This is a genomic window from Lysinibacillus sp. K60 (assembly GCF_019731275.1).
Taxonomy (GTDB): Bacteria; Bacillota; Bacilli; order Bacillales_A; family Planococcaceae; genus Lysinibacillus; species Lysinibacillus capsici.
In genome coordinates this window covers 1-55,135 of the sequence record NZ_JAASJR010000019.1, presented here as the reverse complement: position 1 = coordinate 55,135, position 55,135 = coordinate 1, and the positions used below count along the sequence as shown (strand labels likewise).

Sequence of the window (55,135 nt, the reverse complement as noted above, 5' to 3'; positions counted from 1 at the left end):
CTCTCCATAAAAGAAATTTGATTAGCTCAAATTGTTTTGCTGGCATCATGTTTGATGTCCAAAATTGCGTTTCGTTCCCTAACCGAAGCTAGTTACTTAAAACTTTATTGATTACGTTTTGCTTGTTCAGTTTTCAAGGTTCATTTAGCAACCATCTCTCGACAGCAACTTTTAAATTATAACATTTCTTCTCTTTCGTTGTCAACACTTTTTTGAAATATTTTTCAAATCATCGGAGACAACTTTTAAATTATATTATAATCAATTGTTTATGTCAACATCTTTTTTCAAATTGTTTTTGAAGTTCGATGTCGTTGATTGCATTGTCTTAACGACAAGTAATAATTTATCACGTTGGAAAGCACTTCGCAAGTGTTTTTTAAACAAAATCTAATTTTATTTAATAAACTTGCTTTAATAAGCTATTTTGCGCATTTACGAGAATCGTGAATCATAGTATCTTTCCTTATTTATTATTTGTTTTACTATACATCTCTTTCTATTAAATCTCAATATCTTAAATTACAATACTACTTACTTTTCAAGTTAAATATAGCTCATAAAAAACTACAAATTTAAATATGTTGTTTAAGTCTTAGAAGGTTTTATAAAAATGCAATAAATGAAAATAAGCAGGCGCTAAAGTAGAAGTACTTTAGCGCCTGCTTATTTCTAATATGTCCCTATTTTATTTCATTACCTTGAGGGTCAACTATATTTAAACACCACAAGAAGTTATCCCATGCAGAATACCAGCCACTAAAGATTTCAGAAGAATCGTCCCAACGAACATCAAATTTCTTATGGCCATCTATTTCTACTAAATATAAAGTAAGAGTCTCGTCTTTTTTAGCAACGACTAATTTCATACCATGCTCGAGTTCTTCCTCTGTAAACGGAACATCAGAAACAGAACGTAATTGTGCCTGTTCATATACTTGTTTGTTAATAATTTTGTAATTCATTATAAGCCCCCAATAAAATACTTCTTTTTTATACTTATTGTATTTGAAAAACATAGAACTATAAAAGTATAACCTAAATATAAACCACGTTTAAACAACTTAATTTTTTTCATTGAACAAAAAGAAGAGAACTCACTATCATGTGAATTCTCCTCTTAATCCATTGACTGCTCTTTAATAGCTCTATAAAGAGCCTACGCAGCAATTTATTTTGTAATATGACGCATTGTTGGGAACAATAATACATCACGAATTGATGGTGAATTTGTTAGTAGCATAATTAAACGGTCAATACCAATACCTAAACCACCTGTTGGAGGCATACCGTATTCTAATGCTTCAATGAAATCATTGTCCATTTCATGTGCCTCATCATTACCTGCTTCTTTTTCTGCCAATTGTGCTTCAAAGCGTTGGCGTTGGTCGATAGGGTCATTTAACTCAGTGAAAGCATTGGCGTGCTCACGACGAACGATAAATAACTCAAAGCGATCTGTAAAACGCTCGTCCTCTGGATTTTTCTTCGCAAGAGGTGAGATTTCTACCGGGTGACCATATACAAATGTAGGCTGTACAAGCGTCTCTTCTACTTTCTGTTCGAAGAATTCATTGATAATATGACCTACTTCGTGAACATCCTTTACTTCAACTCCATGCTCTTTAGCAAGTGCTTGTGCTTGTTCTTTTGTCATCGGCTGCCAGAAGTCTACACCTGTTGCCTCTTTTACAGCGTCAACCATATGAACTCGTTTCCAGCCTACAGCAAGGTTGATTTCATCTTCACCATATTGAACGGATGTTGTACCAAGAACTTCTTGGGCTACATGTGCAATAAGGTTTTCAGTTAGAGACATGATATCTTGATAATCAGCAAATGCTTCATACAGTTCAATCATTGTAAATTCAGGGTTGTGGCGTGTAGAAATTCCTTCATTACGGAACACACGTCCGATCTCGTAAACTTTCTCTAAACCACCAACTATTAAACGTTTTAAATGCAATTCGATGGCAATTCGCATATATAATTCCATATCAAGGGCATTGTGATGCGTAATAAATGGACGAGCAGCTGCGCCACCAGCAATTGTGTGAAGCATTGGTGTTTCTACTTCTAAGTATCCAGCATTATCTAAGTAATTTCGTATTGCACGAATAATTTTCGAACGCGTGATAAATGTCTTTTTGCTATCTTCGTTTGTCATTAAATCTAGATAACGTTGGCGATAACGTTGCTCAACATCCTGCAAGCCGTGGAATTTCTCTGGCATAGGACGTAGCGCTTTTGTAAGGAATGTGAATTCCTCAGCCTTTACAGAAAGTTCTCCCACTTGTGTACGGAACACGTTACCACGCACACCAACGATATCTCCTAAATCAGCTTGTTTAAATAATTCATACGCTTCTTCGCCTACATGATCTTGACGAACATAAATTTGTATTTGACCATTTAAATCTTGAATATGTGCAAAGCCAGCTTTTCCTTTACCACGTTTCGTCATAATACGGCCCGCAATAATTACCTCTTGAAGGTTTTCCTCAAGCTGTTCTTTTGTTTGATCTGCAAATTGCTCACGTACTTCTGTTGATAAATGTGTACGCTCAAAACGGCTTCCAAATGGATCTTGTCCATTTTCTAGTATCGTTGTCATCTTTTGGCGTCTCACCAATAGTTGATCATTTAATTCTTCTATATTTGACACTTGTTTCACTCCTTAAGTAAATTGTCCGCGTTTACGTCCATAATATTTCTATTGTACACAATTTCAGTGCTGTAATCATCTGTTTCAATTTATTTTCAATCCAATACAAAATAATTAATAATTCTAAAAATTAAAGGTGTTGCTGACAAGGCGCCTCTATCAAATTATAGAGACGCCCATAATAAAAACTATATAATTAATTCTTTGACTTCTGGAACAATCAATTTAGTTTCGCTTTCTTCATACTCCTGTACAAGACTATTTAATAGTACTCGAAGTTCTGCCGCCGTTTCTGTTTGGTTAATAGCATTGCGGGCCTTACCATTGCCACGGATTCCTTTTAAATACCATGATGCATGCTTACGCATTTCCCGTACTGCAATTCCTTCTCCCTTTAATTGAAGAAGTCGTTCAAAGTGTAGTAAACATACGTCCATTTTTTCTCGTACACTTGGCTCTTCTTTTAATTCACCAGTTGCTAGGTATTGAACCGTACGATAGATCATCCATGGATTACCTAAAGCAGCACGTCCAATCATTACTGCATCTACACCTGTAGTTTCCAGCATACGTTTAGCATCTTGGGGTGTTTCCACGTCACCATTACCTAGCACAGGAATGCTGACATTTTCCTTCACTTGACGAATGTAATCCCAGTTCGCTTTACCTTCATACATTTGTACACGTGTACGACCATGAACTGCTACTGCAGCTGCACCTGCACGCTCAACAGCTTGAGCGTTTTCAATTGCAAAGATATGTTCTTCATCCCAACCAATACGCATTTTTACGCTAACAGGCTTTTTAACAGCATCCACAACAGCCGCTACCATCTCATATACTTTATTAGGATCAAGTAGTAAACGTGCTCCCGCTTCACATTTTATAATTTTATTAACAGGACACCCCATGTTGATATCAATAATATCAGCAGTCGTATTTTCATCCACATATTTCGCTGCTTCCACTAAGGTTTCTTTATCTCCACCAAAGATTTGCAGTGAAAGAGGATTTTCACGTTCATCGATATAAAGCATACCTAATGTTTTTTCATTTTTTTGGACAATGCCCTTATCACTAATCATTTCAGCGTATACGAGACCTGCCCCAAACTCCTTAACCGTTAATCGGAAAGCAGAGTTACAAATCCCAGCCATTGGCGCTAATACTACTCGGTTGTCCATGACAATATCGCCAATTTGAAATGGCTTGTCTGTTGACTGACCCAACGTTTTTCTTCCTCCTCTATAGGCTTTACCTATTTTCTCTATCTATCGTTAATGCTATACGCTGATAATCCATTCCTATACAAATACTTAATTTACCGCTGACGGCTCATTAAAGTGGTTCCAGAAGATTACGCCTTCCTTTTCACAATCCATTTGCTGTAACAGATCATGCGCTTGTTGTAGCTGTTCATCGAATGGTGATGGTGTAATCTCTACAAGTGGTACTAGGACGAACGCTCGCTCGTACATTCTTGGATGAGGAACAATTAAATTCTCCGTTTCAATATTCTCTTGATTGTAAAGTAAAATGTCAAGATCAATAACTCTTGGGCCCCAGCGGAATTCTCTTACACGCCCTAATTCCTGTTCGATTTCTTGGCAAATATTCAACATCTCAACAGACGATATAGCTGTTTTTAGATGAACAGCTATATTTAAAAAATCTGCCTGATCCGTATAACCTACAGCAGCTGTCTCAAAGACAGATGAAACACGAATCAACTCTAGTTCCTTCTTTTCCTTTAAAAGGTCTACTGCGTGCTGAAGATTCTCATATCTCTCCCCCATATTTGTTCCGATAGATAAATAGACATCCTTCATTAGAAAACACCCCTCGTAACCTCAACAGAGACTTCTTTATAATAGCCATGAATAGGGGGGTCTGGTTTAATGAGCTCTACACGAACTCCTTTTACTTTATCAGGATAGCTTGCTAAAATCACATTTGCTATTTTCACAACAAGAGCCTCAATAAGCTTAAACGGTTCGCCCTCTACAATATCCCGACATAACGCATATACCTCTGCATAATTAACGGTATAAGAAAGATCATCCGTTTCACCAGCTTTTGTCATGTCTACTGCAAGCGAAACATTTGCTCGAAAGCGTTGGCCTAGAGTAGTTTCAGCTGCTAATACACCATGATAACCATAGAACTGCATGTCCTTTAAATGAATATAATCCATCACGCTTCCTCCTTAAACAAACGTTTACCCACTAATACATCCGTCATATACGTTGCCCGCGCCATTTCCTTTACATCATGAACTCTTATCATATGACAACCCTTTTCAATTCCATAAACCACTGTTGCGCTTGTCCCTTCAAGTCGCTCCTCAACAGGTAAGTTCAGGACATTACCAATCATTGATTTACGTGATGTTGCTAATAATACGGGATAGCCCATAGCCACTAAATCCGATAAGTGTTGCATCATAGCTATATTTTGTGCAGTATTTTTAGCAAAGCCGATACCTGGATCTAAGATGATATGATGATCGGGAACTCCCGCTTGCTGTGCAATGGCAATACTTTTTTCTAAATCTGCCTTTGCAGTCGTCCAAAAATCAACACCATAATCCATATTTTCACGATTATGCATTAAAATGATCGGAACATGTAAGTCTGCAGCAACCTGAGCAATTTCTGGTTCTGCCTTTGCTCCCCAAATATCATTGATGATGTGTGCGCCCGCTTCAATTGCGGCACGCGCCACACTTGCTTTATACGTATCAACTGAAATAATGACCTTTACTTCCTGTGCTAACGCTTGAATAACAGGCACGATGCGTGCAATTTCATCTTCATCTGAAATTCGTTCGTACCCAGGACGTGTAGACTCTCCACCTACATCGATAATTTTTGCTCCTTCGGCCACCATTTTTTTTGCTTGAGTAACAGCAGCCTCCACATTGTTATACTTTCCTCCATCAGAGAAGGAGTCCGGTGTAACATTTAGAATCCCCATAACAAATGTTTCTTGTCTATAGTCTAATGTAATACCATTAATCGTTAATGGTTTCGTATATTTTTCTAGCATGTAAACGCTCCTTCTATCCTCGTTCCACTTCTTGAACAAATGCGCTATGCAAAATGGAATAAATAGGTCCTTTATTGCCTAAAAATGGCTGGTTCTCCAAGCTACTAATAGGCACAAGTTCTTGTACTGAATTGGTAATGAAGCATTCCGTACTTTGTAGTAAATCCTCTTTTGTATAAAAGCCTTCCTGTACGTCAAGGTTTAGCGCACTAGCCTTTTCTATAACCCATGCACGAATAATTCCTGGTAAAATACCTGTCTCCAAGGAAGGAGTATATAGTATATCATTTTTTATCCAAAATATATTTGATGTCACACCTTCAGCTACATAGCCTGATTCTGTTAAAAAGAAACCTTCTTGTTGGGCCAGTGATGGCATTTCAAAGCGACCAAGCACGTTATTGCCGTAATGGTGCGATTTAACACGAAAGGCTTGTTCAGGTGTATTGCGTGGTATGGTAAGCCATTGTGCAAACTTTTCAGTACCACGCGGTGTGTCTTGAAGTTCCTTGCGAAAAATGATGATATTAGGTTGTCTATATTCTGTTGGCTGTAATCCAATATTATGTTCACCCGCAGATACATTTAAACGGAAGTAACCATCCTGACCGCCAGCAAGTTGATTTAGTTGTTGCACAGCCTCAAGTAATACACTTTCAGAATAGTTTAAATAAATGTGATATTGTGATAAAGCATGCTGTAATCTTTCCATATGTGCTTCCCAGTAAAATACCTGACCACCATATGTTCGGAACGTTTCAAAAAATCCTAATCCATATAAAAATCCATGATCAAATGGCGAAATTCTCAGATCCTGGGCCGCCATATAGTTTCCGTTCATCCAGCACTGCATCTATTTCACTCCTTCTACATACATTTCTATAAATTGGCGAAGTAGTTGTTTCCCTTGCTCGGTCATAATGGATTCCGGATGATATTGTACACCCTCAATAGGATATTCCTTATGACGTAAACCCATAATTTCTCCTTCTTCTGTCCAAGCTGTTACTTCTAGACACGCTGGTAATGTCTCCTTATCGACAATAAGAGAATGATAGCGAGTTGCTTGGAATGGATTTGGCATGCTTTTATGCAAACCTACTTCAGCATGCAGCACGGGTGATGTCTTCCCATGCATTAAACGTTCCGCTTGTATGACATGACCACCAAACACTTGTGCAAGTGCCTGATGTCCAAGACAAACCCCTAAAATCGGAATATTTCCCGCGAAATATTTAATAATGTTCAGGCTTTCCCCTGCCTCATTTGGACTACATGGCCCTGGAGAAATAACAATCATATCTGGCGCAAGTTGTTCTATTTCTTCTACTGTAATAACATCATTACGTTTTACTACTATGTCATGACCAAATTCGCCCAAATATTGGACGATGTTATAAATAAATGAATCGTAGTTATCGATCATTAAAATCATTTTACTCGCTCCTCTGCCATTGCCTTTGCCTGCCACATTGCCTTCGCTTTATTTAAAGATTCCTGATACTCTCTTTCCGGAACAGAGTCAATGACAATGCCTGCTCCAGCTTGAATATGCGCAACCCCATCTTTTACAAACGCTGTACGGATTACAATATTAAACTCCATATCACCTGTAAAGCCTAGCCAACCGATCGAGCCTGTATATAAACCACGTCTTACAGGCTCCAATTCTTCAATAATTTCCATAGTGCGGATTTTTGGTGCTCCTGTAATTGTGCCACCTGGGAACATCGCACGAATAACGTCTGCATTCGTTTTCCCTTCTGCTATTTCTCCACGCACATTCGAAACGATATGCATAACATGTGAATAGCGCTCAATAACCATAAACTCATCCACTTTCACTGTTCCATAGGTGGATACACGTCCTAAATCATTGCGCTCTAAATCCACTAACATCACATGCTCAGCACGTTCTTTATCATTATCAATTAATTCTTGAGCCAATGCTAAATCTTCCTCTTCGGACTTTCCTCTTGGTCGAGTGCCAGCTATTGGTCTTGTCGACAACTCATTGCCTTGACGCTTGACTAGTAACTCTGGCGATCCAGAAACAACAGAGAAATCAGGTGCTTCAATATAAGCCATATATGGTGACGGATTAAACGCTCGTAGTGCCTCATAGACATCTAGTGCAGTTGCATTGAGTTTCTTAGACTGACGCACAGATAAATTCACCTGAAAGACATCACCTTGCGCGATATACGTTTGGATTTTTTTAACCGCTGCCTCGAAATCGTCGCCTGCAAATGAAACAAGCAACTCATTTTCATCATTCTTAACTTCTATAGCGGTTGTTTTCTCAAATTTGCGCGCGTCTAATCCAGCCTGTGCTGCAACCTGCCAGATGTTAGCCCATTCTTCCAAGTTAACCTCATTCTCTTCTAACTTCATAAGTGTCACGGTATTCGTTTTCACATCATGTACGGCCCAGCAATCAAAGATATAATAATAGATATCTGGCACTTGTAAATCATCTGTTGCTGTATTAGGAAGCTCCTCAATTTTACGAGCATAATCATACGACACAAATCCAATAGCCCCTCCCTGAAAAACAGGTAGCTCTCCATTATAAGAAACCTGATATTCCGCCACAAGCTCTTCCAGTAAGTCGAGGGGCTCACCTTGTAAAACTTCCTGTCTGCCATTTCTCCAATTGACCAAAAGCCCACCCTCTACTGATCGTGCGGTAGCTAATGGATTCCACGCAGCTATTGAAAAATGTCCACCACGTCCACTTTCTAAAAACACATGCGCTTGCTGAGTCTCTGTCTGCCTTTTATAGCTATAAAAAAATGAATCTGCATCCATCGTTAATGTTTTTGTAAGTATTGTTTTCAAGTTATTTTCCCCTTTAAACATATGCTGTGATTCCATCTTAACTTGATTATTACATAGAAGCGAATATTTTTGTAATTTTCATAGTGTCCAAGTTTTTGCACTAAAAAAGGGCCCCTTTATAAAGGAGCCCTTACATAAAAAATTGAATTAGTCTTCAAATTGATATAAAGGTGTTGATAGATAACGCTCACCATTAGAAGGCACAATAGCAAGGACATTCGAACCCTTACCTAAACGTTTTGCCGCTTCAATTGCAGCATAGATTGCAGCACCAGATGAAATACCACATAGGATTCCTTCTTCACGCGCTACTTTACGTGCTACTTCAAAAGCAACCTCATTTTCAACAGGGAATACTGAAGAATAGACTTCCGTATCTAAAACTGCTGGTACAAATCCAGCGCCAATTCCTTGAATTTTATGAGGCCCTGGTTGACCACCAGAAAGAACTGGTGAATCCTTTGGTTCAACTGCAATGATTTCAATGTTTGGATACTTTTCTTTTAAGACCGCACCAGCACCAGTAATTGTACCACCTGTGCCAACACCAGCTACAAAAGCATCAAGTGTTAGGCCATCAAATGCTTCTACTATTTCTGGGCCTGTTGTTAAACGGTGAATTACCGCGTTCGCAGGATTTGTAAATTGTTGTGGTAGAAAGTAGCCATGTTCTTCAGATAGTTCTTCTGCTTTAGCAATTGCACCTTTCATACCTGCTGGACCAGGCGTTAATACAAGCTCTGCACCGTAAGCACGCAATAAATTACGACGCTCTAAGCTCATTGTTTCTGGCATAACTAAAATGGCTTTATAACCTTTAGCAGCGGCAATCATTGCAAGACCAATACCTGTATTACCAGATGTCGGCTCAATAATTGTACCACCTGGTTTTAATGTCCCGTCTTTTTCGGCAGCTTCGATCATGGCTAAAGCTAGACGGTCTTTCACCGAGCTTCCCGGATTAAAATATTCTAATTTTACATACACAGTACCTTCATTTTCACTTGTTGCATGATTTAATTTTACAATTGGTGTTTTACCAACTAATTCAGCTACCGAGTTTGCTAATCTACTCATTTACTAATCCACTCCCAATCCCTACTATTTTTATAGGTTTTACTTATTTTGTATTTTATCAATTTTTCCATTCGATTGTCAATAAATAAAACTAATATTTTCAGAATATTTATCATTGCTTTGAAAAGGAAAAATCTTATCCTCTGCTAAAGAAAAAGAACCTGCATTTTGGGTAATTCACTACGAATGCCTGTAAGTTTGATCAGACTCATTTTACCCCGCAAAACCTGCAGACTCTTTTCATGAATTATTTTTCTTTTTTAGTCTCTCCATAATACCAAGTAGCATTAAATTCAGACCAAAATGCCTCTGGCGTAACGGATTGTGGTAATTGCTCTAAAGCTAATTCTCGCTCAATATGTTCTTTCACATCGTCATATGTAAAGGATTGTCCTTCTAATACCTCTTGTACTTGAACAATGCCATAATGACCATTATCTAACTTAAAGGCTTTACTTACCTCATTTGCCTTTAGGGATTTTACAGTATTAATAATTGCAGGGTCTATATTTTCCTGATTTTCTGTAAGGAAACCAATATCCCCTCCTAAACTCGCTGAAGCACTATCAACAGAAATTTCTCGTGCCAGCACTGTAAAGTCAGAGCCATTTTTCAATTCACCCAGTGCCTCATCAGCAGCTTTTTTTGAATCAACCTCAATAAAATTCGTACGATAGCTTGTTTTTGTATTATATAAGCCTTGATTTTCCTCATAATACTTTTCAACGTTTTCTTCCTCTATCACTACGTCTTTCGTGAGTACCTTATCCAATATCAGCTGTGACCGAATCTTTTGGCGTAGTTGCTCTGCCGAAAGATTTTGCATGGCTGTATCAAACTTATCTTGAGCTGATCGCATTAACGCTAATTCAAGATCAATTTCTTTATCAGTAACTTTAATTTTATATGTTTTGGCAGCCTTTTCCATTACCGTTTCATTGACTAAATTTTGGAGTGTTTCTTTACCATATCTTTCCTCCATAGCAATCATCCACTCTTGGCGCGTGATAACATCCCCGTCAATGGCAGCGACTTGTTCGTCGCTACCAATTTCCTGACCTTTGTTCGGGATCAACCAACTAATGAACCATAATACATTTCCTAATAATAAAACGGCTATGACAGCTAAAGCAGGCTTTGTCTTTAAACGACGTTGCAATAAAGGAGTTTGGTTTGGTGTTACATTGGTTGAAGGTCGGCGATTACGCGTTGAGCTCATCGATAAACCCTTCTAGCTCATCTTTAGAAAAGCTATATGTCTCTAAGCAGAAGTGACATTGTGCCTCTGCACCGCCGTCTTCATCAATCATTTCTCTAATTTCCGCTGTTCCTAGACCTAAAATTGCCGCACCAAACCGCTCTTTTGCACATTGACATTTAAATTCAACTGGCATGGAATCTAAAATTTGTAGATGTCCATTTCCTAATACAGCTTCTAAAATTTGCTCTGGCGTAAAACCTTTTTCAATCATTTTTGAAACAGGCTCTATTGTAGCAAGGTGTTGCTCAATTTCAGTTATCGTCTCTTCCTCACAGCCTGGCATTAATTGAAGTATAAATCCGCCAGCCGCAAGAATAGTGTTATCTGGATTAACTAATACGCCTAAGCCTACAGATGATGGTACTTGCTCAGATGTAGCAAAATAATAAGTAAAATCTTCAGCAATTTCGCCTGAAACAATTGGTGTTTGTCCTGAAAACATATCTCTTAAACCAAGGTCTTTAACAATTGTAAGAGCACCTTCTGTTCCAACACCTGCTCGAACATCTAGCTTACCTTGCTCGTTTAAATCAAAGTGTACATGAGGGTTTGTCACAAATCCACGCACTTCTCCATGTGCATTACTATCAATTACCATTGGGCCAATTGGACCGTTGCCCTCAATTTTAATAGTGATTTTCTCTTCACCTTTTAGCATGGCTCCCATCATCACAGCCGCTGTCATTGAACGACCTAAAGCTGCTGATACAACTGGCCATGTATCGTGACGGCGTTGCACTTCTCCTACTGTAGCTGTTGTACGTGCTGCAAACACACGAACTTGTCCATTAAATCCTAAACCTCTTACTAAATAATCACTCATAAATGGAATGTCCCTCATTTCCTATTGGTTACGTTTATAGAGCTTATATAAACCCTTTAACGTTAAAAATGGATCTACAACATCTATAATTTGTGTCTCCCCTGCGATTAGATTTGCTAATCCACCTGTAGCAATAACTAATGGCTCCTCTTTACTTTGTGCTTTTATACGATTAACAATGCCCTCAACTTGCCCGACAAAGCCATAAAAAATTCCCGCCTGCATGGCAGAAACGGTCGTTTTCCCCACGATATGTGTAGGTCGAACGATTTCAATACGTGGCAATCTTGCAGCCTGTGTATAAAGAGCCTCTGTAGAAATAGTGATGCCTGGCGCAATAGCTCCACCCATGTAATCACCCTTTTCGTTCAAGTAACAATAGGTTGTTGCTGTCCCAAAATCAACTATGATACAAGGGGCCTTATATAAATCTAGAGCTGCTATGGCATTCACTATTCGATCAGACCCAACCTCACGTGGATTTTCGTATTTAATATTTAAACCTGTTTTCACACCTGGTCCTACTACCAAAGGCTTTTTTCTAAAATACTTCTGGCACATCGACTCTAGTGAAAACATAATTGGTGGCACAACTGAGGATATAATAATGCCTGTTATTTGTTCAAATGAAATGCCTGCATGATTAAAAAATGAAAGAACTTGCATGGCATATTCATCTTCTGTTTTATGAAGATCCGTCACCATGCGCCAATGGAAGGCTAATTGATCGTTGTCATCATAGACACCTAATACAATATTTGAATTCCCTGCATCTAAAACTAAAATCAAGAATGGCACCTCCCATATCGTCATTGTAACTTTTGCAATCCTCATATTACAACATTCTCTCTAGCTGGAATGAGGATAAAACACTTTAGAAAATGATACCATACTTTTTATCTTGATTCAGCAGATGTTGTTTGTACTACAAGTGATGATAAACACCTATATTTTTTGTTAAAAACAATTGTATGTTATCATCCTTCTTTAAAAAGAGGCCCCCCAAATATGGTAGCCTCTCTTACAATCATTTGAAATTAAATTTTTCTGGATCTGGACCACAACGTAGTCCATCGTTCATTGCATCTAACTGTGTCATTTCCTGCTCAGTTAACGTAAAATCAAAAACAGCTAGGTTTTCAACCATACGTGCTGGTGTCATTGTTTTCGGAATCGTGACAACATCATGTTGCACATCATAGCGTAGTACAATCTGTGCAGGCGTTTTGCCATATTTAGATGCTAGCTCTTGAATCAATGCCTCTTCCAGTAGAGAACCATTCATCAACGGAGACCATGCCTCCACCTGTATGCCCTTATCCTTACAGAAGGCACGTACTTCCTCCTGTATTAAGTGCGGATGGAATTCAATTTGATTAATAACAGGGACGACAGTCGTTTCCTTCAAAAGGTTTTCTAAATGGTGTACGTGGAAATTACTAACACCAATCGAACGTACACGACCATCCTGGTAAATCTTTTCTAGTGCTTTATAAACCTCAATATAATTTTGGTCTATGCCAGGCCAATGTACTAAATATAAATCCAAATAGTCTAATCCTATTTTTTCTAGACTGCTGTCATATGCCGCAAGTGTTTCTTCATAGGAAAGTCCATCGTTCCAAACTTTCGATGTTATAAATAATTCTTCACGAGTTACTAAGCCTTCTTCAATGGCTGCTCGTATTCCTCGTCCAACACTTTCTTCGTTGCGATATACTTGTGCTGTATCAATACTACGATAACCTTTTGCTATAGCTGTTTTGACTGCTTCAGCTAGGTCATCTCCTTCGGGTACTCGAAAGACACCATAACCAACCAATGGCATTTTAAGACCATTATTCAATACAACATTTCCCACGCGTATACACTCCTATCTGCTTTGGCTAACATCTCTCTAAATGGCAGAGTTGTATGCAGCTTGTCTTTTTTACTACTCTATCCTAATGCTTATTAATAAGAAAAGGCAAAGAAAAAGACTGCTTACTGAACTAGTAAACAGTCTTCCCTATTTTTAATCACGTTTTTCATCGATACCCTTAGGTGCATCATTCGGTTCTTTACGTTCTTTTGCTAAATCCAAAGTTGTTGGATTTGACTCTTTACTTAGTAGCTCTTTTTCAACAACTGGTTCGCCAATAGTATCTAATGTAGGCTTTGCTTCAATCTTTGGAGTGTTCTCCTCAATTTTTTCTGTAGCCTCAGGTTCTGGTAACACACCATGATCACGTAAATGCTCAATTTCTTGTGCATTTAATGTTTCTTTTTCCATTAGTGTATTGGCAATTAAATCAAGCAGGTGACGTTTTTCCGTAAGAATACGCTTAGTACGCTCATATTGTGTATCAATAATTTTTTGCATTTCTTTATCAATTTCATAGGCTATTGAATCAGAATAGTTCTGGTCAGAATTAAAGTCGCGGCCAAGGAATACATTACCACCTTGACTTGAACCAAATTGCATAGCTCCAAGGTTCTCACTCATTCCGTATTCAGTAACCATAGCACGGGCAATGCTTGTAACCTTTTGGAAATCGTTATGTGCTCCCGTAGAAACTTCACCAAGAACAATCTCTTCAGCTACACGACCACCCAGAAGACCTGCAATACGATCTAAAAGCTCTTGCTTTGTCGTAAAGAAACGCTCTTCCTTCGGTAACATAATCGCATATCCACCCGCTTGCCCACGAGGAACAATTGTTACTTTGTGTACTGTATCAGCCTCATCTAGCTCAAGACCAACGACTACGTGGCCAGCTTCATGGAAGGATACAAGTTTCTTCTCTTTCGCAGAATATACGCGACTGGCTTTTGCAGGACCAGCAATTACTCGGTCTGATGCTTCATCAATATCTGCCATATTTATAGTGCGCTTACTTTTTCGAGCAGCTACAAGCGCCGCTTCGTTAAGTAGATTTTCTAAATCCGCACCTGAGAAACCTGGCGTACGTTGAGCAACAGCTGCTAAATCAACTGTATCTGCTAAAGGCTTATTACGTGCATGTACTTTAAGAATTGCCTCACGGCCTTTTACATCAGGATGCCCTACTGTAATTTGACGGTCAAAACGACCTGGACGTAATAATGCTTTATCTAAAATATCAGGGCGGTTTGTTGCGGCAATGATAATAATTCCTTCATTGGCACCGAAACCATCCATTTCAACTAATAACTGGTTTAATGTTTGTTCACGCTCATCATGGCCTCCACCAAGACCAGCACCACGTTGACGACCTACTGCATCAATCTCATCGATAAAGATGATACATGGAGCATTTTTCTTAGCATTTTCAAATAGATCTCGAACACGTGAAGCCCCAACACCGACAAACATTTCTACGAAGTCAGAACCCGAGATAGAGAAGAATGGAACACCTGCTTCACCAGCTACTGCTCGTGCAAGTAATGTTTTACCTGTGCCTGGAGGACCTACAAGTAAGATACCCTTTGGAATACGGGCACCAATTTCAGTGAACTTGCGATGGTCTTTTAAGAATTCTACCACCTCAACAAGCTCTGCTTTCTCTTCATCAGCACCTGCTACATCTGTAAAACGTACTTTTTTCTTCTGATCATCATACAGTTTAGCTTTACTTTTACCAAAGCTCATCACTTTATTACCGCCACCTTGAGATTGACTCATTAGGAAGAAGAATAAGAAAATGATGATAATGAAAGGAATAATTCCTGTAAAGAATTGAATCCATCCACTTGTTTCTGGTGCTGCTAAAAAACTAATATTACTATTTTTATCCTTAGCAGCCTCATCGATGCGGTCCATTAAAGATTGGTTTTCACGAGGGATGTTTGTAGTAAAGCTTTCCCCTTTTTCATACCCCTTCAGTGTTCCTTCAACGACGTAAACTGATTTATCAGGTTGAATTGTAGCACTTGTTATTTCTTTCTTATCTAGAGCTTCTTGAAACTCATGATAAGTTAATTCTTTCGTTGGGGAATTTCCACCATTGAAAGTACCAAAAATACCGATTATCACTAGGAAAATCAGTAGATAGAATATGGTATATCGAAATATTCGATTCATCTCCAGCCTCCTCATTACAAACAGAAAAATTATAAGTAAAATCTTAACATATCATGATTTCATCATACAACGAAAAGCCCTACTTAAAAAATGTTTCGTTCACCTATTGCCGTTATCACAACAGTTTTTAGGCCATCTTTATATGTCCCAGCGTAATTGTACCTGTTCCTCGGGCTCGATATAGCTAAACATTGTGTCAAGATTTTGAATTATGTTAAACATAACTAAAAATACGTGACCTGCGCTGGAGACCTTTACTTTTTATAGCTGGTCTTTTGTATCTTAGAAAGAATATACCTCAGGCTTTAAAATACCAATATAAGGTAAGTTACGATATTTTTCAGCGTAATCTAAGCCATATCCTACAACAAAGCCATCTGGCACTTCGAAACCAACATAGTCAGCAGACAAATTCACCTTCCGACCTGATGGTTTATCAAGTAATGTAACAATTTTAATGGACTTTGCTTTGCGATATTTAAATAAATCTACTAGATAGCTTAAAGTTAAACCACTATCAATAATGTCCTCGATAATTAATACGTCACGTCCCTCAACGCTTGTATTCAAATCCTTTAAAATCTTAACTTCACCAGATGACACGGTAGCATTACCGTAGCTAGACACATCCATAAAATCAAGTTCGATGAAAGAATCGAATCGTTTCATGAGGTCTGTCATAAATGGCATTGCCCCTTTCAGTACGCCAACAGCTAATGGAAATGCATCTTTGTATTCCTCTGTTAATTGCGCGCCTAAGTCTGCAATTCTTTCTTGCAATTGTTCTTCTGTAATCATAATTTTTTCGATGTCGTTTTGTAACATATCGATTCCTCCTCGTGATGTATCAAAAAATCTTCACCCTATTTCGGTGAAATATTTTACAAAGACCTTAGTCTACGATGAGCACTGTATCATCGTTTGGTTGCGGAGTGGTTGAAAAAAATATTCCCATACGCACACCAATTACCGCTACCACCTCATCAGATTGAGAAATCAGTAACGGCCAGCTATTTCGCTCATTTAAAGGAATCTTTTCATCTATAAAAAGGCGAGATAAGCGTTTTGGCTGATCCATTCCTTTTAACAGCATTCTATCTCCATCCCTGCGTGCCCGAACATAGAGCGGTAGGTGGAGTTTGCTAGCGTTAAAATAAAAAAGTTGTGCAGTATCCGTCAGCAATTCAGACGATAAATCATGCAAATTGACTACGCGTAAGCGCTCACCATTTGTCAGTGTTGTCCAGCCATTAGCAGTCGAAATAACCTGTTTCTCAGGAGAAGCTAGGCCTTCTAACGGCTCCTTTTTCTGAATCGTTAAATTTCCATAACGGCGAACTGCTAGAAAATCTTCAGGTAAGTGAATTTCAGCATACCCTGCTGTTGTATCACAAAGCTTTAAAATTGAAGTCAATAAGGCATAACTTTGTATCGTATTTGAATCTTTGTAAAGATAGTTTAATAGTATTAAAATGAGCCTCCTTTGTAAAGCAAGTGGTACCAATTGAAATGCCTCAATTTCCATGCGATATGTATTTTCATTATTTCTTATGATGATTTGGGAAAATACATCTTGGGCCAATGTCATTAAAAAGGTATCGTCTTCTTGCAATTGCTTTGTGAAATGGGTCACCTGTTCAGTCACTCGCGGATTCTCTGCCTGCAGTAAAGGCACTACATGATGTCTAAAACGATTACGTACATAGGTATCTTTAGAATTGCTAGCATCTTCTCGATAATCTAAACCTTTTCTAAGTAAATATTCCCCTATTTCAGACTTTGTAACCGTTAAAAACGGACGAATTAATGATTTTCCTCCAAAAATTCTTTGAGGACGTATGCCCTGCATGCTATTCATTGTTGCATTTTTTGTAAGGGCCATTAATACTGACTCCAGTTGGTCATCCGCATGATGTGCAGTTACAAGCTTATTAGCATTTGTTTTTTGCAGAATTTCTTTGAAAAATTGATACCTTTCCCTACGACAAATTAGCTGTGTATTCCCGTTCTCCTGTGCCAATATTGTAGGTATAGGAATTTCCTTGGCATGTAAGTAAACACTATTAGCGTCACAATATTTTTGAACAAAAGCCCTATCCTCAGAAGAGGCTTCTCCTCTCAACATATGATCAACATGTACGGCTTCTACCTGAATGTTCCACTGCTCCTGTGTTTGAATAAAGTAATGAAGTAAAGCCATAGAATCTACCCCACCCGAAACGGCGATGAGAAGATGGTCGCCTTGCTGTAATAATTGCTCTTCTTCTATAAATGCTTTGACCTTTAATTCAAATGACAAACGCTTCTCCTCCCCTTTTCGTTGTTAGTTTAAGATGATTTACTCATTGAATACTGAGCTGGTCTAAAGACAGCCCATGTCGGTACAACATGTGTCACCTCTAACATTAATACTGTACAATCATCTTCTATTTCAAAATAACCTTGGAATGATTGCATAATGGTTGTTAGTTTTTCTTGAATCGTTTTATTTGTACTTGATACCTGCTGTGCGAAAGCTAAAAATGTTTCCTCTTGTTCATCCCAATCAGCTACACTTGAGAACAGTCCATCTGAATGCATTAAAATAACATCACCTGCCTTCAGTTTTCTTTTTTCAGCTTCGACTGCTGAAATAGATAAGAATCCTACAGGTGCTGCATTACTTTCAACTTTCAGTACCTCTTTTCCACGCAAAATGTAGGTTGACATTCCACCCGCCTTCCACGACCACAAATCTCCGTGCTGTAAATCGACAAGTGCAAAATCAAGCGTTGCATACATATCATCTTGCTGCTTTAATGCCATGACATAATGGAGCGTATGCATCGCCGTTTCTGGATTCATATTGTAATTTAGACACTCTCGCATTAAATGAATCAATTTTCTACTTTCATGTTGTGCTTCTTTACTTTGCCCCATACCATCAGACAGCAATATCGCAAATAATCCTGGATGCAATTGGAAAAGGGCGTGAGAATCACCCGAATATAGTGTTGCATCTTTAGACATGCTATATATATCATACTCTACTTCAAAGCTAATAGCTGATCTAAAGCAAATTTGAACATGACGAAATGGTATTTCACAGGCTACTACTTTTTCAATTTCAAAAGGTTCATCAAAAATTTCATAAAGAATCGGCAAAATCATACGTTCAGCTAATGTCGTATCTTTCTCCCAGTTGACACGTGCTGGTGCTAAGGCACAAACAATCTTTCTTGCCCCAGGCTTGTTGCTTAGGACATCAAGTTGAAAACATTCAATATTGGCTTCCTTTAAGCGTTCAACAATGTCCTTCTCAACACTTACAAAAGAAATTGTATCTTCCTTCATCTCAGCAATTAACTGATTTAAATGATTGCTCATATCGCGCAGTTGAAGGGCAATCATTTTTTTACCATGGAAATACTGCCCGTTGATTCGTTCTCTATAAAGTTCTGTATCTAATTCCTCGAAGATTTTCGTGGACTTCACACATTTATAGCGTATTTGTTCTTCAACACGATGAATAGCTGATTCCTTGCCTACTCCTTTCATATGAAACCAATCTGTCATCAGCTTGTCCATACCATTATTTTGCGCACCCCAGCAATGATCATAACGGAAACAACTTAAACAAGTATTCATTGGTGCTACTTCCTTCGCCGCTTCAACGGGTGCTGTCATAAAGCGATCAAACACAAGTTCCTTCATGAATTGCACAAAATGCTGAAAGTGCTCTAATTTATATGTTACATGTTCTGTTAACCAATTCTGTCGGGCTAATAAAACCTCTTCTCGTTGTGGAAAGAGCTTGTCCCTTACCTTATCTGAATATTTCTTTGGAATGGTTAGAAATAAAATACTACCAATGGCAATTGAGGTGAAATAAACACTATCCAAGGGCAATGTGGCGTCATAAAATAAAAAAAATACACTAGGTAAAATACTACCAATAGCAACGCCAAATCTACCACCTTTCGCTCCCATACCCGCACATAATCCAGTTAAGGTAGCCACCGAAAGCATACCGGTAAACGAAAGCTTGGCCACACCTATAAGCGTCCCTAGCACTGCTCCAATGACAGTTGCTAAGGGCACACTTCCAACCAATGCGCCAAAACAGATAAAGAGCTGTAGTAAAAAAATAGGGAGTGAAAAATAGCTTATTACAACCGTTTGCATTCCAGTAAGCATGGCTGCAAAGACGACTAATCCTGAACCTAGCTTTTCATATGTCCAATGCGTCGTAAACCATTCATACGAATTAACAAATAATACTTGCATAAACAATGTCATAATAAGAGCTAAAGCTGCTTCACAGCCCACATAAAATTGTACAAGCACTGGTGGTAAATCCTGATACATCACCCCTTGCCACATTATTTGTACCAGTAATACAGCTAAAGACACCGCAATACTTTGGGGCAGTTGCCAGTAACGAAAACGCATAATACATTCATACAGGATAATTTGTAAAGCGAGAATTAGGACTTGTCCAAAGCCCAAGAAAAAGCAACCCGCTAAACTCCCAAATAATACGAATTTGGCATACTCCCTATATTTTGTTCGAATAATGGCCCAAAAAGGAACTGAGAACGGTACAGCCGCTTCAAATACAACAGATTGAGCCAAGAAAAAGGCGGTTAAAAAAAAGAGAGAGCCTATTAGGATCTGCTTCTTTTTCAAACCTATTTTTTGGTCATCTACATTCGTTGTATTATACCATTCAATACTTGTCATTTAACTATCCCCTTTCCGCACTTTTGGTTATTATAAAAAATTATGTGTGGAAAGATTGTCTGACGTTGACAGAAAAAAATATAAATATTTCGACTAATAGCTATTCATAAATACGAGAATTGGCAACAATTTCTATAGCAAGAGGCTTTTGATCAATATAAATATCGGAAAATTCAATTATTTAATCAATATAATAATCACTTACTATTCATCTTAAAGCCTATTTTGAAGGGATTTTACGTACTATTAATGGTTTGATTCAGCTCTTCTCTAGGATATATTTCTACGTAAGAACAAAAAATCCGCTAAAATATTCTTCTATAGTTAAATGTCCTGAAATATCTTTAAATAATTTTTCAAACCTACTTGACACTAGCACGATTGGCTTGTATTATTTAACTTGTTGCTTAAATGACATGCGGAAGTAGTTCAGTGGTAGAACACCACCTTGCCAAGGTGGGGGTCGCGAGTTCGAACCTCGTCTTCCGCTCCATTTCTAAATTTGGCGGCCTAGCTCAGCTGGCTAGAGCGTACGGTTCATACCCGTAAGGTCGGGGGTTCGATCCCCTCGGCCGCCACCATTTAGGCCCGTTGGTCAAGTGGTTAAGACACCGCCCTTTCACGGCGGTAACACGGGTTCGAATCCCGTACGGGTCATATCAAATAGGTATCTCAGAACTAGATTCTGAGATACCTATTTTTAATTTAACCATCTATCTACTTCTTTGCAAATTCTATCCGTCCGCTCAAGTAAAGCTATGTGACAGAATATAAAAGTATGGCATACTAGTAAAAACAGCGTTTTTAGGAGGTTTAATTCCCTTGAGTGCATTAACAAAAGCTGCTTTAATTTGTGGAAGTGGCTCAATGATTATTCTTATTTCAATTCTAATAAACTTACCGTTTTTTGTTCAAATAATCTTATTGCTTGGTGGACTAGCTGTGAGTGTATATGGTGTTGCTTTACTTGTCAAAATGGTTATCCATCCAGTAAAGAAAGAATCCATTAGTCTTACCGATGAAAAAACAATAACACCCACAAAAAAGAAAAAGAGACCTTCTTCTACTTTATAGGTATATTAAAAAAGGGAGTAGCTTTTTAAAAAGCTACTCCCAACTCTATTTCATACACTTTTTCTACGATTAAAACAGTCAGCAAACTACCCTCTTCTAGCTCCGCGACCTCCGCGTTTTGATTCTGTAGCACGTTTAAGTGTTGCTAGACGTTCATCACTATCTTTTAAGAAGCGTGCCATTTTTTGCTCAAAATTTTCTTTTGGCTGGTGGCGTTCGTTGCGATCATTAGAACGATTATCACGACGTGGACGTGCTGGACGCTCTGGTCTTTCAGCTTGAGGCTTTGCTTTACGGATTGAAAGACCAATCTTTCCGTCCGCTTCAACATTCATCACTTTTACTTCAACTTCATCTCCAACTTTTAGATGCTCATTGATATCTTTTACATAATTGTCAGCAACTTCACTAATGTGAACTAAGCCTGTTTTGCCATCTGGCAGCTCAACGAATGCTCCAAAATTTGTGATTCCTGTTACTTTACCTTGTACCTTGCTGCCTACTTCAATTGACATAAAAAAAATGCTCCTCCTTAAAAATTAAGCGACTCTTTTGAGCCATGTAATCAATTTAATCAAACTTTTTACTGCAATAAGCTTCTCTTTTCATTATATATAACAATAAAAGAGTGTCAACAATACATAGCTTTTCAGTCGTCTTTTTTATCTTCCTTATCTGGAATGATGAAAATAATCTCACCTTTTTCCGATAAGTAGTACTCTTTTCTTAATAGCTTTGCGATATATTCATCATCCTGCAATTGTTTGATTTTAAGATTTAATGTATCTTGTTCTTCTTTCAATTCAGTGAGATGCCGATTCGCTTCTTCCTTGGATTTCTCTTTTGCTGCTAATGTTTCATTCTGATGTGACAGCACATTTAAGAGAAGAGCAATAATAATGACTGGTACAATCGCAAAAAAGACAATACGACGCATCTTACGTTTTCGAGCCTGTTGTTTGCGATTTATAGCTCTATCCGTGTTACGGACATAGTCATTATCAAGCTTAGTGAAGTTTTGGGATTCATCATTTGATGAATGACGTCTAGTCATGTCCGCACCTCCGATAATTATTGTTGCTTTTTATTATACTTCAAATATCGTAATTTTTTAAAAAAAGTGTAGGACAAATACGAATAAATTTTGACAAAAGGTCTTATAACAAACATAACAATATTTATTAATAATTGCAAAATTTGTCGAATAATCGTAATTATGAAGCGTACTATGAACCAAAAGGGTCTCCATGTTATATTCACCAAAATTCTAGCAACGAAACGTAAAAAGGTTTGAAAAAATGATTGATACAAAAAAATTCCGGCTATTTGCGCTAGCGGGTCGTAAGCCCGCCAAGCGCCATCTTTTAGCCAAAATAATAAATAGTATGTCAACCCTCCAAGTAGAATCCACGTTATTAACTCAACAACCATCATCCACTTTCGAAGGCTTGACCTTTTTGGAGTTGAAAAAACAATGAGCCTTATACTATCAATTATGAAACCAACTGCTATACCGCTCAAAACCATGACAATTAATTGATAAAATTGTTCACTGACAATCATCCAAATAACTTATGAAGGAAACCTTTCGAGAAGCCACTTTCCTCCTCGTCGTACTGTAAAGTTTTTACAGTTCCTTCAAGTGTCAATAATCCTTTGTCAACATCTAAATGAACGATATGCAGTTCCTCTCCACGGATTAACAAGTGCCCTTGGGACGTCTTAATGAAAAACTCTTCCTGATCAAAGCGTTCAATTGATTTTACAGAAGTCATGTCCATTCTTTTACGATTACGAATCGTTAAAATATGCTCTCCAGATGGAATTGTGTAACGATTACTTTCTTGATGTAGCGTCATTTTTTTCCTCCTTTAGTCGTCCTAGCTTCTGTTCACTTTATGCGGACAACCTTCAAAGAATGACAACTTTATTTAAGTTGTGTAATATTTACACCTACAAAAAGAAAGGCGGGACAACATGAAGAGGGCCAGAAAATAAATTTAGCTTTATTCCTCATCATCAATAAATTCAGGCTCAATCTTTTCAAGTCGTTCTTCTTTCAAAATGGTAAACATTTTTGCTGCATCTTCTTTTTTCACAGTATCACGTATTTCTTCTACACGTGCCGTTACTATTTTTTGACCAAAACGGATAGCAAGCTCATCACCAGCTTTCACTGTACTACTTGCTTTTGCAATCTTTTCATTGATTGTAATACGTCCTTGATCGGCCACTTCTTTGGCTAAAGTACGGCGTTTTATTAAACGTGATACTTTTAAAAACTTATCTAATCTCATAATCTTACTCCTTTTCTAGTTGCTTTGCTTCATTCCAAAATGCATCTAATTGTTCTAATGTAAAATCGGAAAATGGTTTTCCACTTGCCTTTACCTGTTGCTCAACATAGCCGAAACGTCTTGCAAATTTCTCATTTGCATGTAGCATGGCTTCTTCTGGTGATAATTTATAGAAACGCGCTAAGTTTACTAATGTGAACAATACATCGCCAAATTCATCAAGACGGGACGCATTAGAGCCTTTCGTCACCTCATGGCGAAATTCCTGCCATTCCTCGGTAAATTTATCCCAAGCTCCCTCCACATCTGGCCAATCAAAGCCCACTTGTGCTGCTCTTTTTTGATAATTGTAGGCTGTTTGTAAAGCAGAAGATGCTCTATACTCTTCGCCTAATAACGGTTTATCGCTAGTTCCCTTTTCTTCAGCCTTGATGGCCTCCCAATTAGCCACAACACCCTCCGCATCTTCTACTGCAACATCCCCAAAAACGTGTGGATGGCGACGAATCATTTTTTCACTAATTGAAGCTAACACATCTTCAAGTGTAAAGTAGCCTTGATCTTCTCCTATTTGTGCATGTAAAAATACTTGTAACAACACATCGCCAAGTTCCTCAATCATGGCAAAATCATCTTCAGCATCAACCGCTGACAAGTATTCATGTGCTTCTTCAAGTAAGTATTTTTTCAACGACTCATGTGTTTGCTTTTGATCCCAAGGACAGCCATTTGGGCCTCTCAGCGTTGCAATGATTTGGCGGAATGTTGTCCAATCTCTTAATGACTCCTCCTGTGATTTTACAGGTGGTACATAGACTGTTGTTAAATTATTTACTTCTACACTTTGATCGAGTTCATAGAGCGGCACTGTGACAATCTGTTCCTGTGAAGATCCAGCCGCTGTCACAACTGTCACAGGATACTCATCATCATATTTCTCCATCAACGTCAGCTTCACTTCTGATGCGCTGAATGTATCGTATACTTGAGCAATCAAGATGTGCTGACGCATGTTAATGTCATGCATTGAAAAGCTAGTACCATCAAGTAATTGAAAGCCTTCAATTGGATCGATTTTTAAGGCACCAAAAATGGGATCTAAGAAACTCTGACCACCTTCAATGACTAGCTCAATTTTCCCTTCATTTGCTGCGGCAATAAGTAATTGCACTGTTTGCTCTGCAACTAATGGGTGCCCTGGCACAGCATACATAACATCCTCAACAGCGGTAGCTTTCATAAGATAATCAGCTATTTCCGCATAAACAGGTTGAAATGTATCGTGTTTTTCATACACATTGTCAAAACTTTCGAATGCCACACCCTCTGCTGCTAATTCCTCTAAAACCGGATGATCCACTGTCCGTACATATAATTTTTTTGCAGCCTTTAATTTTTTATAAACACCCATTTGCAGCTGATTAAAGTCACCTGCACCTAAACCAATAATTGATAATGTATTCAATATTTACACCTACTTCTTTGAATTTAGCCAAAGTTGATAAACGGCCATTCTACGTCCAAACGGCAGTAAATACCATTCTTTTTCTACTAGTACTCTTTTCTTTGCAATAATTGTTAGCATAACAAACGCCCCAATAGATACTGCTGTCAAACCCGCCACCATGGCTATTATACGTGAAGACATCAGGTGATTTAAAAAGGACGATACTAGCTGTAACCATATAAGAACGACGATTGTCATACTGAAAGAGGCTATACCTACCTTTTTATAAAATGCGCCTGAAGCTAATTGAATGCCAGTCAATGTTTTTAAATAAATAATTAGCAAGGTTGCTGATAATAATAATCCTATATCATTAGCGATGGCAGCTCCTAGTACACCTAATCCACCAATTAATCGTACATTTAAAATCATTTTTATTAGAAAACCGATTATAAGAAATAACGCAGGTTTTTTTAATTTCCCATAGCCTTGTAAGATCGCTGTAAATGTAAGGATAATTGACAAAGGGACAATTTGAAATACATAGACAATCAATACCTCCGATAAGGAATTGGTTTTAAAAAGCATTTCATTTAAATAAGGCATAATTAGCATTAAGCCTAGTGCTGCAGACCAGCCGAACAGGACGGATGCTTTGTATGTTAATTGTATGAATGGCACTGCACTCCGTCCCGCTTGTTTTTTCGACAAATGGGCGACAAGTGGCACAATGGCCAACGACAATGAGGATGCAATGACAACACCTAGTTGAACTAACGGTTGTCCTCGATCATAAATCCCTTTCGTTTCCTTCGCTATTGTAGGAGTCATGCCATTATCAATTAATGAAGAATAGATTGTAAATGAATCGACCAATTGATAGCCGAGTAGTAGTAGACCACTCATACTGACACTCAAACTCAGCCATGTGACCTCTTTAATGATAGGTAAACTTGAATTACGATGTAGATGCTGTTTAACTTGCAGTAGACCAAATCGTTTATGCGAGATATAAGCAAGTAATAACAATGCTGTAATTTCTCCAATTACTGTACCGATAACAGCCATTCTTCCTGCACCATAAAGTGATTTCGTCGTTGTCATAATAAGAAAGGTACCTGCTAATATGACAGTTACTCTCACTGTTTGTTCAAGTACTTGGGCATAAGCAATGGGCTCCATAATTGCTCTAGATTGAAAGCTACCTTTTAAAATAGCCAGCGCCGGCATAACCAATACTACTAAGGAGCCTGTACGAATAAGTGGTGCTAATTGAATATCTCCCATCAAATAGGCAATCCTTCCAGCACCTCCAAATAAAATGGCAAAAAACAGTAGTGATAATACCGTTAAATACCTGAAAACTACCTGTGTTATAGTACGACGTCTTTCATCACGTTCTATTGTATCAACAATACAATCATTGTCTGCAAGCATTTTAGAAATGGCTATAGCAAAGCCACTAGATGTCCAAACAACGAAGATTGAAATAACTGGATATACCTGTTGATAGATATAAAAGCCTTCATCACCTACTAGATTTTGAAAAGGCACACGGTAAATGGCACTAAGAACTTTTACAATAAGGGCTGCTATCGTCAATAAGGCGGCACCCTTCATGTAGCTTTTCATACCAAAACGTTGCGACATAAATTGCCCTCTTTCCTTCTTAACAATGCCAATAGTATAGCATATCTCAAAAGTTTGACGTGCAAGGTGGCACTACTGTTCCTATAACGATTCATCTTTATGTACGCAAAAAAGTTATTGTTCAGCCTTAAAGGTCATCGCAATAACTTTTCCATGCATTAACTATTCATTTGTTTTGCTAAGAAGTTTGCAGCTGTTTCCACTACCTTGACTTCTACCTCACCAACAAAGTGTACTTTAGACAAGACGATAATACAGCCAATAGGATCACCATTCACCATTATAGGTGTCGCACAATATGATTTCACTTGCTCATATTGTCCAGGGACAATTTCAATCGTTGTCTCCATTTTTTCAATTTTTGTGGAGCGCTCGTCCATAAAGCTTTCCGCAAAGGACGTAATGCGACGATTTATATATTCCTTTTTCCCAATCCCTGCAACAGCGATTACTTCATCACGGTCAGTGACAAATGCCGGTGTGCCCATTGTTTCATAAAGTGTTTCAACATATTCTCTTGCAAATTCCCCCAAATCATTGATGGGAGAATATTTTTTTAAAATGACTTCGCCTTCACGGTCCGTATAAATTTCAAGCGGGTCGCCTTCACGAATACGTAGCGTCCTACGAATTTCTTTTGGAATAACTACACGCCCTAAATCATCAATACGACGAACAATTCCTGTTGCCTTCATTCTAATGCCTCGCTTTCGCTACAATGAAATTTTTATTCAATGATAGTATGGTTTTTATTTGAGCAATCTATGCAAAAACTGAAGAAAAAGGATTTCACAACCATCAATTTTTTTCAAAAAACGGTATTACATCAATCAACTCCTTATTAGATTACCCAAGTAATAAGTTTCTATAATTAATTCATAAAAATATTGGAAAAAATCCATTATTCCTGTGAGCAAATATGAGAGAGATGGTGATTACTGAATCAACATGAAAAAGGCTCTTCTTATCTTTTACAGTAAAAGATAAGAAGAGCCTTTTAACTACTATTGCTGCTTTTTTGCATTATCAATAATTTGCATTAGTTCTTCCAACATATCAAAGGGTTGATATTTCCCAATCTTGCGTTCATCTATTGTTAATTTTAACTGCATGCCATCCATACCAAAACCAACAGCACGCTCGAATTTCATCGATTCTTCAATAATCTTACTGCCATCGACACTTGCCGTCCCTCGTTCTGATAATAGTATTGTAATAAGTTTTTGCTTCTCCTTTACAGATACTACTCCCGCACCTAAGCCCCAAACTTTCATTCGTGCTATTCGAAGTAAACGCTCTGTTTCAATTGGAAGATCGCCAAATCGATCCTCTAATTCCTCCCTGATTTCGTCATACTCCTCCACCTGATCCATGGCTTTAATTCGTTTATACATTTGGATCTTTTGATAACCATCTGGAATATAAGCGTCTGGAATATAGGCATCAATACTCAGCAAAATTTCAATATCTGGCTTTTCTTCTTTTTTCACGCCTGTTTGACGTTCCGCGATGGCATCCTGAAGCATTTGTGAATATAAATCAAAGCCAACTGAATCAATAAAGCCATGTTGCTGCGCTCCAAGTAAGTTTCCTGCGCCCCGAATAGATAAATCTCGCATCGCAATTTTAAAGCCTGAGCCAAGCTCTGTAAATTCTTTAATTGCTTGTAAACGTTGCTCCGCTACATCTGTCAGAACTTTGTCGCGTTGGTACATAAAATATGCATAGGCTACTCTGTTAGAACGTCCAACGCGCCCGCGTAATTGGTAGAGCTGGGCTAAGCCCATGCGATCAGCATCATGGACTATTAATGTATTTACATTCGGTATATCGACACCTGTCTCGATAATCGTTGTCGTAACAAGCACATCATAGTCGCCCTCTAAAAAGGCTAAAATCACTGATTCTAGCTCTGACTCAGTCATTTTTCCATGAGCAAAGCCTATCCGTGCTTCAGGGACCAGCACTTGAATCTCCTCAACCCTTCGAGCCATATCCTCTACCCGATTATACAAATAAAATACTTGTCCGCCACGTGCCATTTCCCTCTCAATAGCTTCTCGTACTAATGCACCGCTGTGCTCCATCACATATGTTTGAACTGGGAAACGATTAGCAGGAGGCGTCTCAATAACAGATAAATCTCGGACCCCTACCATGGACATATGAAGTGTCCTTGGGATTGGTGTAGCTGTTAAAGTTAAGACATCGACATTTGTCTTTAACTGCTTAATTTTTTCCTTATGCGTCACACCAAAACGTTGCTCTTCATCCACAATTAGCAGACCAAGGTCTTGGAAAATTAAATCTTTAGATAAAATACGGTGTGTTCCAATAACTATATCGACTCGGCCCTCTTTTAAGCCTTTTAATGTTGCTGTTTGCTCCTTTTTCGAACGGAAGCGAGATAACAATCCAACATTAATGGCAAAGTCCTGAAAGCGCTCACGAATAGTCTCATAATGTTGCTGGGCTAGAATGGTTGTAGGGACAAGGAATGCCACTTGCTTTCCATCTTGAATAGCCTTAAATGCGGCACGAATGGCTACCTCTGTTTTACCATAGCCTACATCACCACAGACTAAACGGTCCATAGGGCGTTCACGTTCCATATCTCGTTTTACTTCAACAATTGAACGTAGTTGATCTTCTGTTTCTTCATAGGGGAACATTGCTTCAAAATTACGCTGGTCATCGTTATCAGGTGTAAAAGCATGCCCTTTCTCTGCTTCACGCTTTGCATACAGCTTTATTAAATCATCCGCAATATCCTGTACAGCAGAGGATACCTTCGCTTTCGCCTTTTTCCACTCTGCTCCACCTAATTTATGTAGCTTTGGTTCTCGATCCTCTGACGCCACATATTTTTGGATTAAGTCTATTTGCTCAACAGGTACATATAATTTATCGTCTGCACGATATCGAATATGCAGATAATCCTTATGTGTACCATTAACCTCTAATGTCTCTACTCCAATATATTTACCAATCCCATGATGAACATGTACAACATAATCACCTGGCTTAATTTCCGTATAACTTTTAATACGTTCAGCATTGGTCATTTTTTGTGTGCGTGTTTTTTTCTTTACCTGCTGTTTAAAGAGCTCGTCTTCTGTTACAATTGCTAAACGCTGTAGGGGCAATTCAAAGCCACTCGACAAGCCACCATCTACAATATAAATACCAGGTTCTGTTGGCTCACCTATTGTTGTATGAATATCGTATTCTTCAAGCATTTGCTGAACTCTTTTCACTCGTTCTTTATCCCTTGCTATGATGAGAACTGTAAATTTGCCTAGTAACCAGCGTTCAACCTCACTTTGAAGCAAGGACATTTGTCCATGAAATTGCTGCATTGGCTTGCAAGAAAAGTTGGTTGTTTTACTAAACGTAATCCCTGCAAATGTTCGCGAAAACAATGAAAATGAAAGCTTTTGTTGTGACAACATCGCCAATATTTCTTTTAATGAGAAGGCAGGTTTGACATCGTGAACCATTTTTCCCTCTTCGATTAAAGATAAAAACCACTCATCTTCTTCACGCTCCCATGCATCCATTACCTCTTGAATACGTCCAAGCTCGTCAAAAAGTACAATACCATCATGTTCAAAGTAATCTCCTAAAAAGGCTGTTTTATCGTATAATAAAGAGCCATACTTGTTTACATAATCAGGTAAATTCCCTTGTTGTAGCAACTCAATATCATATTGAATATGCTGATACAGAAGTTCTTTTGTCTCCTGCTTTTTAACCTTCTTTAGGCTGGCTGCTAATGCCACTTCTAAACGGTCTGCTAATGCCTGTCTTTCTGATTTTGTAAGAATGACCTCTGAAGCAGGGAGAATACGAATTTTTTGTAATTTATCAATAGAACGTTGGTCATCTGCTGAAAATGTTCGTATGGAGTCAACCTCTGTATCAAATAATTCAATACGAATTGGTGATTCTAAATAAGGTGGATAAATATCTAAAATTCCTCCACGTAATGCGAACTCTCCAGGTGATGTCACCATTGAATTCCGTACATAGCCCATCTCAACTAATGTTTGCAACCATTTATCAATTTCAACATCTTCGCCTAATGCGGTTTGTAAAAAATAGTGTAGCCAGTGTTCTTTTGGTTGCATTATTTTACGTAGACCAGCCACAGGTATTACATATACGGCTTTCTCACCTCTAGCTAAGCAATCGAGCGTCGCGATTCGCTCCGCGCGAAGTTCTGGTGAAGCCACAGAAAGATCGGCTGCAATAAATTCATCCGCAGGGTAATAGTGAACATGTTCCTCGCCTAATAGTCCAACAAGCTCATCCGCCATTTTTTGTGCCTGCAATAGATTAGGAGAGATAATGTAGATTGGCTTCTTTACATATTCAAATAACACATCAACCATTACTGGGCGTGCGCTTCCTGTTAAACCTGTTATAAGCTGTGATGCAGTTTGACCGCTCTGAATTTCCTTTAAAAATGATGTAATATGTTTATCTTGCGACACAAGCTGTCGTAAAACCTCCACAGTCAAGCTCCTTTCAGCATAAATTCTATATTTTTATTTCTATTATTCTAGTGTTATTTTACATATCTCTATTAATGGCTATTTTATGAAATGGAAAAAGCCTTGAACACACATAAGTGTGTCAAAGCATCCTTCCAATTATTGAATCCATTTATTGAGTGCGTGATAATCTGGATATTGTCTCAGCGAATCCTCACATTGCTCACAAATGCAGTGCACAGTCGTTTGACCATGTTGATCTTTCTCAACATAATCATCCGCTTCTCCTAATTCGAAAATATGCAACTTTCGAATTGTATCATCTGCATCAAATGGTAGTGTCCCTATTTCTACTTCACAATGCCGACATCGATAGCGAACTGACATCTCCAAATCATCCTCCTTTAAGCAACTTTCTACTTAAAGTATAGACATTTATAAAAAGGATTATGCACTTTTCACTGTCATCATCATTGTAATAACTTGAAAATTAGAGAATTAATTTTTACCTGTAGCTAAGACTATTCACTACAAGTATTAGCTGTAATAATAGTGTAAGGCAGTTCATTACTCACCTTACACCATGCCAATTATCCAAAAACTTTAACAGAAATTTTATTACTTCCATCTATTTGCTTGCGTTAAAGTGATTCATCACATCAAGAAACGGCTTTGAAAGAGATGCTTCAACAGCGTTTACAGAATTTACAATGGCGTCTTGCATAAGAACTTGGTCTTCCTTCGAAAATTTAGCTAAAACATAGTCTGCTACCTTCATGCCCGCTGGCGGACGATTAATGCCCACTCGAATACGATTAAATTCCTGAGTACCTAAATGTTGAATTAACGATTTAATGCCGTTATGACCACCTGCACTCCCTTTTTGTCGCAGACGTAATTTACCTGTCTCTAAATCCAAGTCATCATAAATGACAATTAAATCTTCTACCTCTATGTCAAAATAGTCCATTAGGGGACCAACACATTCCCCTGATAAATTCATATATGTTAATGGTTTAACAAGTAGAACCTTACCTTCTGGTCGATGTACAGTAGTGTACATCCCGTTAAATTTTGAATTTGTTAAAGGTGTTCCCCATTTTTCTGCTAACGCATCAATAACATCAAATCCAATATTATGTCTTGTATGCTCATACAGTTTACCTGGGTTTCCTAAACCAACGATAATTTTCATAAGTACCTCTCTTCTTTCCAATCTAATAGTCATTATTTTACCATATAGCACACCTAGAAAGCATTTTGTACAATTATTAAAAGGCATAAAAAAATAAGGCTAACAAGAAAGCTATAGCCTTCTTATTAGCCTTAAGCGTCAATTACTTTTATACTGTCTCTTGCCCTTCTTCACTTTCTGTAGCCTCTTCCTCTACAGAAACAGGTGCCACAATTGTTACTAACATATAATCATCTTCACTAATAATTTCAACAGGTGTAGCATCGCGAATATCTGCTACTGTTAGGGATTCCCCAATTTTCAACGATGAAATGTCCACATCAATTGATTCAGGTAACTCTGTTGGCTTTACTTTTACTTTTAATTCTAAGTTAGGCTGCATTAGAATACCGCCCTCACTCACGCCAACTGACTGTCCAAGTAATTTAATCGGGACATCAGCTTCTAGCTCTTCCGCCATATTAATGGCTAAAAAGTCAATATGATTTACTTCATCTTTCAATGAACATTGCTGAATCTCTGACACAACAGCATTCACCTTTTTCCCCTCTAACTCTAGCGAAAACACACTATTTTGCCCATTTTTTTGAATGGACTTTTTAAAATCTTTTGCAGCAATAGAAATTGGGGTTGAATCTACTTTGTAGCCGTAAATAACTGCAGGAATGGCTCCCCCTTTTCTAAGTTGGGTTAATGTTGAACGATGCCCAGTTTCGCGCTTTGTAACACTTAATACTGTACTCATACTTCTTTATTCCCCTTCCAAGAAAATTATTTACGCCTCAACAATAATTCGTTGTAGGCTATGATAATATTTAGCTCTATTTGTTTAAGGTAGAGTAAATATTATTAAGACACATTATTATTATACCCCTTTGTGAGAAGGCTCACACATAAAACACTCATCTATTTCTTCGCCTTGATAAAATAGTGCCTAATTTATATTGAAAAGACCAATCTACTCAAAGAGTAGATTGGTCTTATACTTACAATATTTATTAATCAAATAGAGTACTTACAGATTTATTTTCATAAACGCGAGAGATAGCATCCGCCATTAATTTAGCTACAGAAAGCTCTGTAATTTTTGGAGATTTTTTCTCGTCTGATAGCTGAATTGTATTTGTCACTACTAATTCTTTAATAGCAGAGTTTTCAATACGTTCAATTGCTGGACCAGATAATACAGGATGTGAACAGCAAGCGTAAACTTCTTTTGCACCAGCAGCACGTAACGCATCTGCCCCAATCGTAATTGTACCTGCTGTATCAATAATATCATCAATCAAGATTGCCACTTTACCATCAACATTACCAACAATGTTCATCACTTCCGCAACGTTTGGTTTCGGACGACGTTTGTCAATAATTGCAATCGGTGCTTTTAATCGTTCAGCCATTTTACGAGCACGTGTTACCCCACCATGATCTGGTGAAACAATAACGATCTCATCTCCTGGAATACCTTTAGATTTGAAGTAATCAGATAGTAATGGTACTGCCATTAAGTGGTCGATTAGGATATCGAAGAAACCTTGGATTTGAGGTGCGTGTAAATCTAATACGATAACACGTGTTGCACCAGCAGTTTCAAGTAGGTTTGCCACTAATTTAGCTGTAATTGGCTCGCGCGCTTTTGCTTTACGGTCTTGGCGTGCATAACCATAATAAGGCATTACAACGTTTACTGTACGAGCAGATGCACGTTTAACTGCATCTACCATAATTAAAAGCTCCATTAAATGTTCGTTTACAGGTGCAGAAGTAGACTGCACGATAAACACATCACAACCTCGAATACTTTCTTCAATGCTAATTTGAATCTCTCCATCACTGAAGTGCTTAACAGAAGATTTACCTAATTCTACGCCCATTTCCTGCGCAATTTCTTGAGCTAATGGATTATTAGAATTAAGTGAAAATATTTTTAATTGTGAGTTTGCATAATGATACGGCATGATGGCCTCCTGTTTAGTTGATAATTATTTTGAATTTAATTTGCTTACATAATTCGGTTTGTTTTCTTGTCTTGCACGAGCTATGGCAAGTGCATCTTCAGGAACTTCTTTTGTAATTGTAGAACCTGCTGCAATAAATGAACCTTTTCCAACTTTCACTGGCGCTACTAAGTTAGTATTACATCCTACAAATACATCATCTTCAATAATCGTTTTGAACTTGTTTTTTCCATCATAATTTACTGTAATGGAACCACAACCAATATTGACGTTACTACCGATCTCGGCATCGCCAATATAGCTTAAATGTGAAACTTTCGAGCCATTATCTAGCTTGCTTTTCTTCACTTCTACAAAGTTACCAATTTTCACATGACTACCGATGTCTGAAAGTGGTCGAATATGAGCAAATGGCCCAATAGCAGTATCCTCTGCAATAGCGCTTTCACGGACAACTGAAGAATGTATAGTTGTACGATCACCAACGCGGCTATCTATGATTTGAGTATTTGGACCGATAATGCAATCTTCACCGATCACAGTAGCACCTTCAATCATTGAGCCAGGTTGAATCACCGTATCACGCCCAATAACTGCATCTGCACTAATATGCGTTGTTTCAGGATGGATAATTGTTACACCATTCCGCATATGTTTCTCGTTGATTCTTGTACGCATTAATGTCTCGGCTTGTGACAAAGCCACACGATCGTTAACACCTAGTGTTTCTTCAAAATCATCAGTGACATATGCTTCAACAATATCACCTTGCTTTTGTAAAATTTCAATGACATCTGGTAAATAATATTCACCTTGCGCATTATCATTTTTCACAAGTTTCAATGTTTCAAATAATAATTTGTTATCAAAGCAATATGTGCCTGTGTTTATTTCTTTTACTAATTGCTGCTCTGCTGAAGCATCTTTTTGTTCAACAATTTGCTCCACCTGTCCGTTATTGCCACGTAATATACGGCCATAGCCAGTTGGGTTTTCAGCAATTGCAGTTAAAATAGTTGCTTTAGCATTCTTTGCATGATGATGTTCGAATAGAGCTTGCATCGTTTCAGGACGAATTAGTGGTGTATCTCCACATACAACTAACGTTGTACCTTCTTCATTACCTAAAATGGCCTCTGCTTGTTGCACAGCGTGCGCTGTACCTAGTTGTTCAGCCTGCAGCACATACTCACTTTTTTCACCAAGCTGTTGTTGCACTTTTTCAGCACCATGTCCGACAACCGTTACAATGCGATTCACATCTAACGTCTGAATATGATCCACCACATGCTGTACCATTGGTTTCCCACATACTGGATGGAGCACTTTATATAATTTGGACTTCATACGTGTACCTTGACCTGCAGCCAAAATGACAGCAAAAACATTGCTCATCAGTAAGTCCTCCAATACGCTCATTTTCTCTTATGACTATATAGCAAAATTCATCTATTTTCAAGGCATGTAGAGTTGACAAAAACATGAATTCCTAAATCCAATGCACCTTATGCTCGAATGTCATGAAGTATATCCTGAAATTGCTCATATTATCTTTTTATCAAAATAAAAAGAACCCTTCCAACTAGAAGAGTTCTTCCTATCTTTTTTACCATCAGTTTGTAACATATCCTTAAAAAGTAAGTTATTTACTATTTATTACACACCGATTCCCTCTAATTCTTCCTCTTTACCAGCTTCCTCTACTTCACTAGAGTTATGATACTCGTTTAAAATGATCTCCTGAATTTTATTTCGAGTATCAGAATTAATTGGATGAGCAATATCTCTAAACTCCCCATCTGGTGTTCGTTTACTAGGCATAGCTACAAATAAACCAGTATTTCCATCAATGACACGAATATCGTGAACAACAAACTCATTATCAAGTGTAATGGAAGCAATCGCACGCATGCGACCATCCGTCTGTACCCGACGTAATCTCACATCAGTAACTTCCATTTTCTCACCACCTCTCTTCTTGGATGCCTAAATGAAAATATCATATTCTCAATTACCGAATATTTTCCTTTTCATAGTCTATCAAATTTTCTAAAAAATTTGAATACTTATTAGAATAATATTTTTTCTTATATACGTAATTTTTGACAATTGTTTGTCAGCGTAAAAAAACCCACTAAAAAGAATAAAGGATCTTTTTAGTGAGCTTAACAAGTTTTAATTATTTTACGATTGCGATTACTTCGATTTCTACTTTTACATCTTTCGGAAGACGGGCTACCTCTACAGCTGAACGAGCTGGTTTATGATCACCGAAATGATTTGCATAAACTTCATTCATCGCTACAAAGTCATTCATATCTTTCATAAAGACCGTTGTTTTCACAACATTATCTAAAGAAGTTCCAGCTTCCGCTAAAACCGCTTTTAAATTAGCAAATACTTGATTTGTTTGTACAGTTATATCGCCTTCCACTAAATCACCTGTAGCTGTTAATGGAATTTGACCAGAGCTATAAAACATTCCGTTAACAATAATACCTTGTGAATATGGTCCGATTGCTGCTGGTGCATTTGTTGTTGCTACTACTTTCATTTGTCATGTCCCCTTTTAGAAAAATAGTTACCTTCACTTAATGCAATTGTTCGATCTTTTTCATTAACTTCATGAAGCTTTACAAGTGAATAATAATCATCTACTAATGTTTCGTCCGCATGCTCAGCCTCCACAAGCACTGCAATGCCTGCTAGCTGACAGTCAAACTCCTCTAAGAGGTTTTTCATGCCATTCATTGTACCGCCGACCTTCATAAAGTCGTCCGTAATTAATACACGTTGTCCACTCTTCATGCTTCTTTTTGATAATACCATTGTCTGAATTCTTCTGGAAGAACCAGATACATAGTTAATGCTTACTGTAGAACCTTCCGTTACTTTACTATCTCTTCTCACAACTACCACTGGTACATTTAAATGTCTTGCGATGGCATGGGCGATGGATATCCCTTTAGTTGCTACTGTCATTATGACATCGATTTGTTGATCTGCAAAGGCAGAAGCAAAGACCTTCCCTACACGATTAATTAAATCTGGATTTCCAAGCAGGTCTGTCATAAATAAATATCCACCTGGTAACAATCGATCTGAATGTTCTAACTCTGCTTTTAAATCTTGAATCACTAAACGTACTTCAGCCTCGGACATTTTCGGAATATACTTTACTCCTCCTGCAGCACCCGGCACTGTCATCAATAACCCGATTCCTTTTTCTTCGAAAGTTTCTTTTACAATCGTTAAATCTTCACTAATGGATGACTTAGCAGATTGATATAGTTCTGAAAAATAAGTTAGCGGGATCAGCTGATGTGGATGTTCTAGTAAGTAGTACGTCATATCAACTAGTCGTTCACTACGCTTCCATTTCATGCGACCCTCTCCTAAACACGAATATTTATAGGTAAAATTAACACAAATTTGCGTTTCTAAGCAAGCGTATTTCGCTCACCTAAAATTCGTACTGCATAAACTTCCTCACAAAAACCACGTAAACCATTATAAATGCGACTTACACGAGCTTCACTATCCACAAGCCCAAATACAGTTGGACCGCTTCCACTCATTAACGTAGCATCTGCCCCAAAGCGCTTCATTTGTTCCTTTAACATCACAACTTCTGGGTGTAGCTTAAATGTTACAGTTTCCAAAACATTTCCTAATGATGAACATAATAGCTCATAATCTTTTGTCTCTATAGCTTGTATCATCTGCTGTGTATTGGGGTGTTGCAGTCCTTCAACCTTAAGACCCCCATAAACTTCTGCTGTCGACACACCAATTTTAGGCTTAGCTAGTACAACCCAACAATTAGGTGGAGCTGGTAATTCTTTTATTTTTTCGCCTCGCCCTGTAGCGAGTGCCGTGCCTCCGTAAACACAAAACGAAACATCCGAACCAATTTTAGCACCAAGCTCCGCTAATTCATCTATTGATAAACCTAAATCCCACAGTTCATTTAGCCCTTTTAATGTTGCAGCTGCATCACTACTACCTCCTGCGAGTCCTGCTGCTATGGGTATTTCCTTTTCAATCGTAATGGATACACCTTGTCTAATGCCATATGTATCTTTAATGAGACGCGCTGCCTGATAAGCAAAATTACGATGGTCATTTGGTACAAAATTATCTGTTGAAGTGATTTGAATAACACCATCTTCTCGAGATTCAAGACTGATACGATCAGCTAAATCGACTGTTGTCATAACCATCTCCACTTCGTGAAAATTATCGGGTCTTTTAAAAAGTACATCTAATGTTAAATTGATTTTTGCAGGCGCCTTTACATAAAGCATATTTCTTCCTCCTTATAGCTACACGTATAAACAGTTCTTTTTTTCGCGCAAGATTATTCATTTTATTTTACCATATTGAGAATACGAAAATGGAAAAAAAGAACCGTTTACCCTATTCGGAGTAACGGCTCTCTCTCGTCAGTTGTATTTGTTGTGTCAGTAAGGATTTTCATCCCTGCTGAATGAAACTTTATAAGATGACTATTTTAGCAAAAACAGCCTACTTACGCTCTTGCTCACTACTTGCCCGTTCAGCCATTTCTATGGCACGTTTGACCATATTACCAGCATCACGAGCTTTTATGCCGCCCCAGCCTTCCTTTTGCACAACATCATAAAATCCAAGTTCTTTTGCGATCTCTTCTTTTAAACGAGGTGACATGATACCTTTTCTAGGCATATAAACTCCTCCTTTAACAACTGACGAATTTAGTATGCCCGTGAAAACGCAAAACACTCATGTATTTTAAATATACATGAGTGTTTCTAAAATATAGAAATAAGTACTAGAAACTATTTTGCGACAGCAGCCTTTGCTTCGTCTAAAAATGTAATCTCTACTGCTTCAGTTAAAATATCTGTGTAGCTATACGATACGCGCTTGCACGTATTGTCTTCTTGATCGAGCTCTACTACAAAGATGGCGCGATATGTCTCACGTAGTATCCCTGCACACTCAACCGTTTTCTTGCGACCACCGTTTGCTTTTAATTGCAAACGTTTACCCAAATGACAATCCAACGACTTTTTAATGTCCGCTAAAGTTTTTGGCATTTTCGCTTACACCTCACTAATAACAAGTATAAGCTAATGGCCCAAAAATGTCAACAAAATATAATATTTTATCAGCCTCTTATAAATCTTGTCAACTTATTTTTTATAAAAAAATATATATTTTTTTACATATCCGAAAAATTGTTAACAAAAATTTTTACTTTGCAAAAACAGGATGCAGTGCATCGGCTAATTTCCCAAACTCTTGAATTGAAAGTGTTTCTCCACGGCGAGTTGGCTCAATATTCGCTAGCTCTAATGCCTGTAAAATGTGATCCTTTTGTGCCTTTCCATTTGGTAAACCAGATTGCAGGTTATTATAGATTGTTTTTCTTCGCTGAACGAATGAGGCACGCGTTACAACAAATAAAAAATCCTCATCTATTACTTTTACCGGTGGTTCCTCATGCTTGATAAGGCGAATTACTGCAGAGTCGACGTTAGGTTGAGGCATGAAAACTGTTTTTGGCACTGTCATCGCAATATCTGCTTTCACGTAATATTGTATTGCAATTGATAATGAACCATATTCTTTCGTCCCTGGCTTAGCCGTTATACGGTCTGCTACCTCTTTCTGCATCATCACAACAAAACCACGGATCGGTAATCTGTCATTGAGTAATTTCAGTAAAATTGGAGTCGTTACATAATACGGTAAATTTGCTACAACCATAATATCATCAATACCTGGCATCTCATCTGCAATTACTTTCTCCACATCTGCCTTAAGTATGTCAGAATGAATAATAGACACGTTATTATATGGACTAAGCGTATCTTCTAGTACAGGTAATAAACGTTGGTCAATTTCAAAGGAAACTACCTTTTTAGCGCTTCTCGCCAAATGCTCAGTTAATGCCCCAATCCCAGGACCAACTTCAATTGCGCCACTATTCTCAGTTAAATTGGCGTGACTCACTATATTTCTCAAAATGTTCGGGTCAATTAAGAAGTTTTGACCTAAACTTTTTTTAAATGAAAACCCATACTTTTTTAAAATTTCTTGTGTTCGAATTGGTGTCGCAATATCCTTATGCATCATTTTCCTCCTGATCTAACTGTGCGATAGCCGCACCAAATTGCTCCTCTGTAATCTGAAACATTTTCAATCTTTTATGAAGTTGTTTACCGTTTGTAGCACCTATATTTAAGATTTCCCCTAGTCTATCACGACGCTGCTTTGCTTGTGGATGTCCAATTAAACGAGCAGTCATTAAATCTTCCAGTGTAATTACCTCTTTGTTTAGCACCTCATGTATAGGGGTATAGACATGTTGTAATGCCTCACGTATATCCTCATCAGCAGCATGCTCAATCCCTAACCCTTTACCGTTTTTAGCAATCGTTTTCGCTTTTGGTAAAAAGGCATGCTTCACCCCTTTTACACGCTCCTCGATAATGGCCCGTATTCGACGTCCTGGATAGTCTGGATCAGTAAATACAATAACTCCACGTTTTTCTTGGGCGTGCTGTATTCGCTTTAACGTTTCTTCAGAAATTGCAGATCCATTTGTTTCTATAGTATCTGCTTGTACAGCACGTTTAATAGCTGTCGTATCATCTTTTCCTTCAACAACAATAATTTCTTTAATTTGCAAAAAGGCTCCTCTTTTCTATCTACCTTATCTTCTGACCATTTTACAACTGCTCTATACGATTTGTACAGGAATACAAGGTCCAGATGAGCTTATCTTATTCAACTTACTCTCTACATACCTTACAGCATCATTTGCTAAAAAATAATAAAGAAGCCTTCCCGCCAGTCAAAACAGGAAAGCTCCATTTGTGAAAAACATTTTGATTAATTTTACAATTTTTTTAATTTAATACTTTAACGCGCACTTTCTTACGTCCCCAGTTACGTGCTTGAGCATCTGTTTGTACAAGTATGTCAATCTTATTACCCTTAATTGACCCACCAGTATCCCCAGCTATAGCAGTTCCATAGCCTTCTACCCAAACCTTTGATCCTAGCTTAATAACAGAAGGGTCAACTGCTATCACCTTCAAGCCAGAATTTGAACGTAGGTTTATACCAGTTGCTGATGTACCAGTACAACCGTTGCAATATGGTGTATATGCTGTTGCCGTTACATAAAATTCTTTACCGTTAGCAGGCTCTGCAGAACCACGTGACACAGTTGCTGCACTTGCAACGATTGTTTTTGTGCCTACTGCAACCACTTGTTTCTTCGGCTCTTTTAATACTTTCTCAGATTGCAGGTTTTTTGCCACAACCTTACCATTTTCTTTGACAACTTCATACGTACGAGAAACCGAACCCTTCTCGCCCGTTGCTACTACTTTTTGTTTCCCCTTTTGCAATGAAGCATCCTGCTTCTTTTCAACTGCGAAATCTAAAGAGTCTTCCACTACATCGATAACCTTTTCTACGCGAACTACTGTGATTTTACTCTCCGGAGTAATAACGTTCTCCAGGTTATTTTCGACACGATCGAATTCATTTAGCTGAATTCCTTGTTGTTTTAAAAAGTTAGCGACCGTAGTCGAAGTGGACCATACTTGTCTTTTATTTACGCCATCGACAAGCGCTACTTGAAACGCTTTTTGAATATCGATTTTGTTTTCTGCTCCTAGTTCAGTATCTAGACCTTGCGCTAAAGAGTCATGTTCAGATACTTTAATATTTGCTTCCTTCAAAATGTCCTTCACAAGTGTTTCAGTTGTCCAAACTTTTGACTGATTTCCATCAACTGAAATAGTTACTTCTTTTGCCTGTTCCCATGTAATTGCTAATCCATTAACAATTTTGGTGTTCAGAGAGGGTGAAATTTTGTCATGCTCTGCTATATCTATATTTTGATTTTGTAATAATTGTTCTACAGTTTTGGCATGTGTTGATACTTCGATTGTTTCTCCATTTGCTTCAAGCTTAACGGATTTTTTCGTACCCTGATAAAGCACGAAAGAGATTACAGACACAAACAGGACAAGTGAAATAATTCTTATCACTGTTTGCTTACTCCTCAATGATCCTAAGAACAAGTTTTTCATGGAATTATTTGACATGAAAAAACGCCTCCTTAATACAAGGTTGGATTATACGGACTAGTTTTGGCACTGTCAACCCGAAAGTATTTCTCTGAAAATTGACTTCTTGTTTTTTGCCAACCACAAACCCTGTATTGGAGGCATCTAAGCTAGTTAATTGTCAATCCCAAAAAAATTTTTCGCATTGGCTGTAGTTGCTTGTGCAATTTCCTCAATTGTCAACCCTTTCAAACGTGCGATTTCCTCAGCAACTAAAGGCACGAAAGCGGGTTCATTGCGTTTACCTCGATGTGGATGTGGAGCTAAATAAGGAGCGTCTGTTTCAATCATCAAGTGCTCAAGAGCTATTTCTGTCGCTACTTCCTTTGGTAGACGTGCATTTTTAAATGTCACTGGTCCCCCAAGACTAATCATAAAATTCATAGCTATACATTCACGCGCTGTTTCTACACTTCCACTAAAGCAGTGCATAACACCCCCTACGGATGCAGCATTTTCTTCACGTAAAATTTGTACAACATCACCTGTTGCATCCCTATTATGAATAACGATTGGTAAATTGATCTTTTGAGCTAATTGAATTTGCTTGCGAAAAAGTTCCTGTTGAACGTCTTTTGGAGACTTATCCCAATAGTAGTCCAATCCCGTTTCACCAATGCCAACTATTTTTGGATGTGAAGCTAATTGCTCAATCCACTCTAAATCTTGTTGAGTACAATCAATAGCGTCTACTGGATGCCAGCCAATGACACCGTAAACAAAATCATATTGCTCTATTAATTGCATTGTTCTCTCAATGGTTTTACGGTCGAAACCAATAACTACCATTCTTTCCACTTTAGCTTCAAGAGCTCTATCAATCACTTCTTGAAGATCTTCCTCATACTGATCTGCGTTTAAATGTACGTGTGTATCTATAAACATCTTCATTCTCCTAACATTGATTTTATTAAAATTTATTATTTCATATTTTTCGTGGTCATTACAATTTCATTACAAACTATTCGACATTGTGACATTCCACTTAATCGACATTACCTAAAGTAGTTCTTTAAACCCATAAAAGTATATTTTTCACGCACCATAAATTATTTCAAAATAATTTAATCCCATTTTCTCTAACAGATTTGAAAAGCCTGCTGAATAATTCATATTCAGCAGGCCTTCCTTAAGTTCATTACTTTACTTTTGCACCATTTTCGAGTTTAGGATCAACTGATGCTAATTTTAAAATTCCATCTTTCTCACCAGCTAAAATCATTCCTTGTGATATTTCACCACGTAATTTCACTGGTTTTAAATTTGCTACGACAATTACTTTTTGACCTATTAAATCATCTGGTGTATAGAATTTCGCAATACCTGAAACTACTTGACGTTGCTCATATCCTAGATCAACTTGAAGCTTTAATAATTTATCTGCTTTCGGAACAGTTTCACATGCAGTCACAGTAGCTACTCGCAAGTCAACTTTCATAAAATCATCGATAGTAATTTCAGGAATTTCTGGATTTTCTTCAGTTTTTGCTACCTTTTTAATTTCTTCATCCTGTGGTGTTTTCACAGAGCCACGCATTTCCTCACGAATATAAGTAATCTCAACCTCATTTTCTAAGCGTGGGAAAATCGGTATCCCTTTTTCTACCACTTTAATGTTTGCTGGAATAGTATTGCCGAATGTTTCAATTGTATCCCATGCTAAGAATTTGTCATCTAATCCTAACTGATCGATCATACGTTTCGGAGTTGTTGTCATAAATGGTTGCAACATGACAGCGATTTGATGTAAGCTTTCTGCCAAATTTCGCATAACTGCACCTAATTTTGGCTTGTCTGACTCCTCTTTTGCTAACACCCATGGTTGTGTCTCATCTATATACTTATTTGTGCGGGAAACAAGCGTCCATAAGTCTGCAAGAACAACACTAAATTGCATTTTTTCCATACTTTCTTCATATTTAATACGTACCGACTCAGCTTGCTCTTTTAAAGCTGCATCAAATTCTGTCGGTTGAAGATTTTCTGTCGGAATAATACCATCAAAATATTTATTAATCATTGAAATTGTACGATTTAATAAGTTCCCTAAATCATTAGCCAGATCAAAGTTTGTACGTTCAATAAATGATTCTGGTGAAAATACCCCATCAGAGCCAAATGGTAATTCTCGTAATAGGAAATAACGTGTCGCATCTAGACCATAACGCTCGATTAACATTTCAGGATAAATTACATTACCTTTTGATTTAGACATTTTACCGTCTTTCATCATAATAAAACCGTGAGCAAATACCTTTTTCGGTAATGGCAAATCTAGTGCCATTAAGAAAATTGGCCAATAAATCGTATGGAAACGAACAATATCCTTCCCAACTACATGTACATCTGCTGGCCAATATTTATTGAATAATGATTCATCTTCTGATAGATATCCTAAGGCTGTAATATAATTCGTTAATGCGTCAACCCACACATAAATAACATGCTTTGGATCTCCTGGTACTTTAATTCCCCAGTCGAAGGATGTTCTTGATACCGATAAATCCTCTAGTCCTGGTTTAATGAAGTTGTTAATCATTTCATTTTTTCGTGATTCTGGCTCAATAAATTCAAGGTTCTCTTCATAATAAGCTAATAAACGATCTGCATATTTCTTCATATTAAAGAAGTACGATTCTTCTTTAACCTTATGCACCGGACGACCGCAATCAGGACAGTTCCCGTCAACTAGTTGAGTCTCAGTAAAGAATGATTCACACGGTGTACAGTACCAGCCTTCATACTCACCTTTATAAATATCACCATTATCTAAAAACTTTTGGAAAATCTTTTCGACAGCTTTCGTATGTCGATCCTGGGTTGTTTGAATAAAGTCATCATAAGAAATATCCATTAACCCCCAAAGTTTTTTCGCAGCATCTGCAATTTCATTTACATAATCTTGAGGATGTTTACCCGCTTCTGCTGCTTTTTCTTGAATTTTTTGGCCATGTTCGTCCATTCCTGTTAAAAAGCGTACATCATAACCTTTTAAACGTTTATAGCGTGCAATAGTATCAGATGCTACTGTTGTATATGCCGTACCAATATGAAATTTCCCACTTGGATAGTAAATGGGTGTTGTTATATAGAATGTTTTTTGTTGTTCACTCACTAGAACTGCCTCCATTGTTTTACAATATACTTTCTATTCTAACGAAGTACGAAATTCGTTTCAATGAAAGTTTATTAAACGCGAAAATTGTCGAATAATATATTTAATCCATTAAATGACTTAAATAAGAACCTTTTTTACTATTAACAAAAATATTTATTAAAAACCTTTTAAAAAAATTAAAATACCAGCATTCTTCTCAAAAAATTTTTTTAAAAACCATAATATTAGTGCATTAATTAATTGACGTTTATGGCATTACTTGGTATGATAACTATCAGACAAAGAAATAATGTCGAAATTTGACGAAATACCAATATAACTTTTATAAATTAGGAGGAAATCTATTATGAAATCAACAGGGATTGTTCGTAAAGTCGATGAGTTAGGTCGTGTAGTAATTCCTATCGAGTTACGCCGTACGCTAGGTATTGCTGAAAAGGACGCTTTAGAAATCTATGTGGATGATGATAAAATCATCTTAAAAAAATATATGCCTAATATGACATGTGCTGTTACTGGTGAAGTTTCAGATGATAACTTCCGTCTAGTTGGAGGCAAATTAATTTTAAGTCCAGAAGGCGCTGAAATGTTAGTTAAAGAAATTCAATCTAACTTAAAAAAATAATTAGTTACTCACCTAAATCAAAACAGTGATTTAGGTGTTTCTGTTTATTAATATAACCAATTTCTTAATCCCTTATAATGTCCATGTCAGACCTTTCTATTTTAGGTTACTATTATTTACAATTATTATCAATTTAAAATTGTGTCTCAAAATTATTACTTTTCAACTTTTAAGTTTCGAAGTCATTAACTAAATAAAAATAAAGAGCTACCCTATTAAGGTAACTCTTTACTATTAATCACTATGATATTCATTATAAACATCTCGCTTTGACACTTGCCTTAACTTAGCTACTTCTTTAATGGCTTCTTTTGAAGATACATTCGATTGATTGATAATGAAATCAACATGTTCAACAATGGACATGTTTTGCCAATAGGCTTCTTCATGATCTTCCTCTTCTACACAGCTATTACCTTCAAGAACAATACAAAACTCTCCTCGTATTTCCTCTGTTTGTGACCATTCTATAGCTTCAGACAAAGTACCTCTTAAAAACTCTTCAAACTTCTTTGTCAGCTCTCGAGCTAAAACAATACGACGTTCCCCCAGTATAGCTTCCATATCTTTTAATGTATCCTTTAAGCGATGTGGTGCCTCATATAGTAAAATCGTTTCTTGGCGTTTTTTTAATTGTTCTAATTGCTGGCGACGTTCCTTTTTTCCGCGATTCAAAAATCCATAAAAGAAAAATGGCTGTGGCGATAACCCAGATGCAATTAATGCTGAAATCGCTGCATTAGGCCCTGGCACTGGTACAACAGAAAAGTTTTGAGCAATTGCTTTTTCAACTATATCTGCACCTGGATCAGAAATACAAGGTAAACCTGCATCACTTACTAATGCAATTGTTTTTCCTTCCTGTAGTAATGTTAACAATTTTTCTCCACCTACGGCTAAATTATGTTCGTGGTAGCTGATTAGCGGTGTTTCAATCTCAAAGTAGTTACACAGCTTTTTGGTGTTTCTAGTATCTTCTGCCGCGATAATATCGGCTTCTTTTAAAATGCGAAGTGCACGCACACTCATATCTTCTAAATTACCAATAGGTGTTCCTACCAGATATAAACAACCTGTCTGTTCGTGTATTGTACTTTTTTGTGATTTCACGATTCGCCCCTCCTTATATAATTAATTTTCTGTGTTCTTGTTAATTGCTTAAAGGCGTATTCAGCACGCATTGCTTCTTGCTTTGTCTCAAATATTTCTTTATAAATACATTTCACTGGACCTCTAGCTCTTGTATATTTTGCTCCTTTACCAGCGTTATGTACAGCAACACGTTTTTCTATATTATTTGTATACCCTGCATAAAGAGTTTGATCAGCACACTCTAACACATAAAAGTAGTGATTATTGCTCTTTTCCATAAAGAATTTCTCTCACTTCTGCCGTGTATTCATTATTAGCATCATAAACATACAACGGCGGCAGAATTTTTAAATCAGGCTTTCCATCTTTTATTCCTTCTATTAATAATGTATTCGCCTCTTTCCCTTCCTTCGGATAAATGAGCTGCATCCGTTTAGGCTCTAAGCGATTTGCTCGCATAGCTGTCACAATATCTAATAATCGCCCTGGTCGGTGGACAAATGCGGCCTTGCCCCCTTGCTTTAATAATTTACTTGCTGATTGAATTGCTTCTTCCAATGTTAAATACAATTCATGGCGTGCAATGGCATGATGCTCACTAAGGTTTTTATCACTTGCTTCATGTGCTAAAAAATAGGGTGGATTACAGGTAACCACATCATACTTTTCAATGCCAAGTTGTTTCGGTATTTCTTTAACATCTCCAAGAATCATTTGAATTTGCTGTTCTAGCTGATTGTAACGGATACTTCTCTCTGCCATCTCAAATAAACGTGGCTGAATTTCTACTCCCGTTATCTGTCCCTTCGTACGTGCACTTAAAAAAAGTGGTATCACACCATTTCCTGAACATAAATCAACCATTTTTCCTTTATGATAAGGAATACTGACAAACTTCGAAAGCAGTACTGCATCTAATGAGAACGAAAAGACAGAGGGACTTTGAATAATACGTAAATTCTCAGCCAACAAATAATCTAACCGCTCGTCACCTTTTAGCCATTTTTCCATGCTTACTCCTCCTACTCTACAAAACAAAAGACTGACACCACCGTAGCGGGAATCAGCCTTTTATTACACATTTTGTTTATTTAAAAATGATAGACAAAACAGACAATCCTCACCCTTACGTGAACTTCCAAAATGAACATGGCAAACATGGAAGCCCTCTTGGTAGAGGCGAGCTAAGTTATCATATCCCTCACCAATATCTAGCGGACTCTCTTTCTTTACTTCAGCAGCTTGTACGGAGTTTGTATTAGAAAGTAGTTCTTCTAGACGTGTACGTAGGTGATGATTTTCTGTTTCAAGCGCCTTATGCTCTTCCATCATTAACGCTACAAATTGTTTCAATGCACCAAATTGCTCCTGCATTGCTTCGAGCTGTTGTTCGAACTCCATAACGGTATCTAAGAAATTACGGTCCTTCACCCAAGCCACCTCGTTAAATTCTCTATCTTAAATAAGATTTTTTTCGCATGCTAGCAGTTCTTCTAGTGTATACTCAACTGTGCGTTCCTGCTCATGTAAATATACTTGAATAAGTCTTTCCAGCACATTTAGCCCTACTACTTTCCCACGGCCATCTGGTGTCATTGTTATCTCACCAACATCTGGCATGCCCTCTTTTGCTTCTTCATATTCATCATTTTCATACTTTAAGCAACACATTAAACGTCCACAAAGGCCAGATATTTTTGAAGGATTTAATGATAAGTTTTGATCTTTAGCCATTTTAATAGAAACAGGCTCAAAATCACCCAAAAATGTGGAGCAGCAAAGCATTCTACCACATGGACCGATACCACCTAAAAGCTTGGCTTCATCACGCACACCGATTTGACGAAGTTCAATACGTGTTCTAAAAACCGAGGCTAAATCTTTTACTAGATCCCTAAAATCAACTCGTCCTTCAGCTGTAAAGTAAAAAATAATTTTATTACGATCAAATGTATATTCAACATCTACAAGTTTCATTTCTAAATTATGCTCTATAATTTTCGTACTAGCGAGCTCAAATGCACGCTTTGATTCCGCTGCATTTTCCTCTACTTGTATACGATCACGATCATCTGCTGGTCTAAGTACTTGTTTTAGTGGTAATACAACATCATTATCACCCACTACCTTTTGAGGGACAACTACTTTTCCATACTCTACACCGCGGGCTGTCTCTACAATAACATATTGACTATCTTCTAGTAGAAATGATGCCGGATCAAAATAATATATTTTACCCGCCTTTTTAAAGCGGACTCCTACTACATTATACAAATGTATATCCCTCCTGCAGATTTAGCATTAACTGCTCCATCAATAACGTCCTATTCATGTTACGCTGTAAAGAGGCGCGAGCTTGTAAAATAGATTCCATCTGATTTGATAATCTCTCATAAGTGGAATATAGCGCAACTTCTTTAAATAGTGGTAACATGTCTGGATAAGTACAAGCTGCCTCGGGATTAGCTTTTATTGACACTATATCACGGTAAGCAAATAGTAGTAAATCCAATGCTTGCTCCATCTCGCTTTTTTCTTTAAAGTGAGGCAACCACTCTTCATGCACAATAAGCAATGCTTCGTGTACATTTTGCCGAATGGCCTCTACTAATTTTAACACTGTTTTTCGAGCGAGTGCAAACTGCTCATCATTTGCTAAAAATATCGCTGTTTCTACCTCGTTTGTCATCATGCTTACTGTTGAGGCCATTGAATGAGAAATATTATTTTCCTGTAAATGCTTCAACAAAACATGACGTGGCATTTTTTGAAATTTGATATGTTGACAACGAGAACGGATAGTTGGAAGTATTGACTGCATTTGCTCTGTTAGTAATATGGCAGTTACTTCTCCTTCTGGCTCCTCTAAAAATTTAAGTATCATATTTGCAGAGGCTGTATTAAGACGGTCTGCATGATGAAGCACATAAATCTTACGTCCTTCTTCTACACCCACCATTTTCATTTCTCCGATGAGCTCTCGCATCTGATCAATTTTTATGAATTGACCATCTGGATAAATTTGATGAATATTTGGATGATTTCCCGAATCTACACGTTTGCAATTTCGACATGTTTCACATGGAACATTTCCATTTGGTTTCTCGCATAACATTAATTTGACAAAAAAGTGCATAATATCTGCCTTGCCTGTACCTTTTTCGCCATCAAAAATATATGCATGTGCTAATCTATTCTTGTCAAATATTGTTTGAAGCTGCTTCATTACGACTGGCTGCAGTGTGAGTAGCTCTTCAACATTCTTGGCCATACATTTAAATTCCTTCCTGTCTCTACAACAAAAAGTGATACTTTCTTGCACTCTTGTAAAGAAATATTGCAGTTGTTTACTTTAATGACGAGTAGCCACATCAACATTTGAAAAAAGCCCGCGCCTAAATGAGAACGAGACACGGGTTTTACATATATAAATTAATTAGTAAGCCTTTAATTTCACCGATTTTATCAAGAAGATCTATTGCTTCCTTTTCTTCGTCTAAAAGATCCTGTGCAAGTTCGACAAGACGTGTATCAATGGTTTCAATGATTTTCAGACGTCTTCCTTCACCAAAACGATTCCAAGTATGTGATTGTTTTAACTCCATACCATGTTCTACTGTCTCTTGTAGAAATCGTTTAACAAGCATTTTAAACCTAGCAAGTTCTCGTAAATTACGTGATCTAGCTACTCGGTCCCCTGCAGTAGATATATCCCCTAACAAACGCGTGAGTTGTTCTGTTTGCAGCTTATTACCTTGCTTGACGACCATATCTCCAAATCGGTTATTTTGATTATTATTTTGTAGTGGCTCTTTGCGATTTGTATTTAACCCGACACGTATATCTTGATTAATCTTCAAGCTAGTTTCGCCCCCACAGTTTTATCTATTTCTCCTAGGCATAATCGTTTTTAAATAAAATGTTTAATAGTAACAAATAATTAATGATTTAGCTTCGGAGGCTACTTTTTAAAAATGATGGAATTGTTCAATCGGTAAAACAAATACGGTAGCTCCTCCCACCTCTACCTCCACAGGGTAAGGTATATAGGAATCAGCATTTCCTCCTAACGGAGAAACGGGTGCAACCATTTGCTCTCTTGCCCGACAATTATCCCGAATAATATCTAAAAGTTTGGGTATGAGAGAGTCTTCAGTTCCTATAAGAAATGTCGTATTTCCTGAACGTAAAAATCCTCCTGTGCTCGCTAATTTAGTTGCGCGAAACTGATTTTTCGTTAAAGCATTTGATAAGCGGCTGCTATCCTGATCTTGCACTACAGCTACGACTAACTTCATTCGCACTCACCCCTTTTATAAAATTCACTAGATAGATTTCAATTCTATTCTTAAGCCTTAACTTATAAATAATTATCTTAGTTCATCGGAAGTTTAAACTACTGTTGAACTAGAGGAACATCAGCATGTTGACATAAAAACTCTATAAGAAAGTTTTAAAAGAGACATCTACAAGGTTCCCTAAACACATAATGTATCTACACAAAGGTGTGTCAGACCTAATAGGTACTTCCACAAATGATGCCCTCTTAGTGAAGATAAATTAATGGATAGTATCATTATATCACATTGTTGTAGACAACTTCATGCATTTACTGCATTGCTTCCAATAATAATAACCATACATCTTCCACAACACTTTCAATATCTTGATCTGCGTTGACTACACGTATTCGCTCTGGATACTGCTCTACTAATTGTAAATATCCTTCACGTACCTTCTGATGAAACGGCAAGCTTTCAACGTCTAAGCGGTTTACTTCCCGATTGCCAGTTGCATGAATACGCGCTAAGCCAACCTCTGGAGCAAGATCAAATAGTATGGTCACGTCAGGTAATTTCTTCCCAATAGCAAATTCATTAATAGAAAGCACCTCATTGACACCTATACCTCTTGCATATCCTTGATAGGCTAAAGAGGAATCGATAAAACGGTCACATATCACTAACTTCCCTGCATCTAATGCAGGACGTACTTTTTCAAAATAATGCTGGCTTCTTGCTGCAGCATATAACAATGCCTCTGTTCGTTCATCCATAGCAGTATGTGCAGGATTCAAAATAATCGTTCTTATTTTTTCTGCAATCTCAATTCCACCTGGTTCTCTTGTTGCTAGAACTTCAATATTTTTTTCTTTTAATCGCTTTGCTATCATTTGAATGACCGTTGTTTTTCCTGCTCCCTCTGGTCCTTCAAATGTAATAAATAAATTGCTATTCATGCTGTGATTGCCTCCAACTATTTAATAACCTGAATCATTTTTTCTGCTAAACGATGATTCCCCTGGAATGTTGCACCTGCTGCTAGTAGCTCTTCCAATTGACTTAACTTAGCTACTGTTATTCTTTCTCCTGGTACTAATAATGGTATCCCAGGTGGATAAGGAATGATCATATTTGCTGAAATTCGCCCCATTGTACGCATATATGGTAACCATTCTTTCTTTAATGATGCAACCTCATTAAAGGTATATAGAGGCTCAGTAATCGGTACAAAATGATAGGCTGTTTGAGAAGCCGTTATGCTATCTGTTTTAGCTGTGTTTAATAGCGTTGATATAGCCTCTTTTATACGAACCCTGATTTCAGCAAATGGGTAGGTATGTCCTTGCTTCAGCAAAGGTAACACAAATAAAACCTGATTGGCATCTGCCAGTTCCCCATACACATGCTTTGCCTCTAATGCCTCCTGTAATTGAAAGCCACTATAACCATTAACACGTAACAATACTTTAAGTGGATCATCTACTTCAATTACTTCTAATGATCCAATTGCTCGTAATGCATCTACCCATTGATTCTTTTTTTCTATTATATATGCCCCATCACTCTCCATATATGTCTGTACATAATAGCGAGCATCATCTAATGATGCTAATAATAAGTAAGATGGACTACTAGATTGTAACATGCGTAAGTAGTGATGTATTTTGTCAGCCTCTATCAATTGCGACTTAACATGCATAAAAGAAGCCATCGTCATAGCAGGTAGAGTCTTATGGGCTGATTGAACAACAACGTCTGCTCCAAGTGTCAATGCAGATGGCTGAAATAGCGTACATGCATTAAAATGAGCGCCATGTGCTTCATCCACCAATACAGGTATTCCCTTCTCATGACAATAAGCAATTTGTTGCTGTATTTCATTCGAAGTCATCCCATAATAAGTAGGATATGTTAAAACTACTGCTTTCGCCTCTGAATAATTTTCTACGGCTTCTTTTAAATCTCTATAAGTTACATGTGTCGCCGACATTGTCCGTTCATCCCATAGCGGCGACACAAAAATTGGCTTAGCCCCAACAAGTTCAATAGCATGGAAAATTGATTTATGTGCATTACGCTGAACAATAATGGTATCACCTTTGTTACAAGTAGCATAAATCATTGCTAAATTGCCAACAGTAGACCCTCCTACTAAAAAGAAGCTCTTCGTTGCTCCATATGTATCTGCCAATAAATTTTCGGCTTCTAATATCATTTCCTCAGGGTAATGTAGATCATCTAATCCCGATAATTCAGTTACATCATAACGCATTACATCCTTAAATGCTTGAGGAAGATGGGACAGTTCGCCATGCTTATGACCTGGGACATGAAAAGAAATATTTTGTTGCTGTCGAAAACGTTCTAACCCTTCTATAATTGGTTTTTTCTTTTGCAAAACAAACACCCATTTTCGTTAGATTCTCGTTTAATTATACGAAATTATAAGGAGAGAAAAAAGCTATCCTTTCACAGGTAATCCACTTTATTTAGTAAACAACCTTTTCATCAAAATTAATCACAGCTTGATGTCATTATCGTTGACGCTTCATCCAAAAATAGAGTCATCTATACCTAAACCGTCTTTTTTGCAGCAGTAAGAGTTGCTTATTAAAATAAAACCGATTATTGCTGTTATCTGTAATAATCGGTTCACCACTTATTTTCATATCACTAGTCTTGTAATGCTTGAATGGCCATTGCTTCCACTAATTGCTCTATCAGTCGAGGTACAAAATTATCTAATACAGGATTCATCATTCCTGCTAAAAATCCACCAGCTTTCATTGTTAAATTACCAATCAGTTGTGGTGATTCATTTTGATTTTGTATTATTTCAAAAGAACCATTACCAATTATCGGATCAGATAAACCCTCTAAATCAAACTGTATTTGATGAGCATCAGATTTTTTTACTTTAAGTTTTACTTTAACAGCTTTCTGAATTATGCCAAAGTCTCCTTGGAAGACCCAGATCATATCGACTTCATTTATTAATTCGTGATGTAAATAACCTGGTATTAAAACAGCCCATTGTTCTCTATTTTGAATAAAATTCTCTAATTTTTCTTTTTGTATATTGATTTCCTTACTGCATTGTCCTGTTGCCACTCTATTGCACCCCTTTGTTTATTTTTATCGCTCTATTAAACTTTAACATTTTATAGGTTTCTATATAAACAAAAAAACCACTGAGTTCTCAGTGGTTACTTATTTGCCTAGCGACGTCCTACTCTCACAGGGGGAAGCCCCCAACTACCATCGGCGCTAAAGAGCTTAACTTCCGTGT

Annotated in this window: 56 protein-coding genes, 3 tRNA genes and 1 rRNA gene; 5 read left to right on the top strand and 55 right to left on the bottom strand. The window is 37.5% G+C overall.

The window, feature by feature from the left end:
• Positions 1-683: 683 nt before the first annotated feature.
• The 18 genes from HCH28_RS24075 to HCH28_RS23990 form a co-directional block, all read right to left on the bottom strand.
• Entirely contained in the window at positions 684-965 is a 282-nt protein-coding gene (locus HCH28_RS24075) for a hypothetical protein (protein WP_221683415.1), read from the bottom strand.
• Between the two features lie 206 nt (positions 966-1,171).
• Complete coding sequence (gene lysS, locus HCH28_RS24070) at positions 1,172-2,674, bottom strand: lysine--tRNA ligase (RefSeq protein WP_221683414.1); 1,503 nt, start codon at positions 2,672-2,674, stop codon at positions 1,172-1,174.
• A gap of 179 nt (positions 2,675-2,853) precedes the next feature.
• Complete coding sequence (dusB, locus tag HCH28_RS24065; RefSeq protein WP_221683413.1) at positions 2,854-3,894, bottom strand: tRNA dihydrouridine synthase DusB; 1,041 nt, start codon at positions 3,892-3,894, stop codon at positions 2,854-2,856.
• An 87-nt stretch (positions 3,895-3,981) separates the two neighbouring features.
• Complete coding sequence (gene folK, locus HCH28_RS24060; RefSeq protein WP_221683412.1) at positions 3,982-4,494, bottom strand: 2-amino-4-hydroxy-6-hydroxymethyldihydropteridine diphosphokinase; 513 nt, start codon at positions 4,492-4,494, stop codon at positions 3,982-3,984.
• Positions 4,494-4,859 carry a dihydroneopterin aldolase gene (gene folB / locus HCH28_RS24055; RefSeq protein WP_221683411.1) on the bottom strand — a complete coding sequence of 122 codons (366 nt, stop codon included), beginning with the start codon at positions 4,857-4,859 and terminating at the stop codon, positions 4,494-4,496. Before folB ends, folK begins: the two co-directional genes overlap by 1 nt.
• Positions 4,859-5,713: a dihydropteroate synthase gene (gene folP, locus HCH28_RS24050; RefSeq protein WP_221683410.1), complete on the bottom strand. Its 855-nt coding sequence runs from the start codon at positions 5,711-5,713 to the stop codon at positions 4,859-4,861. The genes folB and folP overlap by 1 nt, the downstream gene beginning before the upstream one ends.
• A gap of 13 nt (positions 5,714-5,726) precedes the next feature.
• On the bottom strand, positions 5,727-6,566 hold the full coding sequence (pabC, locus tag HCH28_RS24045; protein ID WP_221683409.1) for an aminodeoxychorismate lyase: 840 nt from the start codon (positions 6,564-6,566) through the stop codon (positions 5,727-5,729).
• Positions 6,567-7,148 carry an aminodeoxychorismate/anthranilate synthase component II gene (gene pabA, locus HCH28_RS24040; RefSeq protein WP_221683408.1) on the bottom strand — a complete coding sequence of 194 codons (582 nt, stop codon included), beginning with the start codon at positions 7,146-7,148 and terminating at the stop codon, positions 6,567-6,569.
• Positions 7,145-8,575, bottom strand: coding sequence for an aminodeoxychorismate synthase, component I (gene pabB, locus HCH28_RS24035; RefSeq protein ID WP_221683407.1), 1,431 nt, complete (start codon positions 8,573-8,575; stop codon positions 7,145-7,147). The genes pabA and pabB overlap by 4 nt, the downstream gene beginning before the upstream one ends.
• Before the next feature lie 126 nt (positions 8,576-8,701).
• On the bottom strand, positions 8,702-9,631 hold the full coding sequence (gene cysK, locus HCH28_RS24030) for a cysteine synthase A (RefSeq protein WP_004229133.1): 930 nt from the start codon (positions 9,629-9,631) through the stop codon (positions 8,702-8,704).
• A 247-nt stretch (positions 9,632-9,878) separates the two neighbouring features.
• Positions 9,879-10,850 (bottom strand): peptidyl-prolyl cis-trans isomerase, encoded by a 972-nt coding sequence (locus HCH28_RS24025; RefSeq protein WP_221683406.1) that lies wholly within the window; start codon positions 10,848-10,850, stop codon positions 9,879-9,881.
• Positions 10,834-11,715, bottom strand: a complete 882-nt coding sequence (gene hslO, locus HCH28_RS24020) for an Hsp33 family molecular chaperone HslO (RefSeq protein WP_221683405.1) — start codon at positions 11,713-11,715, stop codon at positions 10,834-10,836. Before hslO ends, HCH28_RS24025 begins: the two co-directional genes overlap by 17 nt.
• Positions 11,716-11,736: 21 nt before the next feature.
• Positions 11,737-12,504, bottom strand: coding sequence for a type III pantothenate kinase (locus HCH28_RS24015; protein ID WP_221683404.1), 768 nt, complete (start codon positions 12,502-12,504; stop codon positions 11,737-11,739).
• Positions 12,505-12,742: 238 nt separating this feature from the next.
• On the bottom strand, positions 12,743-13,576 hold the full coding sequence (locus tag HCH28_RS24010) for an aldo/keto reductase (RefSeq protein WP_313150724.1): 834 nt from the start codon (positions 13,574-13,576) through the stop codon (positions 12,743-12,745).
• A gap of 153 nt (positions 13,577-13,729) precedes the next feature.
• Entirely contained in the window at positions 13,730-15,757 is a 2,028-nt protein-coding gene (gene ftsH / locus HCH28_RS24005; RefSeq protein ID WP_221683403.1) for an ATP-dependent zinc metalloprotease FtsH, read from the bottom strand.
• A gap of 282 nt (positions 15,758-16,039) precedes the next feature.
• Entirely contained in the window at positions 16,040-16,582 is a 543-nt protein-coding gene (gene hpt / locus HCH28_RS24000) for a hypoxanthine phosphoribosyltransferase (RefSeq protein ID WP_004229145.1), read from the bottom strand.
• Positions 16,583-16,649: 67 nt separating this feature from the next.
• Positions 16,650-18,056: a tRNA lysidine(34) synthetase TilS gene (tilS, locus tag HCH28_RS23995; protein WP_221683402.1), complete on the bottom strand. Its 1,407-nt coding sequence runs from the start codon at positions 18,054-18,056 to the stop codon at positions 16,650-16,652.
• Positions 18,057-18,085: 29 nt separating this feature from the next.
• On the bottom strand, positions 18,086-20,479 hold the full coding sequence (locus tag HCH28_RS23990; protein WP_221683401.1) for a SpoIIE family protein phosphatase: 2,394 nt from the start codon (positions 20,477-20,479) through the stop codon (positions 18,086-18,088).
• Between the two features lie 418 nt (positions 20,480-20,897).
• On the opposite strand from HCH28_RS23990, the gene HCH28_RS23985 reads away from it, so the two are divergent.
• The 4 genes from HCH28_RS23985 (at position 20,898) to HCH28_RS23970 (ending at position 21,553) form a co-directional block, all read left to right on the top strand.
• A tRNA-Gly gene (locus HCH28_RS23985) sits at positions 20,898-20,972 on the top strand.
• An 11-nt stretch (positions 20,973-20,983) separates the two neighbouring features.
• Positions 20,984-21,060: transfer RNA gene (locus HCH28_RS23980), tRNA-Met, on the top strand.
• A gap of 4 nt (positions 21,061-21,064) precedes the next feature.
• A tRNA-Glu gene (locus HCH28_RS23975) sits at positions 21,065-21,136 on the top strand.
• Between the two features lie 165 nt (positions 21,137-21,301).
• Positions 21,302-21,553, top strand: coding sequence for a hypothetical protein (locus tag HCH28_RS23970; RefSeq protein ID WP_202342951.1), 252 nt, complete (start codon positions 21,302-21,304; stop codon positions 21,551-21,553).
• An 86-nt stretch (positions 21,554-21,639) separates the two neighbouring features.
• On the opposite strand, the gene HCH28_RS23965 is transcribed toward HCH28_RS23970, so the two are convergent.
• From HCH28_RS23965 to metG, 25 genes are all read right to left on the bottom strand, one after another.
• The gene (locus tag HCH28_RS23965; protein ID WP_004229154.1) at positions 21,640-22,068 is read right to left on the bottom strand and encodes a S1 domain-containing RNA-binding protein; all 429 of its coding nucleotides are present in this window, start codon (positions 22,066-22,068) and stop codon (positions 21,640-21,642) included.
• A 134-nt stretch (positions 22,069-22,202) separates the two neighbouring features.
• On the bottom strand, positions 22,203-22,607 hold the full coding sequence (locus HCH28_RS23960) for an FtsB family cell division protein (RefSeq protein WP_048395333.1): 405 nt from the start codon (positions 22,605-22,607) through the stop codon (positions 22,203-22,205).
• A 17-nt stretch (positions 22,608-22,624) separates the two neighbouring features.
• Positions 22,625-23,116 (bottom strand): spore cortex biosynthesis protein YabQ, encoded by a 492-nt coding sequence (gene yabQ / locus HCH28_RS23955; protein ID WP_131522610.1) that lies wholly within the window; start codon positions 23,114-23,116, stop codon positions 22,625-22,627.
• Entirely contained in the window at positions 23,113-23,412 is a 300-nt protein-coding gene (gene yabP / locus HCH28_RS23950; protein ID WP_004229167.1) for a sporulation protein YabP, read from the bottom strand. Before yabP ends, yabQ begins: the two co-directional genes overlap by 4 nt.
• Positions 23,413-23,559: 147 nt before the next feature.
• Complete coding sequence (locus HCH28_RS23945) at positions 23,560-23,850, bottom strand: RNA-binding S4 domain-containing protein (protein ID WP_004229169.1); 291 nt, start codon at positions 23,848-23,850, stop codon at positions 23,560-23,562.
• Between the two features lie 4 nt (positions 23,851-23,854).
• Entirely contained in the window at positions 23,855-25,315 is a 1,461-nt protein-coding gene (yabN, locus tag HCH28_RS23940; RefSeq protein WP_221683400.1) for a bifunctional methyltransferase/pyrophosphohydrolase YabN, read from the bottom strand.
• A gap of 9 nt (positions 25,316-25,324) precedes the next feature.
• Positions 25,325-26,947 carry a putative polysaccharide biosynthesis protein gene (locus tag HCH28_RS23935; protein WP_221683399.1) on the bottom strand — a complete coding sequence of 541 codons (1,623 nt, stop codon included), beginning with the start codon at positions 26,945-26,947 and terminating at the stop codon, positions 25,325-25,327.
• A 158-nt stretch (positions 26,948-27,105) separates the two neighbouring features.
• Positions 27,106-27,642 carry a stage V sporulation protein T gene (spoVT, locus tag HCH28_RS23930; protein WP_004229174.1) on the bottom strand — a complete coding sequence of 179 codons (537 nt, stop codon included), beginning with the start codon at positions 27,640-27,642 and terminating at the stop codon, positions 27,106-27,108.
• Positions 27,643-27,951: 309 nt separating this feature from the next.
• Positions 27,952-31,464, bottom strand: a complete 3,513-nt coding sequence (gene mfd / locus HCH28_RS23925) for a transcription-repair coupling factor (RefSeq protein ID WP_221683398.1) — start codon at positions 31,462-31,464, stop codon at positions 27,952-27,954.
• A gap of 138 nt (positions 31,465-31,602) precedes the next feature.
• Positions 31,603-31,830 carry an anti-sigma-F factor Fin gene (locus HCH28_RS23920; protein WP_016993788.1) on the bottom strand — a complete coding sequence of 76 codons (228 nt, stop codon included), beginning with the start codon at positions 31,828-31,830 and terminating at the stop codon, positions 31,603-31,605.
• A 241-nt stretch (positions 31,831-32,071) separates the two neighbouring features.
• A complete protein-coding gene (gene pth / locus HCH28_RS23915; protein WP_221683397.1) occupies positions 32,072-32,638 on the bottom strand; it encodes an aminoacyl-tRNA hydrolase in 567 nt (188 codons plus the stop codon).
• Positions 32,639-32,786: 148 nt separating this feature from the next.
• Positions 32,787-33,383: a 50S ribosomal protein L25/general stress protein Ctc gene (locus tag HCH28_RS23910; protein ID WP_221683396.1), complete on the bottom strand. Its 597-nt coding sequence runs from the start codon at positions 33,381-33,383 to the stop codon at positions 32,787-32,789.
• 253 nt (positions 33,384-33,636) lie between these two features.
• Entirely contained in the window at positions 33,637-34,596 is a 960-nt protein-coding gene (locus HCH28_RS23905; RefSeq protein ID WP_004229183.1) for a ribose-phosphate diphosphokinase, read from the bottom strand.
• A gap of 24 nt (positions 34,597-34,620) precedes the next feature.
• Positions 34,621-35,991, bottom strand: coding sequence for a bifunctional UDP-N-acetylglucosamine diphosphorylase/glucosamine-1-phosphate N-acetyltransferase GlmU (gene glmU / locus HCH28_RS23900; protein ID WP_221683395.1), 1,371 nt, complete (start codon positions 35,989-35,991; stop codon positions 34,621-34,623).
• 261 nt (positions 35,992-36,252) lie between these two features.
• The gene (gene spoVG, locus HCH28_RS23895) at positions 36,253-36,555 is read right to left on the bottom strand and encodes a septation regulator SpoVG (RefSeq protein WP_004229187.1); all 303 of its coding nucleotides are present in this window, start codon (positions 36,553-36,555) and stop codon (positions 36,253-36,255) included.
• Between the two features lie 220 nt (positions 36,556-36,775).
• Entirely contained in the window at positions 36,776-37,150 is a 375-nt protein-coding gene (locus tag HCH28_RS23890; protein WP_004229189.1) for a RidA family protein, read from the bottom strand.
• Positions 37,147-37,980 (bottom strand): pur operon repressor, encoded by an 834-nt coding sequence (gene purR / locus HCH28_RS23885; protein WP_004229190.1) that lies wholly within the window; start codon positions 37,978-37,980, stop codon positions 37,147-37,149. The genes HCH28_RS23890 and purR overlap by 4 nt, the downstream gene beginning before the upstream one ends.
• A gap of 56 nt (positions 37,981-38,036) precedes the next feature.
• Positions 38,037-38,903 (bottom strand): 4-(cytidine 5'-diphospho)-2-C-methyl-D-erythritol kinase, encoded by an 867-nt coding sequence (gene ispE, locus HCH28_RS23880; RefSeq protein WP_221683394.1) that lies wholly within the window; start codon positions 38,901-38,903, stop codon positions 38,037-38,039.
• Positions 38,904-39,123: 220 nt separating this feature from the next.
• The gene (locus HCH28_RS23875; protein ID WP_004229193.1) at positions 39,124-39,303 is read right to left on the bottom strand and encodes a small, acid-soluble spore protein, alpha/beta type; all 180 of its coding nucleotides are present in this window, start codon (positions 39,301-39,303) and stop codon (positions 39,124-39,126) included.
• Between the two features lie 113 nt (positions 39,304-39,416).
• Entirely contained in the window at positions 39,417-39,677 is a 261-nt protein-coding gene (veg, locus tag HCH28_RS23870; protein ID WP_004229199.1) for a biofilm formation stimulator Veg, read from the bottom strand.
• 157 nt (positions 39,678-39,834) lie between these two features.
• Positions 39,835-40,716, bottom strand: coding sequence for a 16S rRNA (adenine(1518)-N(6)/adenine(1519)-N(6))-dimethyltransferase RsmA (rsmA, locus tag HCH28_RS23865; protein ID WP_004229203.1), 882 nt, complete (start codon positions 40,714-40,716; stop codon positions 39,835-39,837).
• Complete coding sequence (gene rnmV, locus HCH28_RS23860) at positions 40,709-41,275, bottom strand: ribonuclease M5 (protein ID WP_004229206.1); 567 nt, start codon at positions 41,273-41,275, stop codon at positions 40,709-40,711. The genes rsmA and rnmV overlap by 8 nt, the downstream gene beginning before the upstream one ends.
• Positions 41,276-41,495: 220 nt before the next feature.
• Positions 41,496-42,707 carry a resuscitation-promoting factor gene (locus tag HCH28_RS23855; RefSeq protein WP_009374180.1) on the bottom strand — a complete coding sequence of 404 codons (1,212 nt, stop codon included), beginning with the start codon at positions 42,705-42,707 and terminating at the stop codon, positions 41,496-41,498.
• A 135-nt stretch (positions 42,708-42,842) separates the two neighbouring features.
• Entirely contained in the window at positions 42,843-43,613 is a 771-nt protein-coding gene (locus HCH28_RS23850; RefSeq protein ID WP_048395439.1) for a TatD family hydrolase, read from the bottom strand.
• A 253-nt stretch (positions 43,614-43,866) separates the two neighbouring features.
• Positions 43,867-45,858 carry a methionine--tRNA ligase gene (gene metG / locus HCH28_RS23845; protein WP_237497404.1) on the bottom strand — a complete coding sequence of 664 codons (1,992 nt, stop codon included), beginning with the start codon at positions 45,856-45,858 and terminating at the stop codon, positions 43,867-43,869.
• A 334-nt stretch (positions 45,859-46,192) separates the two neighbouring features.
• Here metG and HCH28_RS23840 point away from each other — a divergent pair, with 334 nt between their 5' ends.
• Complete coding sequence (locus HCH28_RS23840; RefSeq protein WP_004229214.1) at positions 46,193-46,471, top strand: transition state genes transcriptional regulator AbrB; 279 nt, start codon at positions 46,193-46,195, stop codon at positions 46,469-46,471.
• A gap of 234 nt (positions 46,472-46,705) precedes the next feature.
• Here HCH28_RS23840 and rsmI read toward each other — a convergent pair whose 3' ends face one another.
• The 12 genes from rsmI to rrf all read right to left on the bottom strand — a co-directional run.
• Positions 46,706-47,581: a 16S rRNA (cytidine(1402)-2'-O)-methyltransferase gene (gene rsmI, locus HCH28_RS23835; protein WP_221683393.1), complete on the bottom strand. Its 876-nt coding sequence runs from the start codon at positions 47,579-47,581 to the stop codon at positions 46,706-46,708.
• Positions 47,578-47,841: a GIY-YIG nuclease family protein gene (locus HCH28_RS23830; RefSeq protein WP_004229219.1), complete on the bottom strand. Its 264-nt coding sequence runs from the start codon at positions 47,839-47,841 to the stop codon at positions 47,578-47,580. The genes rsmI and HCH28_RS23830 overlap by 4 nt, the downstream gene beginning before the upstream one ends.
• Positions 47,825-48,574: a tRNA1(Val) (adenine(37)-N6)-methyltransferase gene (locus HCH28_RS23825; protein WP_221683392.1), complete on the bottom strand. Its 750-nt coding sequence runs from the start codon at positions 48,572-48,574 to the stop codon at positions 47,825-47,827. The genes HCH28_RS23830 and HCH28_RS23825 overlap by 17 nt, the downstream gene beginning before the upstream one ends.
• Positions 48,575-48,637: 63 nt before the next feature.
• Positions 48,638-48,994 (bottom strand): DNA replication initiation control protein YabA, encoded by a 357-nt coding sequence (yabA, locus tag HCH28_RS23820; protein ID WP_004229222.1) that lies wholly within the window; start codon positions 48,992-48,994, stop codon positions 48,638-48,640.
• A 27-nt stretch (positions 48,995-49,021) separates the two neighbouring features.
• Positions 49,022-49,837 (bottom strand): PSP1 domain-containing protein, encoded by an 816-nt coding sequence (locus tag HCH28_RS23815; protein WP_048395431.1) that lies wholly within the window; start codon positions 49,835-49,837, stop codon positions 49,022-49,024.
• Complete coding sequence (gene holB, locus HCH28_RS23810) at positions 49,830-50,834, bottom strand: DNA polymerase III subunit delta' (protein WP_221683391.1); 1,005 nt, start codon at positions 50,832-50,834, stop codon at positions 49,830-49,832. The genes HCH28_RS23815 and holB overlap by 8 nt, the downstream gene beginning before the upstream one ends.
• A gap of 148 nt (positions 50,835-50,982) precedes the next feature.
• Positions 50,983-51,423, bottom strand: coding sequence for a YaaR family protein (locus HCH28_RS23805; protein WP_004229228.1), 441 nt, complete (start codon positions 51,421-51,423; stop codon positions 50,983-50,985).
• Positions 51,424-51,531: 108 nt separating this feature from the next.
• Positions 51,532-51,861 (bottom strand): cyclic-di-AMP receptor, encoded by a 330-nt coding sequence (locus tag HCH28_RS23800; RefSeq protein ID WP_004229230.1) that lies wholly within the window; start codon positions 51,859-51,861, stop codon positions 51,532-51,534.
• Between the two features lie 311 nt (positions 51,862-52,172).
• Positions 52,173-52,802, bottom strand: a complete 630-nt coding sequence (gene tmk, locus HCH28_RS23795) for a dTMP kinase (RefSeq protein ID WP_221683390.1) — start codon at positions 52,800-52,802, stop codon at positions 52,173-52,175.
• Between the two features lie 17 nt (positions 52,803-52,819).
• A complete protein-coding gene (locus HCH28_RS23790) occupies positions 52,820-54,244 on the bottom strand; it encodes an aminotransferase class I/II-fold pyridoxal phosphate-dependent enzyme (protein ID WP_255601758.1) in 1,425 nt (474 codons plus the stop codon).
• 275 nt (positions 54,245-54,519) lie between these two features.
• Complete coding sequence (locus tag HCH28_RS23785; protein ID WP_221683388.1) at positions 54,520-54,957, bottom strand: SRPBCC domain-containing protein; 438 nt, start codon at positions 54,955-54,957, stop codon at positions 54,520-54,522.
• A gap of 105 nt (positions 54,958-55,062) precedes the next feature.
• Positions 55,063-55,135, bottom strand: a 5S ribosomal RNA gene (gene rrf / locus HCH28_RS25565); the annotation flags it as partial.

Excerpts from the sequence above, each read along its gene's own strand:
- purR (WP_004229190.1), bottom strand. The coding sequence starts at position 37,980 with ATGAAATGGAAGCGTAGTGAACGACTAGTTGATATGACGTACTACTTA.
- folB (WP_221683411.1), bottom strand. The coding sequence starts at position 4,859 with ATGGATTATATTCATTTAAAGGACATGCAGTTCTATGGTTATCATGGT.
- HCH28_RS23830 (WP_004229219.1), bottom strand. The coding sequence starts at position 47,841 with ATGGAAAAGAGCAATAATCACTACTTTTATGTGTTAGAGTGTGCTGAT.
- glmU (WP_221683395.1), bottom strand. The coding sequence starts at position 35,991 with ATGAGCAATGTTTTTGCTGTCATTTTGGCTGCAGGTCAAGGTACACGT.
- pth (WP_221683397.1), bottom strand. The coding sequence starts at position 32,638 with ATGAAAATTATCGTTGGTTTAGGAAACCCAGGTAAACTGTATGAGCAT.
- pabA (WP_221683408.1), bottom strand. The coding sequence starts at position 7,148 with ATGATTTTAATGATCGATAACTACGATTCATTTATTTATAACATCGTC.
- hpt (WP_004229145.1), bottom strand. The coding sequence starts at position 16,582 with ATGTTACAAAACGACATCGAAAAAATTATGATTACAGAAGAACAATTG.
- HCH28_RS23935 (WP_221683399.1), bottom strand. The coding sequence starts at position 26,947 with ATGTCGCAACGTTTTGGTATGAAAAGCTACATGAAGGGTGCCGCCTTA.
- rsmA (WP_004229203.1), bottom strand. The coding sequence starts at position 40,716 with ATGCATAAGGATATTGCGACACCAATTCGAACACAAGAAATTTTAAAA.
- folP (WP_221683410.1), bottom strand. The coding sequence starts at position 5,713 with ATGCTAGAAAAATATACGAAACCATTAACGATTAATGGTATTACATTA.
- cysK (WP_004229133.1), bottom strand. The coding sequence starts at position 9,631 with ATGAGTAGATTAGCAAACTCGGTAGCTGAATTAGTTGGTAAAACACCA.
- HCH28_RS23905 (WP_004229183.1), bottom strand. The coding sequence starts at position 34,596 with ATGCCGTATCATTATGCAAACTCACAATTAAAAATATTTTCACTTAAT.
- HCH28_RS23855 (WP_009374180.1), bottom strand. The coding sequence starts at position 42,707 with ATGTCAAATAATTCCATGAAAAACTTGTTCTTAGGATCATTGAGGAGT.
- HCH28_RS23875 (WP_004229193.1), bottom strand. The coding sequence starts at position 39,303 with ATGCCTAGAAAAGGTATCATGTCACCTCGTTTAAAAGAAGAGATCGCA.
- HCH28_RS23850 (WP_048395439.1), bottom strand. The coding sequence starts at position 43,613 with ATGTTTATAGATACACACGTACATTTAAACGCAGATCAGTATGAGGAA.
- HCH28_RS23825 (WP_221683392.1), bottom strand. The coding sequence starts at position 48,574 with ATGGAAAAATGGCTAAAAGGTGACGAGCGGTTAGATTATTTGTTGGCT.
- yabQ (WP_131522610.1), bottom strand. The coding sequence starts at position 23,116 with ATGATTGTCAGTGAACAATTTTATCAATTAATTGTCATGGTTTTGAGC.
- HCH28_RS23960 (WP_048395333.1), bottom strand. The coding sequence starts at position 22,607 with ATGACTAGACGTCATTCATCAAATGATGAATCCCAAAACTTCACTAAG.
- HCH28_RS23840 (WP_004229214.1), top strand. The coding sequence starts at position 46,193 with ATGAAATCAACAGGGATTGTTCGTAAAGTCGATGAGTTAGGTCGTGTA.
- folK (WP_221683412.1), bottom strand. The coding sequence starts at position 4,494 with ATGAAGGATGTCTATTTATCTATCGGAACAAATATGGGGGAGAGATAT.
- hslO (WP_221683405.1), bottom strand. The coding sequence starts at position 11,715 with ATGAGTGATTATTTAGTAAGAGGTTTAGGATTTAATGGACAAGTTCGT.
- ispE (WP_221683394.1), bottom strand. The coding sequence starts at position 38,903 with ATGCTTTATGTAAAGGCGCCTGCAAAAATCAATTTAACATTAGATGTA.
- HCH28_RS24075 (WP_221683415.1), bottom strand. The coding sequence starts at position 965 with ATGAATTACAAAATTATTAACAAACAAGTATATGAACAGGCACAATTA.
- HCH28_RS23910 (WP_221683396.1), bottom strand. The coding sequence starts at position 33,383 with ATGAGTACAGTATTAAGTGTTACAAAGCGCGAAACTGGGCATCGTTCA.
- HCH28_RS23990 (WP_221683401.1), bottom strand. The coding sequence starts at position 20,479 with ATGACAAGTATTGAATGGTATAATACAACGAATGTAGATGACCAAAAA.
- metG (WP_237497404.1), bottom strand. The coding sequence starts at position 45,858 with ATGGAGGCAGTTCTAGTGAGTGAACAACAAAAAACATTCTATATAACA.
- yabP (WP_004229167.1), bottom strand. The coding sequence starts at position 23,412 with ATGACGCTACATCAAGAAAGTAATCGTTACACAATTCCATCTGGAGAG.
- HCH28_RS23945 (WP_004229169.1), bottom strand. The coding sequence starts at position 23,850 with ATGAGATTAGATAAGTTTTTAAAAGTATCACGTTTAATAAAACGCCGT.
- spoVT (WP_004229174.1), bottom strand. The coding sequence starts at position 27,642 with ATGAAGGCAACAGGAATTGTTCGTCGTATTGATGATTTAGGGCGTGTA.
- pabB (WP_221683407.1), bottom strand. The coding sequence starts at position 8,575 with ATGTTTAAAGGGGAAAATAACTTGAAAACAATACTTACAAAAACATTA.
- spoVG (WP_004229187.1), bottom strand. The coding sequence starts at position 36,555 with ATGGAAGTTACTGATGTGAGATTACGTCGGGTACAGACGGATGGTCGC.
- holB (WP_221683391.1), bottom strand. The coding sequence starts at position 50,834 with ATGGCCAAGAATGTTGAAGAGCTACTCACACTGCAGCCAGTCGTAATG.
- HCH28_RS23890 (WP_004229189.1), bottom strand. The coding sequence starts at position 37,150 with ATGAAAGTAGTAGCAACAACAAATGCACCAGCAGCAATCGGACCATAT.
- HCH28_RS23800 (WP_004229230.1), bottom strand. The coding sequence starts at position 51,861 with ATGAAGTTAGTCGTAGCTGTAGTGCAAGATCAGGATAGCAGCCGCTTA.
- pabC (WP_221683409.1), bottom strand. The coding sequence starts at position 6,566 with ATGCAGTGCTGGATGAACGGAAACTATATGGCGGCCCAGGATCTGAGA.
- HCH28_RS23965 (WP_004229154.1), bottom strand. The coding sequence starts at position 22,068 with ATGTCAATTGAAGTAGGCAGCAAGGTACAAGGTAAAGTAACAGGAATC.
- ftsH (WP_221683403.1), bottom strand. The coding sequence starts at position 15,757 with ATGAATCGAATATTTCGATATACCATATTCTATCTACTGATTTTCCTA.
- tmk (WP_221683390.1), bottom strand. The coding sequence starts at position 52,802 with ATGAATAGCAATTTATTTATTACATTTGAAGGACCAGAGGGAGCAGGA.
- HCH28_RS24025 (WP_221683406.1), bottom strand. The coding sequence starts at position 10,850 with ATGAGCTCAACGCGTAATCGCCGACCTTCAACCAATGTAACACCAAAC.
- HCH28_RS23920 (WP_016993788.1), bottom strand. The coding sequence starts at position 31,830 with ATGTCAGTTCGCTATCGATGTCGGCATTGTGAAGTAGAAATAGGGACA.
- veg (WP_004229199.1), bottom strand. The coding sequence starts at position 39,677 with ATGCCAAAAACTTTAGCGGACATTAAAAAGTCGTTGGATTGTCATTTG.